The sequence below is a fragment of the Campylobacter showae genome, assembly GCF_900699785.1.
In the GTDB taxonomy this organism is placed as follows: Bacteria; Campylobacterota; Campylobacteria; order Campylobacterales; family Campylobacteraceae; genus Campylobacter_A; species Campylobacter_A showae_D.
The window spans coordinates 1,658,838-1,716,508 of record NZ_LR535679.1 but is presented as its reverse complement, the minus strand read 5'-3'; the positions used below and the strand labels follow the sequence as shown (position 1 = coordinate 1,716,508).

The window sequence follows — 57,671 nt, the reverse complement described above, 5'->3', positions numbered from 1 at the left end:
AGCATGCCGCTGATCACCAGCGCGCGGAAGCACACGTGGCGGTCGCCTTTATACGCTTTGCACTGCTCCAGCGAGTTTTTAAACTCGGCTCCTAGGTGCTGCGTGACCTTGTCGTCCGGGTACTTTTCCGCTGCGCGAGCTATGTCAAGCGCTGTTTCGTAGTACTGCGAGATTGCCTTAAACTCGCCGTTTTTGGCGGCGTATTCGAGTAGTTCGCCCGCTCTTTTGCTATCTCTTGGCGCGCCTAGGCCCGTAACGTAGAGCAGCCCCAGATCGCCACAGGCGTCTCTTAGACCCTCGTCGCAGTATTTTTTGCGAAGCTCGAATTCCTCTTTAAATCTACCGCTTTCAAAGTAGTTGTTTGCGCCCGCGGCGGAGTTGTACTCGCGAAGTACTTTTGCGTACTGCTCGGGGCTAAAGGGCTTTGCCTGCGCGCAAACGGCACAAAGGGCAAACAAGGCCGCGGCTAAAATTTTATTCATTTTTTATCCTTTTTGGTTTTAAATTTTTTGATAGTTTTTTTGATAGCCTTTAGCAGGTATGCGACGTCTTTTTGCGTGTGGGAGTAGTGCAGGCTTACGCGCACCCAGCCGGGCTTTTGATCAAATTTCTGATCGTCTTTTAGCCCGAGCAGATCGTGTCCGTACGGACCGGCGCACGCACACCCCGCGCGGGTCTGCACGCCGTAGTCCCGGCTTAGCGCCTCGGCAAAATCATAAGGCGAAACGCCTTTTACATTAAACGCGAAAATCGGCAGTCTCGGCACTGCGCGCGGAAAATAGCTCACGATCTCGGGGATGTTATCCAGCCCCTCGCAAAATAGCTTTGCAAGCTCATCCTCGCGGCTTTTTATGACGTCTAGGCCGACCTCGTTTCGCAGTCTGTATGCTAGCGAGGCTCTAATCAGCCCCATCACGTGCTGGGTGCCGCCCTCCTCGGTGCGCTCCACGCTAGGAGCGAAAAAATGCGAGCTGCGGCTCACGTAGCTAACCGTTCCGCCCGCGGCAAAGGTCGGTTTGTCTGATTTTACGAGTTCTTTTTTTATCGCAAGCAGTCCGCAGCTGCCTACGCCTCCTAAAAGCTTATGCGGCGAGAGAAATAGCGCGTCGAAGTAGTCGGCGTCGAGGTTGTCATGCGGACTAAGGCTAGCCGCGTCAAAGGCTACGGTCGCGCCGTATCGCTTCATCATCACGTAGATTTTTTTGTAGTCGCTGATTATCCCCGTGACGTTTGAGGCTGCGCTAAAAGAGCCGATGATCTCGCGCTTTGAGTTGATTTTGAGCAGTTGATCGAGCCTGCCGAAATTTATCTCCCCGCTCTTGCTTAGCGGTATGCGCACGACCTCGCACAGCCCCTCGCGCAGGCTGACCTCGTTTGAGTGGTGCTCGTAGGGCGAGACGACGACGAGGGGCAAATTTGCGCCCTTTAGACTCTCCTCGCCCAGACGGTTCGCGCTCATAGGCGGCAGGTAAAGCCCCATGATTTCCTCAAATTTCTTTATCGCTCCGGTCGCGCCGCAGCCCGTAGAGATCAGATAAAATCGCTCGTCAAGCCCCAGCGCGTCTTTTAGGCTTTGCCTTGCTTTTTCGTAGCGTTTTTGCGTCTTTAGCGCGTTTGAGGCGCTTTCGGAGTGCGTGTTGGCGTAGGTTTTTAGGTATTTTGCGATCTTGCGCTCGATAGGTGCGTAGGCTAGGCCAGAAGCCGTATAGTCAAAGTAGCGCACGCCCTTTTTTAAAATAATATTTTTCCTGATTTCGTCGATGCTAACCAAAATTTTTCCTTACAAAAAAAGAGATTATAACCAAAGTTGTGCTAAAATGGGCTAAAAAGGAGCGAAAATCTACGCCTTAAAATCAAGCTACGCGCGCTTTAAGCACCTTGATATCTTGCAGCTTATTTACTTTCATCTAGTCTTTGACGCGCTAAAATTTGAGGCGAGTTATTACGATATTTTCGAGGCGATAGAAAAAGAAATTTTAGATAAATTTGAAGATCTGTCGCTCAAATTTAGCTTTGACGCGCCTTTTGAAAACGAGCTTAAATTTGCCCTTTGCAAGCTTGCTAAAAACGACCGCAAAAAATACGCTCTAAATAAATTTCTGCCCCGCCCTCTCATCCTAAAAATTTACGCCGCCGCGATCAACTCGGGCGTGGTTAGCATCGAAAAGACGCTAGAAAAACCGCGCGTAAAAAGCAAATATCAAAAAGCCAAAAAACTGCCCGAGCGCGATAAGGCGCAGGATAAAGTGGTCTTTAACGACAATTTTACTAGGTTTTGGTTTTATTTCATCGAGCCAAATTTAGCCCTTTTAAAAAACGGCGAAAAGGCCGCACTGATGGAGATTATTAGACGAGAGTTCGACTCGTACGCGGGCTTTGGCTTTGAGCTGCTTTGCCGCGAGCTTTTGGCATTTAGACTAGGTGCCCAGCCCGTGCGGGTGCGGAGTTTGTGGGCGAAAAATATCGAGATAGACATATTTTTGAGCCTAGACGGACGTATCATCGTCGGAGAAGCTAAATTTAAAGAGCATAAAATTTGCAAAAACGTGGTAAATTTACTACTTAAAAAATGCGAGCGGCTAGGCTTTGAGCCCGATGCCGTCGCGCTATTTTCCAAAAGCGGCTTTAGCAACGAAGTAAGCCGCCTAAAAAACGACCGAATTTTACTTTTTGATTTAGAAAATTTCGAGGAGCTTTTATGACCCAGATCGACAAAACCAGCGTCCAAGACGGACTAAAAAGCCTGATCGAGCAGACCTATCTGATAGAGCGCGAGTATAAAAACCTAACCGCGTCCTATGCGAGTTTGCAAGGCTTCATCAAAGATATTGTGGAAATTTTGCCCAATGCGATCTGGGTTTTGGACGAGGCGGGCGAGATATTTTTACAAAACTCGGAAGCCCTAAAACTCGGGCAAATTTTAAAATTTATCCCGCAAGATGAGGGCGAAATAAACGCCGCGGGGCAAATTTATCTCATCAAAATCGCCCAAAAAGAGGGCAAAAAAATCATCTCCGCAACCGACATAACGACCGAAAAACGCACCGAGCGCCTAGCCTCGATGGGTCAGGTCGCGGCCCACCTAGCCCACGAGATACGCAACCCCGTGGGCTCAATCTCGCTGCTAGCCTCCACGCTGATAAAAAAGGCTGACGAGCGCGCTCGCCCCGTAGTCGAGCAGATGCAAAAGGCGATCTGGCGCGTCGAGCGCATCATCAAGGCCACCTTGCTTTTTACCAAAGGCCTAACGATAAACGCGCGCGAATTTAACCTAGCAGAGCTAAAAAGCGAGTGCGAAGCGGCGATAGAGTGCTACACCTACGGCAAGGAGATCAAATTTAGTCTAAATTTCCCCGACCTGCTCTATGTGGGCGACCGCGATCTGCTCGCGATGGTGTTTCAAAATATGCTGTTTAACGCGATCGATGCAGTCGAGGAAAACGAGGACGACGAGGGCTGGGTGCGCGTGGACTACGAGCGGCGCGAGGGCGAGCATAAATTTGCCGTGACCGATAGCGGCGCGCCGATCAAAAACCAAGCCATGGTCTTTGAGCCCTTTAAAACGAGCAAACTAAAGGGCAACGGCCTTGGGCTGCACCTGTGCCTGCAGATCGTCCAGGCGCACGGCGGCAGTATCGAGATCGAGCTTGAGCCAAAGAGCTTTTGCGTAAATTTGCCCGCAAAGGCGCGCGGCTAGGCGGCAAATTTGATGAAATTTAATGCTCTAGGCGGAGTTTAAATTTGAACGCTAAATTTAGGGCGGCTCGCGGTTTGAAATTTGCTTCGGCTAGCCGAACAACGAACGTAAAAACAATCAAAACAAGGAGAGAAAATGAAATTTGACGCGAAAATTTTAGAGGATTTAGCAGTGTGGTTTGAGGAGCTAAAGGAGATTAAATTTAGCGAACTTTTAGCGGGCGGCGCGGCAAACACTGCATTTATCAGCGTGGATATGATAGAGGGATTTTGTAGCATGGGGCCGCTAGCTAGCCCGCGAGTGGGCGCGATTGCGGACGGCGTGGCGCGGACTTTTAGCGCGGCTTATGCGGCGGGCGCTAGAAATCTCGTGCTGCTCGAGGATAGCCACGAGGCAAACTGCGCAGAGTTTGACGCATTTCCGCCCCACGCTATCAAAGGCACCGAGGGTGCAAAGACGATACCGCAGCTGCGCAAACTGCCGTTTTTTGACGAGATAAAAATCTTTCGTAAAAACTCCCTGAGTGCGGCTTACTGCACCGAATTTAACGCATTTATCGCGCAAAATCCGCACATAGATACCTTCGTAGTGCTCGGCGACTGCACCGATCTGTGCGTCTATCAGCTAGTCTCGCACCTAAAGCTTAGCGCAAACGAGGCAAACGTCAGGCGCAAAGTCCTAGTACCGGCAAGCCTCGTCGCCACCTACGACGCGCCGGGACACGAGGGAGACTTTTATCACGCGATGTTTTTGCGGCATATGCAAACGGGTCTTGGCGCGCAGGTCGTGCGAGGGATTAAATTTTAGCGCCGATTTTGCGGGTGGAGCGGCTAGTAAATTTAGACTACTATCGGGGTCAAATTTGAGCTAAAGCGCGAAATTTGACTACTTGTCGTGCGTTTGCAGAAATTCCCTCGGATGATAAATTTGCACCCCCTTAGCCTCCGTCTGCGCGGCGGCGATGACGGCAGCCGCGATATCTTTTGCGCTCATCGGGCGGTAATTAGTTAAGATAAATTTTGGCAAAAGCCCAAACAGCCAAATCGTAAAGAGCTCGCCCATACGCACCTGCTCGCGCTCGCTTTTTATCGCAGGTAGCCGCGCTATTTGCAAGCTTTTAAAACCCAGCGCGGCGATTTTTTTCTCTACCTTGCCTTTTGCGCGCAGATAAAAAAATCTCGACCGCTCGTTTGCGCCCTGCGACGAGATGAGCGCAAAACGGCGCGCACCTGATGCGATGCCCCATTTTGCGATATTTGCGGGGTAGCTCACGTCCACTTTATAAAACTGCCCGCGGCTGCCGGCTTGCTTCATCGTCGTGCCAAGCGCGCAAAATATCTCGTCTACCTCGCGCGGCCGCATATCTTTGATGTCGTCAAAATTTATGATTTGCGTCTCTAGCTTTTCGTGGCTAAAATTTAGCTCCCTGCGTGCCCAAACGATGATTTTGTCGTAGTTTTCATTTTCGCAAAGCCCGCGCACGATCTCGCGTCCGACCGCTCCCGTAGCTCCCGCGACCAAAGCCATTTTACCCATTTTCGTTCCTTAAATTTCTTTAAATTTTAACGCGCTTTGCAGTCAAATTTAGCTCAGGCGCTGCGTTACTCAAATTTTACGGCTCGTCGCGCGACGCGTAATGCATAAATTTAGCGTTTGCCCGCGTAGTCAAATCGCGGAGCCCCCAAGCCAAACTCGAAGTTGTTTCGATTCACCGCGCCCACGCACGCGTCGCTGTCATAAAGCGCAAGCAGAAATTCCGCCATCTCCTCGCTCGAGTGATAGCGCTTAAAAGCCGCGTCGTAGTCGTAGCCCGCGTCATCCGTCGCCACGGGACCGAACTCCGTCCTAGTCGCGGCGGGCGCTAGAACTTTAGCCTGCATTTTAGCCTCTTTATCCTGCGCTAGCTCTCGGTGCAAGCCCTCCGTAAAGGCGCTTACGAAAAACTTACTCGCGCAGTAGGTGACGGCGTTTGGCACTATGCTGTAGCCGCCTGCGGAGGAGATATTGATGAGCTGAGTGGGTTTATACTTGTAATCGCGCACGAAGAGGTGGCTTAGCAGCGTGAGCGAGATGATGTTGAGCTGTAGCATCTGCGAGATTTTGTCGAGATCGCGCTCGCCGACCGCGCCGTAATCTCCAAAACCCGCATTATTTATGAGCGCCTTTAGCTCGTAGCTTTTTAGCTCGTCCCAAAGCGCTAGGACGTTTTCGCTGCGCGCAAGGTCGCAAATTTTAATCACGACGTCTGATTTGGGCGTGATCTGCGCGATCTCGTCCTTTAAGTTTTGCAGAAGCTCCGCTCTGCGCGCGATTAGGATCAAATTTTCTCCGCGCCTAGCAAACGCCTTTGCCGTAGCAGCTCCGATACCAGAACTTGCACCCGTGATGACGATATATTTTTTCATTTTCTATCCTTTTTTAGATTCTTTGGCTTGAAATTTTACTGAAGCTCGCCGCGTATTTACGCGTGCGCTCGTCTTAAATTTACAAATTTGCCGGCATTTTGCAAGGCGGTTTACTCGCCGCTTATGGGCGTGCGCTTGGTATCTATCGCTTTGCCGTCCAGATAATACCGACCGCCGGCGACGTAGTGAAGCGTCTTTAGCTCGTCAGGGATTTTTTCAAACAGCCAGTGCCCGCCGTCAAAGACCCTCTCATCCGCATACGCCGCGACGACCTCGCCGATGAAAAGATCATAACTCTGCTCGTTATGAGGCTCGGGGATGCGCTTGCAAACTAGCCATGCGGCGCAGCCCGCGATCAGCGGTACGCGGGAGTCATCTTTATAAAAAATTTCCACGTTTTTCATCTTATCCGCGTTATCAAAGCGCGAGTTGTTTTCGGCGCCCAGCTCGCTAACCAGCTCCGCCTGCGCGGCCGTGGGGATCTGCACGGCGAAATACCCGCTCTTTTCGATGAGCGTCCGCGTGTACGAGCCGTTATGCGGCACGATGGTAACCTTGTCGTAGTCGAGCGCCTGTGCCCACGTTATCGCCATCGCATTGACGTCGCCATCGTATTTGGCCGATACGAGCGTGGTCGCGCCCGGATTTAGGATGCGGTATGATTTTTGTAGATCTACTTTTATGATCGCCATTTTTGCTCCTTTGACCTGGTTTTGTTAAATTTTAGGCCGTCTTGACGGGCGCTTTTAAATTTGACTTCAAATTTACCCTCACCTCGCCGGGCCGCCCTATCTCAAACCCAAAAACCGCAAATTTAACTAAATTTACCGCGCCTTTTCGCAGTGTTCTCCGTACGGCACCAGCTCGCAAAGGCGCGCGTATAGCCGCTTCACCTCAGCCTCGCCGGAGATCTCGCGTAGCTCTTTTTCGTGGTATTTAGCTAGCATGATGCAGCCTGCGAGCATATCCGTTTCGTGGCAGCTTCTAACAAGCGCTTTTATCGCCTCCTCTGCCCCGTAAGGCATCGCCATCGTGCCGAATCTAAAACATCGCCAAGCATCCATCTCGCACGCCTTGCGCATATAGCCCACGGCCTGCTGCGGCGCGCTGCTACCGATCGCTAGCCCCAGATGCTCGCAGCCTAGCGCCGAACCCTTTTGGCATGCTGTTTCGTAGAGCTTTTTCGCGCGTTTTTCGTCCTTGCCGGGCGCGCCGTCAGCCTCAAGGCTCTTGCCGTACTGCACGCAAGCATCCTGATAGCCGCTATCGCAAGCCGGGCTCAAAATCTCCCTTGCGGCGATAAAATCTTTGTTGTTTATGTACATTTCGCCCGCCGCCGCGCACGCGTCAAATTTGCCATCCTTGCACGCGGCGAGTAAAATTTGCATCGCTTCGCGGATGTCTTTTTCGTTTTGCTTTTTAGCCTGTTTTTGGTAAAACAAAATTACGCGCTTGCAAGCTCTCGCGTCCTTTTGGGCGCAGGATTTTTTGAGCTCCTCGTACCTCGCGCTTAAAAACGCCTCTTTTTCGGGGCTGAGTTCGCCTTTTTTGGGCTCTCCGGCCACAGCCGCGATAGCAAAAAGTATCAACACGATCAAATTTTTCATTTTATACCTTAAATTTATTTTCTTAGCGCCTTTGCGAGGCTAATGCCCATTATTATAATTAAAATTTGCAGCCTTTTACAAGGTGTTGAGGATAATTTAAAGGGCAAATTTGCCCTTTAAATTTAGTTTAGTAGAAGTGATTTTATATCTATTTTTTGCTCGATCATCTTGCTTTCAAGCATAAATTCTTGCGTAGCTTCAAGGGCTTTTATATCATCAGCAGTGATCTTTGAGCTAAAGTCGTACTGAGGATACATGCTCTTTACCGCCTCTATGCTTAGCCCAGTCTCCTCGGCCGTAAATTTAAGTGCCTCGTCCTCGTTCGCCTTGATGTAGTCTAAAATTTCGTCCTGAGCCTTTTTAAATTTCTCAACTACATCTTTGTGCTTTTTATAAAACTCTCCGCTTGTTGCCGTGACGATGACTGGAGTGATGAGGCCTTTGCCGGTTGTCACTACATTTAGGCCTGATTTTTGAGCGTTATAAGCAGCAGGTCCTGCAAGAAGCGCTGCATCGACGCTGCCGTTTTCAACTGCGGCTTGCGCAGCCGGGATGCCCATAGAGATGAACTCTACGTCATTTATGCTAAGCCCTCCAAGCGCTAGGTATCTAACCAAAAGCTCGTTTAAGATCGTGCCCTTTGGACCTGCTACTTTTTTACCTTTTAGATCTTTTGGCGACTTTATGTTTTGGTCCTTAGAAAATATCACAAATGCCTCTGGCGCCCTTGAATAGGCGCTTATGATCTTTATGTCAGCCTTATTTGCAGCTGCAAGTATAACCGAAGTGCCGCCCACGCAGTTTAGAAACTGGAGCGAATTTGAAGCGAGCGCTTGCGTTTGTTTAGCACCCGAGGTGATCTCGGAGTACTCGACCGGCACGCCAAAAGACTTCGCGTAAAAGCCTTTAAATTTATCGACGATCGATGGGACGTTTAGCGGCGATTTGACGTAGGTCATACCGATCTTATCTAAGCCTTCGCTTGCGTTTGCGACTAGACAAAACAAAGAGGCCGCACATAAAACCTTGAAAAACTTTCTCATATTTGCTCCTTTAAAATTTTTCAAGAATTATATAATTTTTTGCTTCATTTTAGTTTTAGTTATCATTTTTTATTCTAAATTTCACTCAAAATTTTGCGTTTTACGGCTATTAGCTCCTCACTTAGCAGATCTCTTGGCCTTGCTAAATTTGATAGGTCGTAGTTTGATTTTATCCCGCCCTTTTCAAGTAAGATGATCTCATCGGCCAAAAATAGCGCCTCATCGATGTTGTGAGTGACGAAAAGGATGGTTTTGCCGGCTTGTATTTTTAAAATTTCAGCCTGCATGCTAGCCCTCGTAAATGCATCAAGCGCAGCAAACGGCTCGTCCATAAGGATCAAATTTGCCTCGTACGCAAGCACTCTAGCAAGCGAAACACGCGAGCTCATGCCGCCGGATAGCTGTGAAACTGCGGCAAATTTAAAGTCGCTAAGTCCTATCATAGATATCAGACTATCGATCTTTGTAGCCTCTATCTCATGCTTTTTAAGCGCAAATACGATGTTTTCATAGACGTTTAAAAACGGCATAAGACGGGGCTCTTGAAAGACAAAGCCGATCTTTGCCTGCCCTTTAAATTTTATCTCGCCAAGGCTTACGCTCTCAAGGCCGGCGATGAGGCGTAAAAGCGTGGTTTTGCCGCATCCGCTTCTGCCGAGTATGACGGTGATCTTGTCTTTTTTTATGCTTAAGCTTAGTTCTCTCAAAACGTCGATACGCTTCTCACCGATATAAAAATGCTTGGATAAATTTGAAATTTCTATCATTTATCGCCTCGCAAAAGGCTAAATTTCGCTATCAAAAGCAAAAAGAGCCTATCTATGAGCACGCCGCAAATGCCGATCGTAAAAATGCCTACAAATATCCTATCCGCACGCGAAAGCTCCTCTGCGTCAAGTATGAGATAGCCCAGCCCGCTTGAAGCCGCTATCATTTCAGCTCCTATGATCGCGCGCATGGCGTAACCAAAGCCTATTCGCATGCCGACAAAGATATCTTTTAGCGCGCTTTTTAGGATGATCTTGTAAAAAATTTCAAATTTACTAAAGCCAAAAATTTTACCGACCTCGATGAGCTTTACGTCGCAGCTCGTTAGCCCTTTTTGAATACTTAAAAACATCGGGAAAAATGAGGCTAGGATGATAATAATAATCTTTGGCGTCTCGTTTATACCAAACCAAAGCACCAAAATAGCTATCAAACTGAGCGGCGGGATGTTTCTAAAAAACTCTAGTATCCACTCGTAATAAACGCTGATCTTTGGCAAAAGCGCAGCTATACCGCCAAGCACGAGCGCTAGGGCAAAAGAAAGAGCATATCCTACAAATATGCGCTTAAAGCTGATAATGGTATGCGTAGCAAGCTCGCCGCTTAGGCTCATGCTATACATCGTCTTTATCGTAGCTAGCGGACTTGGCAAGATATACGGCGTGAAAATTTCTAGCTCGCAAACGACCTGCCAGAGGGCGAAGATCGCTAAGATCAAAATGCTCTTTTTGAAAATTTCCCTCACAGCCCATCTCCGTTGTGACAGCCGTTTTCGCAGTATAAAAGCTCGATGATCCGGTAGTTTTTAAGCTCGCTAAATTTATATGAAAGGGCATTTTCTATCTTTTCTTTGCTATCAAGGCTTAAGGTTTTTGCGCCCAAATTTGCGAAAAATCCCGGCGGTATCGGACTTTGCTCGATACTACGCATCTTTAAATTTATAGCGTTTTGCTCCCTAAAGCTTTTCCATGTCAAAAATGTGGTTCGCTCTAAATTTAGCCTCCTGCCAAGCTCGGCCAACTCCTCGCAGGGCGTCGTCGCGTAAAGCCACTCGTCCTCTTTTAGCTTTGAGCTAAGCTCTATGGCGCTTTCTATTAAAATGGGGTTTAAATTTGAGATAAAAGCGGCCTGCTCTTTGAAATTTGCCCTGATGAAATTTACAGCCCTCGGACAGCGACTATCAAAGATGAGCTCGCTTTGCGCAAGGCCATTTTTGTATGCGTTTTTTACGCTTTGGGCGTGGTCCTTTTCGCACTCTACTACGCTAAAACCTTTATCTTGCAAAATTTCTTTAAGCGCCGCAAAGTCGTAGATGTTTTTTACAACAGGATTTAGCCAAACCAGTTTTTTCATAAGAGCTCCCGTCAAATTTAAAGACAAAATGTAATAATTGAAATCAGAATTGTATCATTTGAAAGCAAAAAGACGGCTTTGGAAGCCAAATTTATAAGAAAACGGCTAGACTTTTACGCCCGGCTTTGCTTTTTCTGCGATTTACCCACGAGTCTTAGTATGCTTTTTCAAGCCCCATTAGCTCTTTTGGCACGCTTTCTCGGATGTTTTCTTTAAATTTAAGCCCAAAGCTTGCCGATAAATCAGTCAAATTTGACTAATCTTGCGTCGTTAAATTTGAATTCACAAAGCACTCGCGAGACAAGCCGCTTTTAAATTTTACGACGGGAGCTACCGCGCGGGTAATGACCGAGCTAAATTTAAAAGCAGCGAAATATAAACCAAAAAGACGAGCCGTAAATCCTCAAATCTAAACGGCTTGCCTTAAGCCTAGCGCCCTTTCCTCAAACCCCTCTCCCACGATAAACTCCGTCGTATAAACCAGCGCGCGGCCTTCCTGCGCGTCCTTGATACGGATGATCAGGCGCTTGTTGTTTTTATTGGCTGCGGCGCGGTGTTCGCCGATAGCGGCGCGGTAAATTTGCGTGATGATATCCTTGCCCGTTTCGTCCAAATTTAGCTCTAACACGAGATCCTCAAGCTCTCTTTTGCCTCTGCTTTCGCTAGATGCCTGGCCGTTTTGGTAGCTAGCGCCGCTACTTTCTTTGCGCTGTCTAAAGCTTCTGCTTTGAAAATTCATATCGCGCGCGTCCTCTAGGCTCACGACGTCGATTAGATTTATGCGAGCGCCCTGATCGTCGCGGCTGTAGCGCACTTTAAATGCTAGCGGAGCGTCCTTTTGCTCCTCGCTTAGGCTCTCGATGAGCCCCTTTTCGGAGTCAAACGCCGCGACCTTAAACGTACCAAAAAGATCCATGACGCTTAGCATCATAAACTCTTTGCCGCTCTTTTTGCTCGTGATGCTGGCGACCTCTCTGATCTTGCCGACGACTAGGATCTCGCTCGTTTTATCTATCTTGCCGAAGTCCTTGCTAGGCGTGTGTTTTATCTGCTCGATTTGCTCTTTGTATTTTTCGAGCGGATGCGAAAAGTCCATGCCCATAGCCTCGTCAAGAGTCAAAATTTTATCCAAATTTATACGCATGAACTGCCCGTCTTTGGAGTAGCGAACCTTAAACGCATGCGGTAGATCGCGCTCGTCCGCGCTCATCGACTCGACCGCGCCAAGGCCTCTGTCAAAGACCGCGATCTCGACCGTACCGTGGAAATCCAGAATCTCTATAGTGCCCATTTTTTTGCCGTTTTTCTTGCTGATCCTAGTCGTGAGATCCTCGATCTTGCCCACTAACAGCATCTCGCCGTTTTCGGGCAGCTCGTCAAATTTATCGCTTAGCGTGTAGTTTATCTTTGAGATTTGCTCGCGGTACTCGTCTAGCGGGTGGCCAGAGAGATAGATACCCACGCTTTCTAGTTCAAATTTGAGCTTGGTTTTTAGCTCGAGCTCGGAGTCGTCGCGCACGAGACTAGTTTTAACCGTCGCCATACTCTCGTCGTCGCCAAATAGACTCTCGGCAGCATTTTTCTTGATAGTCGCGGCGTTTTTGCACGCTTCTACGATGTTATCTAGGTTGTTTAGCATCATCTTACGCGTTAGGCCGAAGCTATCAAAAGAGCCCGATTTTATCAGGCTTTCAAAGACTTTTTTATTTACCTTAAAGTTATCCACGCGCGAGACGAAATCGTCGATATCCTTAAACTCGCCTTTGGTCTGCTCCTCTAAGATATTTTCGATCGCCGCGCCTCCGACGCCCTTTATAGCACCTAGGCCGTAGATGATGGCGTCCTTGCCGCCTTCGCTAACGACTGAAAATTCTTTGGCAGATTTGTTGACCGACGGCGGCAGGATAGCGATATCTAGACGCTTGCACTCGTCGATGTAGCGCGAAATCTTATCGGCGTTGCTCTCCTCGCTCGTGATTAAAGCCGCCATAAATTCGGCCGGATAATAAGTCTTTAGATACGCCGTCTGAAAGGTCACGTAGGTGTATGCCGCGGCATGTGATTTGTTAAATCCGTACGAAGCAAAGTGCAAAATAAGCTCAAACAGCTCGTCGGCCTTTTTGCCGTCTAGCCCCTGCGCCTCGGCCCCCTCGATAAATTTACCCTTTAGCCTATCCATCTCCTCTTTTATCTTTTTTCCCATCGCACGGCGCACGAGATCAGCGCCTCCTAACGAAAAGCCGCCGATAGTCTGCACGATTTGCATAACCTGCTCTTGATAGACGATGACGCCGTATGTGGGCTCTAAGATCGGCTCAAGCTCGGGAAAAATGTACGTGATAGGCTCCAGGCCGTGTTTGCGCTTGATGAAATCAGGGATAAGATCCATCGGACCCGGGCGGTAAAGCGAGATCATCGCGATGATATCTTCAAAGCAGTCGGGGCGCATATCGGCTCCGACTTTTTGCATGCCTTCGCTCTCTATCTGAAACAGTCCCAGCGTCTGACCGCTGCTGATCGTCTCGTAAGTTTTAGGGTCGTTTTTATTGACCTGCTCCCAGATGATCTCTTTGCCAAATCTCTTTTTTACGAGCTTGACTGCATTATCGATCACGGTTAGCGTCTTTAATCCCAGGAAGTCGAATTTGATTAAGTCCACGTCCTCTAGATACTTTAGGCTATACTGCGTGACGAAGTGATCCTCCTCGGCGTTTGGCTGGCGGAAAAGCGGGGTTTTGTTCCACAGCTCCTCGTTTGAGATGACCACGCCTGCGGCATGCATGCCGGCGTTTCGGTTTAGGCCCTCTAGATCAAGGGCGAATTTCCAAATTCTATTTGCATTTGAGTTGGTCGCTATCAGCTCCCCGATCTTTGGCTCTTTTTCAAAGGCTTGTTCCAGCGTGATGCCTAGCTCGTCGGGTATGAGCTTAGCCATCGCGTCGGCCTCGGCGTACGGCATATCGCATACGCGCGCGACGTCTCGGATGACGCCCTTTGCCAGCAGCTTACCGAAGGTTATAACCTGCGCGACGTTAAATTTACCGTATTTTTCGATGACGTAGTCGATGATCTCGCCGCGGCGGTTTTGACAAAAGTCCACGTCGATATCGGGCATGCTCACGCGCTCGGGGTTCAAAAAACGCTCAAAAAGCAGGTTATACGGCAGCGGATCAAGGTCGGTGATCTTTAGACAATATGCGACCAGGCTTCCTGCCGCCGAGCCGCGTCCCGGGCCTACCGGCACGCCGCGCTTTTTAGCTTCGTTGATAAAGTCCCAAACGATCATCATATAGCCCGGGAAGTTCATCTTATTTATGATATCTATCTCGCGCTGCAAACGGGTGCGGTACTCCTCGTGACGCTGGGCGGGGACGAATTTAAGCCTATCCTCTAACCCCTGCCTGCACTCGTGCTCAAACAGCACACTGTCGTTTGGTATGCTGTAGCGTTTATCAGGCTCGGGCAGGCTCAAATTTCGCTCGGCTGCGTACTCGAGCGTAAATTTAAAATTTGGCGGCGTCGCGTCGCCTAGTTTGATCGCAAGGTCGCATTTATCGACGATTTCTTGCGTATTTGTGACGGCTTCGGGGATATCGGCAAAAAGCTCGCTCATCTGCGCCGGCGTCTTGACGTAAAACTCATGCACGCTGTGGCGCAGGCGGTTTGGATCGTCGAGCAGTTTGTTCATCGCGATACACATGAAAACCTCGTGCGCGTCGGCTCTTTGCTTAAACGTATAGTGCGTGTCGTTGGTTGCGATTACCTTGATATTTAGCTCTTTTGCTAGGCGCAGGATTTCGTCGTCGATCCTGCGCTGATCGCCAATGCCGTGGCGCATGATCTCTAGGTAAAAATCATCGCCAAACACATCCTTGTACCACAGCGCGGCTTCCTTCGCCGCCTCATATCCGCCCGCACCGAAACGCAAATTTCGCTCGCTTTGGTTGAGGTTCCAGTTCACCTCGCCTTGCAGGCATGCTGAGGAGCAGATGATGCCCTCGCTGTGCTCTTTTAGCATCTTTTTGTTGATACGCGGATAATAATAAAACCCCTCGATATAGCTCATGGAGCTTAGATACATCAGGTTTTTGTAGCCGATTTCGTTTTTGGCGATGAGGCAGAGGTGGAAGCGCTGCTTGGTGCTTTTATCTCCCAGCTCCTCGCCGTTGTGGATGTAGGCTTCGATACCGATTAGCGGCTTTATGCCTTCGTTTTTCATCGTTTTATAAAAGTCTATAGCGCCAAACATATTGCCGTGGTCAGTGATGGCTGCGGCTTTGACACCTTGTTTTTTTAGCGTTTTGGCTAGCTCTTTGATACGGTTGGCTCCGTCTAGCAGCGAGTACTCCGTGTGCAGGTGCAGGTGCGTAAAATCTGTAAAATCGCTCATTTTTCGTCCTTTTTAATGCTTTTGATTTTACAGAAACTTTGCTTTTAGGCGGATAAATTCGGCCCGGCTAAAATTTAAGCAAGCGCTGAAAATAGGCTATTTGGGCGGATTTTTGGCAAAATTTGAGCCGGAAATTTTTATAAAATGTCGGCTAGGCTTTGCCGTCAAATTTTAACCCGAATTTGACGCTCGGATTTTTGGGCCGGCGGCGTAAAATTTGCAGTCGGCGACGCGTATTTGATCTAAATTTACGACTCAAAATTCGGCTTAAATTTGAGCGGCAAATTTGACGCAATCTCGCAACCGGATGTAAATTTTGCTAAAATTCGGGTAAATTTAGCAGTCAACGGGAGTAAAATTTGAATACAACAAACGAACAAGACTCAAATTTAAACGGCGACTTTCAAAACTCAAATTTGGCAAATTCGGACTCGGACAAATTTGCGAGGGATTACGATAAGGAGCCGATAATTCTCAAAAACTACGAGAGGTTTTTTGTTGCAAATTTACTTCCGTTTTGTATTTTCGCAACGGTCGTTATAATGCTCGGACTTGATTATTTTTGGCCTGAATTTGACAAAACGCCTCGTCAGATTTTAGTAAATAACATTATTTTGGGATACTTTATAGTGCAAGGGCTGCTATATATCATCATCTCGTATTACGTTTGCGTGATAAAAAATAGGTTTGAGGTGAAATTTACCTCAAATTTTATTTGCTTTTACAAAAATGATAAAATCGAAAGAAAATTAGCATCCTGCGATCTAAATTTATCTAAGAGTTTTTGGCTGATGCCGTCTTCGCGCATTATAGAGATTATTTTTATACTCATGTGTATTTTGGTTTTGTGCATAGGCCTTTGGTATTTTATTGTTATTCCTATTGCGCTTAATATTTTATTTAAGCTATTTTTTTATATCGTTTTTTGCGGTAGATTAAAGGGATTTTCAATATTTTCAGCAATTGTGATTAACAGCTTGCCCCAAAGCGATCAACAGCTTCAATATTCCGGCTACTTAGCTGGGCTAGTAGCAAACAAAAACTATCTTTTATATATAATCGATAAGAAAGCTTATATAGAAGTAAAGGAGTATTTTGAACAAAAAAGCAATATCGAAATAGATGAAATCAAAAAATATTATTTCTAGTGGACCATTTTTAAGCCAGATACTTCATATCGTCAAATTTATCGTTTCAAATTTTATCGGCTAAATTTCTCTTTAAACATCTCAAGTAAATTTGACAAAGTGTCACATTTTGACGCGTCAAGGCCGAGCTTAAGGGCGGCAAATTTATAGTGGATTTTGGCACCGTCCGTTACGCTCACCGCAGGTGCGCGCGAGCTTTTGGATAGCTTTTTGCCGCCCTGCACTAGCAAGCCGTGATGGATGAAATTTGCGTTTTCAAAACCGTAGCCCAAAATTTGCGCCGCGTATTTTTGCGCCGCCGAGCACGCGAGCAGATCCTCGCCTCGCACGAGCAAATTTACGCCCAGCATCTCGTCGTCCACGAGGCTAGCGAGATTATACGCTGGCGTGTCGTCCTTTTTCCAAACGACGAAATCGCCCAAAATTTGCGCCAAATTTACGCTTTGAGTTTGCGCGAATTTTTCCGTTTCAAACGCCGATTCGTCTATCAAATTTAAGCCGTCCGAATTTGCCGAATTTAAAATGCGTTCTTCTAAATTTTCTACCGCGTTTAGGTTAAATTTCTTATCGCCCGGTTTGCCTCCGCCAAAGCCGCGCAAGTTTGTCAAATTTTTTAAACCGTTTGCCGCGCCGTCTTGCGCTTTTTGCTCATTACTCCAAAGCCCGCCCGCCATGCTCGCCTCCGCGCCAAAGCCGCACCCCAAAGCGTCAAAATTTATCAAATTTTGCCGGACATTAATTTGTAAATCGTCAGGGATGCGAAGCCGCATAGCCGTTTCGTCTTTTTTAAATTTAAGATTTTTCTCCGCGCAAACCCGCGCGTAAATGCCGTTTTTAAACGAGCTTTTTATCGAATGCGAGCACTCGCAAGCGTAGCAAACGCCTTTTTGCTCAAGCGTTTTTAACGCATTTTTGTAGGCGCCGAGGCGAAATTTGGAGCTAAATTTACTCTCAAATTCCCCCACTCCGCCAGGTCCTCCATCAAAATCAATGCCCAACATATCAAGCACGCGAAAGATGTTTTCCACGTATTGCCTGCGGTAGCGCGGCAAGTCATAGTCGTCGATCCTTAAGTACAAAATCCCATCAAAAGCGCGAGTAAAAAGATAGGTCAGCAAGAAGTTGTAAACGTTGCCCGCGTGTAAAAAGCCGCTTGGCGTCGGAGCGATACGAGAGGTGATTTTTTGGTTCATTTGGAGTGAAATTTGGTTAAAAAGCTTAAATTTAAAAATTAGTTAAAAGCCGTCAGATTTGACGGCCAGGATTATTCTTTAGGTTTAGATTCGTTTACTCTTAGAGCTCTGCCGCCTACTTCCTTGTTGTTTAGCGCTTCGATCGCTTTTAGCGCGTCTGCGTCGTTTTCTATCTCGACGAATCCAAATCCCTTTGAGCGATTCGTGTCGCGATCTTTGACGATTTTCGCGCGTTTTACTTCGCCAAACGGCGCAAATGTATCCTTAAGCTCTGCCTCAGTCATGCGATATGACAAGTTACCGACGTAAATATTCACAGTAACGTTTCCTTAAATCAAATTCCCGATAAAATCGGTTAATAGATGATACCTGAATTTAAATAAAAAAGCTAGATAAAAATTGATATTTTTATAATTTTTTGTAAATTTAAACCTCAGCTGGCGTTTTTGGAAATTTATTTTTTATTCGAAGGTTTGGTGTTGCGTAAAATTTGAAGTAAATTTAAGGCAGGTTTGGCACGGAACACCAACCAATCGGCGCAAATAAATTTAAACTAAAGCGCGGACTTGTCGGCAATTTTTATAATTTCACAGCCGCAAATTTGATATTTGCAGCCTTAATAAAATTTAAGCCGCGCCTTCGCCAAAAACAAAGCACGCGGCCTTGATCAAATTTAACGTCTTAAATTGTTATTTGACAAATAAAAGTCCGTTTTTCACTTCGTTATAAACTTGCTCGCCATTTAAAATTTTAACCAGCTCCAAAGCAAACTCCATCGCGGTGGCGGGGCCTTTTGAGGTGATGATATTTCCGCTTTGCACGACGTTTTTATCGCTTACGTACGTTCCGCCCTCGACGCTAGCCTCGCAGCTAGGATAGCAGGTGTACTCGCCGCTCATCACCTCGGCCACCCCAAGAGCTATCGGCGCGGCGCAAATGGCAGCGACGAATTTGCCTTTTTTAGCAAACTTTTTGATCGTCTCTCTCATTTTTAGATTACCGGAGATATTTGTGACGCCCGTATAACCGCCCGGCAAAACCAACATATCGTACTCCTCGACTTCGAGGTCATAAAGCGTCATATCGCAGACAAATTTAACTCCGTGAGCACCCGTGATAGGTAGCTTGTCAAGCCCGACTACATGGGCCTCCACGCCGCCTCGTCTAAGCACGTCCACGATACTAACGCCCTCTATCTCCTCAAACCCGTCGGCAAAAATCACGGCAACTTTTTTCATAATTTTCTCCTTAAATTTTTTGATAATTATACTGCTATTTGTTAAATTTACGCTATAATCGGCTCACTTTAAATTCGAAAGGAAGGAAAATGGAAGTAAAGATTACATATTGCAATTCTTGAAACTATAGACCGGTAGCTTCTCGTGTAGAAGAAGAATTTTTAAGTCAAATCCCAGGCGCTAATATTAGCAAAATCGTCGGTAGCGGCGGAAACTTCATAGTTGAAGTAAGCGGAAAAGTAGTCTTTTCTAAAAAAGATCTCATCGGTACGGACGTAAACGCCCTGCCAAATCACGAAGAGATCGTTGCTTTGGTCGATAGCGTTAAAAAATCAGCCTAAAGTCTAAGCCGAGGCTTAGGCCTTGGCTTTTATTTCTTCAAATTTTATCTCATTTTTTTCGTATTTTTTAAGCAACCCGTTTATGCGTCTCTCAAAAATTTTCCATCTAGCTTCATTTCCGTATTTTTCAAACAAATTTAATGCTTGACGATTCAAAATTTCTTGTTCATTCTTTGTGAGTAAATATTCAAAAAGCTGATCAACCACAGCTAGGCCGTTTCGCTCTAACATTAAATCAATCAAATTTCGTTCGGTTTTTACCGCATCAAAAAATCTAAATACCTCTCTTAAATCGCTCGTTAAATTTTCACAAAGTGCTGCCGTGTCGGTATTTTCGTTGATTTCATAGTAAGGTGTTTTAGAGTCTATGATAGATGAAATTCTATCCCTAAAATGGCATTCGTATTCTTTGGGTTTTAAGATGAATTCTTTGCGGGTTGCGGCGTCTATAAACGCACCGTAAATGCCGCAGTTTACGTAAAATCTAGTTTCAAATGCGGTATTGCCGCTACTTTTTTGAAAATTTACGACGTATATAAATTTGGGAGTATTTTTGTAGAAATTTAGCCCGTTTTTGGTAAAGCCGTTATCTTTAAATAGCGGCTTTACTTGGGCCATGAGCTCGTCAAATTTTGCTTTCATCAAATTTGACGACTGCGGTTATTTATTTGCGCGCTCGATGTATTCGCCGCGGACGGTATCTACGCGGATGACCTCGCCCTCAAGCACGTGGAAAGGTATCTGCACGACCGCACCGCTCTCAAGCGTAGCAGGCTTTTTACCGCCCTGAGTGTCGCCTTTAAAATTCGGCGGAGTCTCGACGATCTTTAGCTCGACGACTTGCGGCACTTCTACGCCGATAGCCTTGCCGTTGTGAAACAAAATCTCAACCATCATGCCATCTATCATCCATTTTTTGACATCACCCACGTCCTCGTCGCTGATTGCCACTTGCTCGTAGGTCGCAGTGTCCATAAACTGACAGAACTCGCCGTCGTCGTAAAGATACTGCATCTCTTTTTCTTCCAAATTTGGCTGATCGCATTTGTCGCCTGCATGGAACGTTTTTTCAAGCACTTTGCCATCGATGAAAGATTTGATTTTCGCGCGAACGAAAGCCGCACCCTTGCCCGGTTTTACGTGCTGATACTCGACGACTTTATACGGAACGCCGTCTAGCTCGATCTTTAGTCCTTTTTTTAGGTCGCCCATAGAATAGGTTGCCATTTTTTCTCCTTGTAGTTTTAAAGGGTGATTATATCAAAAAAGCTTTTAGTTTAGTTTAAGAAGCGGCGAGGCGGCAAATTTGACCGCGCCCGCCGAAGCAAACCTCAAATTTAAGGCTTAAATTTGAACTCGCCTTTTTCCTTGCTTCGCTCGGACTGCGAGTGGATTTCCCTCTTCATCTGCTCGCTTACGCTAGGATCGTCTTTTTGAATCTTTTGAAATTTCTTTTTTTCGGTCAAAATTTTCTCGAAATTTTTCGTAGTTTGCTTTTGCACCTCGCTCTCGCAACCCGTAAGCAAAAGCAAAATCGGAATAAAAAGTAAAAATTTCATACTCAAACCCTCCTTGAATTTAAGCCCGAATTAGGGTTTAAATTTAGACAACTGCGTATTTTGCCCATACGCAAACGTCAAGATCGTTTAGCTTAGCCAGCGTCTCTTTGGTTATCTTTTCGTCGACCAACACGACCGCGAGCGCCATACCGTGATCGTCGCGTCCTAGGCGGAAGTCGGCGATATTGATCTTTTCTTCTGCGAGGATAGACGAAATTTTAGCGATAACGCCCGGAACGTCGTTGTTTTTAAAGATAATCATCTTGCCTTTAGGCTTAAAGTCTGTTTTAAAGCCGTTTATCGTCACGATGCGTTGCTGATTTTCGCCAAATACCGTTCCGCCGATCGTCACGACGTCGTTTTCGGTCGTTATGCGAACGGTGATTTTATTTTTGAAAATACTATTGCCGCCGACGCTACTCTCCGTCGTTATGCCCTTTTCGTCGCACAAAAATTTGGCGTTTACGTAGTTTATCGTATCGCCCAAGCTCTCTTTTAAAGCGCCGACGATCGCAAAGGTAAGCATAGAGTTAGCGTACTCGCTGATAGGGCCGTGCGTCTCGATACGGATAGCTTTGATAGCTTTTTTGTTGATCTGCGCGGCAAGGAAAGCCATCTTGCTCGTAAGCTCGATATAAGGCTCTACGAAAGGCGGCAGGTCTTCCGTTTTTATCGGTAAATTTAGCGCGCTAGGATAGCTGATGCCGCGAGCCGCCGAGATAGCCTGCTCGGCTGCGGCGATAGCGATATTGGCTTGCGACTCCAGCGTATTTGCGCCAAGATGCGGCGTGACGCTGACGTTATTTAGCTCGAGCAACGGATGATCCGTCGCCGGCTCTTTCTCAAATACGTCGATACCAGCAAACGCTATCTTGCCGCTTTTTAGGCCGTTATACAGCGCCTCTTCGTTGTAAAGGCCGCCGCGAGCGCAGTTTATTAGGCGCACGCCGTCCTTCATCTTTGCGATCTCCGCCTCGCCGATCATATTTACTGTTTCTTTGTTTTTCGGAGTGTGTATAGTGATAAAATCGCATGCAAGGATATCGTCGAAATTTCGCGTATAAACGCCGCCCATATCGGTTACTTTCGACGGATCAATATACGGATCGTAAGCAACGATTTGCATACCGAAAGCCGCAGCCCTAGTAGCCACGCGAGAGCCGATGTTACCAAAGCCGATGACGCCTAGAGTCTTGTTAAAAAGCTCGACGCCGTACCACTTCTCGCGTTTCCAAATTCGGTCGATTTTTAGATCGTTGTGAGCGTACGGAAACGAGCGGGCGGCGGCTAGCATATGAACCATCGTTAGCTCTACCGCGGCGATCGTGTTTGCCGTAGGGACGTTCATCGCGATTATGCCGCGTTTTGAGCAACCGTCGATATCCACGTTATCGACGCCAACGCCCGCGCGCACGAGAGCTTTTAGATTTTTAGCCGCATTTAAAAACGCCTCGCCGACCTCGGTCGAACTTCGCGTGATGGCCACGTCAGCCTCGCCTAAAATCTCCAAAAGCTTGTCTTTAGGCATATTTACCGCATCGATTACTTTTATATCCTCTTCGCGATTTAAAATTTCAAAGCCGACTTTATGTATTGCGTCGCACACTATTATTGTTTTCATAGCTTGATCTCCTTGAAGGTTGAGCGTATATCATACGCTTTAAGTTCGTTTATAACGCGGTCTAAAACGCCGTTATCTTGCGTGTTGATGTAAATTAAATTTTGTGAATTTTCTTTTACTACGCTAAAATCTACGGGTATGTTTTTTAATGTTTGAGTAAGGCAAAACATCGAATAGATATCGTTTTTATCAATCATTAGCTGATAAGCCGTTTTTATGACGGCTTTTGACTCGTCTTTAAATTCTACATATATCTCGTTGCTTGCCAGGGCATATTTTTTAGGAGCCAAATTTGCCATTTTGCCGACCCAAGAAGCTGGGTTGCCGGACAAATTTTGCTCCTCGTTATTTTGCGATATCTTTAGCTTCGCAGGCGCGGGCGCTTTTAAATTTACATCCGCATACTTATACAGCAAAGCGCCGCATATACAGACGAAAATCAGTATAAAAGCCATCGCGCCCCAGAGCAGATATCGCTTCATTTATTTACGATAGCTGCTCTTTGATAATGTCGCCCAAAGTAACTTTATCGTCGCTATTTATCTCGTTTAACACCTCGCGCTCTTTTTGTCTCGCAAGGCGTCTTACGCTTAGGCGGATTCTATTTTTCTTCTCGTCGATAAAGGCTATCGCGGCTTCAATATTATCGTTTATGTTTAGACTTTCAGCGCTTACGCTACCGAGGTCTTCTTTGCGAATGAGCGCATCGACGTTATCGCCAAGTTCTACAAATACGCCGAAATCTTTAATATCGCGAATTTTGCCCGTCACGATGTCGCCTACGTTAAATTTCTTCGCATAAGCTTGTACCGGACTTTGTTTTAGATCTTTTTGGCTAAGCGAAATTTTTTGCTCGTTAGAGTCGATTTTGATGATTTTGACCTCAATCTCATCGCCTACTTTAAATAAATCTTTGCACTTGTCGTTTCTATCCCAAGAAGCGTCTTCGTTGTGAAGCAAACCCTCTACTCCGCCGATTCTAACAAATGCGCCAAAATTCGTCACGCTAGTAACTACGCCCTTAGTAACGTCGCCTTCTTTAAATTTGGCCTTAAATTCGTCAAACGGTTTTTTGAGTAGATTTTTTAGGCTCACTCTTAAGCGGCGATCTTTCGCATCTATCTCGATAACCTCGACGTCAAGCTCCTCGCCCTCGCTGATGTGATCTTTTGGATTTTTGATATTTTTATCCCATGAAATTTCAGAAATGTGCAAAAAGCCCTCTATATCATTGCCAAGATCGACAAATGCGCCGTAAGGCTCTATGTTGCTAACCGTTACTTTTATAGTGTCGCCCACTTCTAGACCGTCTTTTATCTCATCCCAAGGATCGGGAGTTGCAGCCTTGATAGATAGAGACAGGTGCTTCTTCTCATTATCGTATTTGATAACTTTTACTAAAACCTTATCGCCCTCTTTGTAGATAGAGCCAGGATTTACCGGTCCTTTATAGCTTATCTCGCTGTAGTGTACGAGTCCGTCTACTCCGCCCACATCTACAAACATGCCGTAGGTAGTGATTTTCTTAACTATACCCTCTATTACGTCCGTATTTTCAGCGACTGCGGATATCGCTTCTCTTTTTTTCTTTCTATCTTCGTCGAGTAGTTTTTTTCTCGACACGATGATGCTTTGCTCGTCTTTGTCTATCTTTATGACTTTTACTTTAAAAGACTTTCCGATTACAGCATTATCTTCTCTGAAGCCGCTTTGTGAGCGAGGCAAGAAAAACTCGATACCGTCATTATTTTGAGCAACAAAACCGCCTTTGTTTTTACCGATTATTTTTACGTCGAATACGTCTTGATTTTCTTCGTTATATGAGTCTATGTAAGCTTTTACTTTTTCTTTTCTAAGCGCTTTTTTGTGAGAAACGATAGGCTTGCCGCCTCTTGAACCGGTTATTACGACTTTTATCGTGTCGCCAGCTTTAAATTTAAGCTCTCCGTTTTCGTCTTGGATCTCGGAAATATTTAAAATTCCCTCTGATTTTTTACCGACGTTTACAAAAACCTCGTCGCCTTTAATATCGACGATTATTCCGTCGCTATCTTCTTCCGTCTTTCTAAAAGACTCCTCTAACATCGCGGCAAAATCGTCGTCTTCGATACCGTCGTTTGCCTTACTAAGCTGAACTTTTTTGTTCACCGCAGCCATCTTGTTCCTTTTGTATATATTTTGCTTTTAACACAATTAGACTTAATTTTACTTAATATTAACTTATTTGTAGATTAACTTGCGAAATTTCAGGGTCAAATTTAAAATTTTGTTTAAAAAAGTAATGCTTGTTTATTAAATTTGAAAGCTCTCTAGTTTATCAACAACTTTTTGGATAATCCAATCGGGCGTAGACGCTCCGGCGCTCACTCCACAGAGTTTTTTCCCCTCAAACCACGCGCGCTCTAGCTCTAGTTCGTTTTCCACGAGATAGCTATCCTCGCAGGCGGTTTTTGAGATGAGATAGAGCTGTTTTGTATTTGAGCTGTTTTTGCCGCCGATTACGACCATTACGTCGGCTCTAACGGCTAAGTTTTTAACCGCTTCTTGGTTTTCAAAAGTAGCATTACAAATCGTGTTAAAAACGCGCACTTCTTTTACGCGTAGCATCAAATAATTTACGATTTGCATAAATTTTTCAACCTTGCGCGTCGTTTGGCTGATGACGGCTACCTTTTGCGCTAGTTTTACGCCCTCTAGCTCGCTTTCTTCTAGTACGACGAATACCTTACCGACGGCATATGATTTCACGCCCTTTATCTCAGGATGTTTTTCATCGCCGAAAATCACGATGTCGTAGCCCTCTTTGCTCATTTTCTCGCAAATTTGCTGAGGTTTGGTGACAAAAGGGCACGTCGCGTCGATCACCTTTATATCGCTTTTTTTTAGCTCGGCCAGGTCGCCCTTTGTGATACCGTGCGTACGTATGATCGCCTTTTTTTCGCCGTCGATTTCATTTATGCCTTCAAGCGTTTTAACGTTAAAATTTTTATTTAGGCGGTTTATCTCGTCGTTATTATGTATGATAGGACCGATAGTTACGGCATCTTTGGCGTTTTCGGCAATTTTTATAGCGCGCTTTACGCCAAAACAAAAGCCGTAACTGCTAGCAAGCTCAATCCTCAACGCTAGCTCCCAGTTGTCTTAAAATCCCGCTAAAATTCGGAAACGAAGTCGCGATAAATTCGCTCTTTTCTATAACCATTCCGCATTTTAACCCAAGTACCGCAAAGCTCATCGCGATACGGTGATCGCCGTTGCTATCGATGATGGCACAGTTTGCCTCGCCGCCTTTTACGCTAAAGCCGTCTTCAAATTCTTCGACTTCAAGCCCGCATTTTCGCAGCCCTTGCACCATGATAGCGATGCGGTCGCTCTCTTTTACGCGAAGTTCTTTTGCGTTTCTCACGCTACTAGTGCCCTGTGCATTTGCAAATGCGATGGCAAGTGCTGGCACCTCGTCGATTAGCCACGAGATATTTTCGCTCACGTCCACGGCCTTTAGCGGCGCATGCTTTATCTCGATCTCGCCGATACTTTCGTATGTGCCGGAAGTCTCTTTAAACGTTACTTGCGCGCCCATTTTGGCTAAAATTTTAAAAGCCTCCACACGCGTTTTATTTAGCAGCATATTTTTTAGCACGATGTGAGAATTTGGGATTATCGCTGCGGCTACGGCAAAGAAAAACGCCGAGCTAGGGTCGTTTGGGACGCAAATTTCAAGCGGTTTTAGCGGCGCATTCATCGGTTCAACCTTGACGCCATGCGGTAAAATTTGCAGGCTCGCTCCCATGCCTTTTAGCATGCGCTCGGTGTGATCGCGGCTAAGCTCGGGTTCGCTAAGCTCGCAGCCGTTTGACTTTAGTCCAGCCAAAATCAGCGCCGATTTTACCTGCGCGGAAGCGATTTTGCTATCAAATTTAAAATGCTCCAGCTTCTTGCCGCGGATCGCCAAAGGCGCGTGATCTCCGCCGTTTGCGCCGTCTATCTTTGCCCCGACGCTGATCAGCGGTTTAGCCACGCGCGCCATTGGACGACGATTTAAAAACTCGTCTCCGCTTAGCACGAAAAAACCCTCGCTAGCAGCCAAAAAGCCCATAAAAAGCCTCATAGCCGTGCCCGAGTTTCCGCACTCTAAAACAACGCTAGGCTCTTTTAAATTTGCGCTCGGAGTTATGATTAGCTCGCCCTCTTTTTCCTCGATACGAGCGCCTAAATTTTTTACGATTTCTAGCGTATTTAGCGTATCCTCGGCCTTTAGATAGTTTTTCACGCGGCTTGGTTTATCGCTCAAAAGCGAAAATATCGCGCATCTATGCGAGATAGATTTATCGGCCGCTATGTTCTCCAGGCTCGCGCTTATCGGCGTTCTTAATGCGTAAACTTTCATCTTAGTCCGATATTTAAATTTTGCTTTAAAGCGTCCAAAATTTTATCCATTATCGCCGCTACTTCCTCGTCCTCAAGCGTTTTTTGTATATCTTGGAAGTTAAATTTGACGCTGAGACTCACGTCGTCTCCGAGCTTATCGTCCGAATATATATCAACCGGAGAAAATTCTTTTAGACACTCGATTTTTAGCGCGTTTATACACTCTTTTATCGCTTCAAATTTCATGGTTTTAGGCACGATTAGGCTTAGGTCTCTGCTGATAGCCGGGAATTTCGAGTAGGCTTTGACGACCGCGCTATCAAATTTAAGCTTTTCAAACTCTATCTCGCAAAGATATGTCCGCGGCAGGTCGCGCGTTGCCTCGACTCGCACGTCCACGCGGCCGATATAGCCCACGCAAAGGCCGTTTTGGTAGATTTTCGCTTGTTCAAATTCGCTTAGATATTTTACGTCGTCGCACGCTTTTAGCTCAAATTCGCCGATCGCGTTTCTAACCGCCGTAGCAAAGCCCAAAAAGTCGATATCGGCAGGCTTTGCACCGTTTAGCAGGCTAGGCTCTCTCGTTAGTCCGCTAGCTACGAAGCCAAATCTCTCGCTTTGCTCGCCGCTCTGGCTAAATACGCTACCGAATTCAAAAATTTTGACCGATTTTCGCTGATTTTTGACGTTTCGCTCGGCCGATTTTAGCAAGTGGTTTGCAAGCGTCGGCCTTAGCGTGTTTAGTTCGCTATTTATCGGGTTGGCTATCTCGGCCTTACAAGGCGCAAAACCGAGTGCGGCTAGCTCGCCGGCATCGTCAAATACATAATGCACGCTCTCGAAAAACCCGGCTGCGGCGGCTTTTTTACGCAAATTTAGCGCGTTTTTGTAGTCGGTAAAAGTATCGTTTATGCGGTTTGCTTCGCTGAAATTTAGCGGCTTTGAGGCGATATTATCAATACCGACCATTCGCACGATCTCCTCGCATACGTCCTGCGCATTTACGATATCGTGGCGAAATAACGGCACTTTCACGTTCGCACCCTCTTTTTCGGCGTTAAAAGTTAGGCTAAATCCAAGCTTTTTAAGTATCCTCACGACGTCGTTTTGTGCGACTTCTTGACCGATCATTTTTTGCATTTCGCTCATCGTAAAGCTCACGACCTTTGGTTCGCGCGTCATCACGCTTTGCTGAGAGCCCGCATAAAGCGCAACCGATTTTAGCGCGGCTAGCTGTTTAAATAAAAAATCGGCTCCAGAACCTACGTTTGGCTCGCTACCTCTTAGCGAGCGGTAAGCTTGCGCTTGGCGCGGCATTTGCTTATCCTCGTAAACGGTTGTCGCGATGACTTGAGGATCGGTGTAGCTAGCCTCTACTATGATTAGTTTGCTGTTTTCGTCAAGTCTAGCCGCATCCGTCTGATACACGCCGCCAACGCCCAAAAGCTCGCCGCCGGCTAAAATTTCAGTCGCCAAATTTGCGCCCTTTTGCAGATCAAAAACAGCGCGCTCGTCGTCCTTTTTGAGCTTGGCGTAGTCATACGCGCTAAACAGCACGCCGGTTGAATGCGTAGCGTAGTCTAGCAGACGCTCGATGCGGTTTTGTTTATCACATTCGATCAGCGCCAAACGGATCTTCATCAGCAAATTTTCATCAAAATACTCTTTTATCTCAAAAGCGCGGTACTGAAAACTGCTTTGTAAATTTTCCTCGGCGTGGATAGCCAAGATACGCCCGATACCAAGCAAATTTTCGCCCTCTTCGTATCTGGCGGCATCTTTTAAAGGCAGATCAAGCGCGGCCGACAGATCCCTCGCTACGCCGTAAACGCTCAGGCAGTCGCCGCGGTTTGGCGTTAGCTCGATCTCGATAATATCGTCGTTTAGTAGCGGATATTCGCAAATTTCCTTACCTAGTTTTAGCTCGCCGATACTTTCATCTAGTGACATTATGCCGTCGTTTGTTTTTACGAGGCCTAGCTCGACGGATGAGCAGATCATACCGTTTGACTCGACGCCGCGCAGTTTTGCCCTCTTTATCTCTAGGCCGCTTGGCATAACGGCGCCTGATAGCGCCACGGGCACGAACTGTCCGGCCTCGACGTTTTTCGCGCCGCAGACGATTTGTAGCGTCTCGCCGCCTACGTCCACTTGGCAAACGCTTAGTTTCTCGGCGTTTTCGTGTTTTATCTTGCTTTTTACGTAGCCTACGACGATATTTTTAGGTACCCTGATCTCTTTAAAGCTATCGACCTCAAGCCCGATCGAATTTAACGTCTTTAGTAGTGTTTCGCTCGTTACGTTTGAGATATCTAGCCATTCGCTTAGCCAATTTCTTGAAATTATCATTTAAACTGCTCCAATAATCTTAAATCTCCCTCGAAAAGCGAGCGCAAATCAGGAATTTGATGAAGCAGCATCGCAAATCTCTCGACCCCAAGTCCAAATGCGTATCCGCTCACGTTTTTGTAGCCGACGGCCTTAAAGACGTTCGGATCGACCACGCCGCATCCTAGTACCTCGAGCCAGCCCGTTTGCTTACACACGCGGCATCCGTCGCCGTGGCAGAAGATACAGCTGATATCGACCTCCGCGCTAGGCTCGGTAAACGGGAAAAAGCTAGGGCGAAAGCGCACTTTAACGTCGCCGAACATGTATTTTAAGAAATTTTCAAGCATTGATTTTAAATTTGCGAAACTCACCGCGCCGCCCTCCTCCACCACGAGGCCTTCTACCTGATGGAACATCGGCGTGTGCGTTAGATCCATATCGCGGCGAAATACAGTTCCGGGCGCTATCATGCGAATCGGCGGCTTTTTGCTCATCATTGTGCGCACCTGCACGGGGCTAGTGTGCGTGCGGAGCAACCTAAAATCCTTAAAATAAAACGTATCTTGCATATCGCGCGCAGGGTGATATTTAGGTAAATTTAGCGCCTCGAAGTTGTGAAAATCATCCTCTATAAGCGGTCCCGTCTCGAGCGAGAAATTTTGCATCATAAAGTACTCGATGATCTTATCCATCGTAGCCATTACTGGGTGCAGCGCGCCCGCGCCGCTTGGCTCGTTAAATAGCGTGATGTCGATGGCCTCAGCCTTCATTTTGGCCTTTATCTCGCAGCTTTCAAGCTCGGTTTTTTTAGCCGCTAAAAGCGCTTCAAATTCGTCTCTTAGCTTGTTTAAATTTGCCGCAAATTCCTTCTTGGCCGCTTCGTCCATATCCTTAAGCTTAGCAAACTCCGACGTGATCGCGCCCTTTTTGCCCAGTAGCGCGACGCGAATCTTGTCTAAATCCGCCAAATTCCCGCATTTTGCGATACTTTCTCTATACTCTTGCAAGTTTTTACCTTTATTGAATTTTAGGATAGATTGTAGTCAAAATTTGATAAAATCTGCCTAAAAGGCGGGAAATTTTAACTTTTACTTGTTATAATTAAGCCAAATTTTAACCAGGAGAAAATCATGACGATATTTGAAAAAATCGTAGCGGGCGAAATACCTTGCAACAAAGTGCTGGAAAACGACAAATTTTTAGCCTTTAACGACATAAATCCAAAGGCTCCGATTCATATTTTGATCATCCCGAAAAAACACTTTGAAAATTTCCAGGAGATGGACGGGGTGCTGATGGGCGAGATGACGAAATTTATCCAAGAAGTCGCGGTGCTGATGGGCGTAGATAAGAGCGGATACCGCCTAGTCACAAACTGCGGCGAAAACGGCGGTCAAGAGGTCATGCACCTGCACTTTCACCTGCTAGCGGGGGCAAAGCTTGGCTGGGTGGATACTGCGACAGATCCGCAAAGCACGTTTTAAATTTTAAATTTACGCTCGAAATTTGAGCGTAAATTTGACTTAGCGAGCTAACCGCAAGCACGGCAAGCTCGCTAAACCTCCAAAAAGACCGCCGCTTTTGCTAAGTCGAGCGGTCAAATTTGACTCCTTAAATTTACCCTTTCAACCACTCGTTTAAAATTTCAATCTGCGCCGCAACGCTCTCATTTGCCGTGCCTCCTTGCGACTTGCGTGCCTCTTTGGAGGCGTTTAGATCAAGAAATTTAACCGCGCCAGCGTCCAAACTTTCATCCACGCTAGCAAGCTGCTGCACATTTAGCTCGCTCAAATCCAGGCCCAAATTTTCCGCATACGCCACGGCTTTGCCCGTGATGAAGTGCGCCCGGCGAAACGGTACGTTTTTCTCCCGCACGAGATAATCCGCCAGATCGGTCGCCGTGAGGTGCCCGCGGCGCGTCATCGCTAGCATATTTTGCTCGTTAAATTTAGCCGTTTTTAGCATCTGTTTTAAAATTTCAAGGCTCGCAAGCGCAGTGGCGACGCTATCAAAAACACCCTCCTTGTCCTCTTGCATATCCTTGTTGTATGCTAACGGCAAGCCCTTCATCACCGTTAGCAGCGCGACGAGATTGCCGTTTACGCGCCCCGTTTTGCCGCGGATTAGCTCGGCGACGTCGGGGTTTTTCTTCTGCGGCATGATCGAGCTGCCCGTACTGTAGGCGTCGCTGATCGTGATAAAGCCAAACTCCTGCGAGCTCCACAAGATGAGCTCCTCGCACAGGCGCGACGCATGCGTCATCAGCACGCTTACGTTAAACAAAATCTCCAGCGCGAAATCGCGGTCGCTGACGCTATCCATCGCGTTTGGCGTCACTCCCGCAAACCCCAGCTGCTGCGCGACCAGCTCGCGATTTATAGGATGCGGCGTACCCGCAAGCGCGGCGGAGCCTAGCGGACAGAGGTTATTTCGCTCGCGCGAGCTGGCAAAGCGCTCGTAGTCGCGGCGAAACATAAACGCGTAAGCTAGCAGATGATAGGCAAGGCTCACGGGCTGGGCGTGCTGAAGGTGCGTGTAGCCTGGCATCAGCGTGTCCGCGTGCTCGCTAGCTATATCTCGCAACGCGGCGACTAGCTCGCGAGTTTTTTCGGCGATCGTAGCGCCGCTTTTAAGCACGTAGAGACGAAAATCAAGCGCGACCTGATCGTTTCTGCTGCGCGCGGTGTGTAGCCTACCGCCAAGATCGCTTCCGATGAGCTCGCTTAGGCGCTTTTCGACCGCCATGTGGATGTCCTCGTCGGCGGTTTTAAACTCAAATTTACCGCTTTTTATCTCTTCAAACACGGCGTCAAGCCCCGCGACGATCTTTTCGCTCTCCTCAGGCTTTAAAATCCCGCAAGCACCCAGCATCCGAGCGTGTGCCTTGCTGCCTGCGATATCCTCCTGCCAAAGCGCCCTGTCAAAGCCGATCGAGGCGTTAAACTCCTCCAAAAGCTCGCTACTCTCACCGCTAAACCTACCCGACCACATTTTTTTTGGATTTTCTTGCATCGTTTTTCCTTTTTGCGCTAAATTTTGACTTTGATTTTAGCTCAAATCCACTTAAATTTCACGCCGTATTCACTCTGCGCGGCTAAAATGAACGAAAAAGGAGCAAAAATGAAAAAGCGAATTTATCACGTAAGCGAGGTCGCAAAGAGCGGAGAAAAGGCGATAAAAACGGTATTTTGCGAGACGGACGCCACTAGTTGCGCAGTCTGGGTCGTGCGAGCCGGTCAAGAGGTCGCGGTACACACGCACACCACAAGCGACGACGTGTGGGTGTGCTTGCAAGGCGAGGGCGTATTTTATCTTGCAAAAAAGACGGACGAGCTTTTAGATAACGGCGAACAAGTAAATTTTAAAAGCGAGCGATCTTGTCGATACAAGCAAATCTCGGTCAAAAAGGGCGACGTGGTGATCTCGGCTAAGGGCGAGTGTCACGGCATGAAAAACACCGGTAAGGAGGATTTTATCTTTATCAGCGTTATCACGCCGTTGCCCGCTGATTACGTGGCGCTGGGGTAAATTTAAGCTAGCAAGAGTGGGGCTTATCGCGTGGGAAATGAAAATTTGTAGCATTTTGGGTATTTGTTGATTTTTACTGCGTGTAAATTTGACAAAAGCACATAGCGGCTGAAATTTTAAAAATTTACGGCGGCAAGCTAAATTTGACGCCGATAAATAACGCCGAAGCTATCGCAGTGCACGGCGATAAATTTGAAATTTTAGGGCGCTAAATTTAGATGCGCGGCGCTCTAAGAGCGCGTTAAATTTAGAAAAACGGCGTCTGAAATTTTACGCGTTAAAGCCTACGTAAAATTTTAAAATTTAAAACGGCGACGTCTGAAGCGAGCTAAATTTGGCGTCAAATTTAAGCAACTTTCGCCCGCCCTTTCGCCGTCAAATTTAGATCAAATTTAAATTTACGCCACCCCAGAACGTAAAATTTCGCTATGAATTTTAGGCGGTACGCCAAACATCCTTGCGTATTCGCGGCTAAACTGCGATGCGCTCTCGTATCCGACGTCAAAAGCAGCCTGCGCAACGCCGATCTTTTTGGTCGCTAGCAGGTTTTTGGCCTCTTCTAGGCGGATCTTTTTTTGAAAAGCTATGGGACTTAGCGAGGTTACGATTTTGAAGTTATGATATAGTGAAGACTCACTCATATCGCATTCGCGCGCGACATCTTTCATATTTAGCTTTTGCGAAAACTCGTTTTTTATCTTTGCTACGGCTTTTGAAATTTTATTTGAAACGCTGCCTTGCATCGCAAATTTACTTAAAAAATAGCCGCTTTTATCGTTTGTTGCGAGCGTGTAAAGTATCTCTTTTTTAGCAAGGTCTGAGAGAAATTTGACCTTCTCTTTCGGCTTTTCTAGTAGCCAGACAAACCTCAAAACAGGCTCTAAAATTTCATCCGTTAGCTCGCCAAAGAATATGCCTTTTTCGCTTTTTTGTAGGTTCTGCTCTTTTACGTCCACGCCTTTTAGCACTTCATAGACCTCATCAAGGCTAAATTTAATGCGAAGCGAGATGTAGGGTTTCTCTTTTGAAGCGTCTGTTAGGCTTACATTTAACGGTACATGAGTAGAAGCTAGCGCATAAGTCTGCTCGTCGTATCCGTGCATATCATCGCCAAAGCCGATCGCCTTTGCTCCTTGCAGTATTATGCACAATGACGGCTCATAAACCGCGCTGATAAAATCATGCGTTTTGTCGCTGATATAAAAATCAAGCGAGTCGATGTCGCTGCGCTCTAGGCAGTTTACGCCGCATCTATCTAATAAAAACTCTTTTGTCTGCTCTTTTAGTAAATTTACATCAGCCATTTCACTCTCCGAATCAAATTTTGTGAAATTATACAACTTTTTAGAAATTTTGCAGGATTAGGCATGAAATTTAGAGGATCGTTCTAACGTAAAATTTAAAATACAGATATAATGTACCCCAACAAAACGGTATGCGGGACAAGGAAAGTCCAAAGCTCGCCAAAATATCAAAAAATTTAAAGGAGAAGAGGTGAATCTTAAGAAATTTGCGGCGACGCTTGTAGCGTCAAGTTTTATTTTAGGAGGCAATGCAATGGCAGGTACGAATGTAGTAAAATCACCGCTAGAGGCGGTATCGATGGTAAGCGAGTGGGACAAAGTTTTCGCTAAAAGCGATAAGGTAGATCACAAGAAAGTTAAATTTAAAAATCGTTACGGCGTGGAGATCGTCGGCGATCTTTATACGCCTAAAAATTTGCATGGTAAGGCTGCCGCGATCGCAGTTAGCGGACCTTTTGGCGCGGTCAAAGAGCAATCAAGCGGCCTTTACGCCCAAACTTTAGCCGAGCGCGGCTTTATCACGCTTGCCTTTGATCCAAGCTACACCGGAGAGAGCGGCGGCGAGCCAAGAAATTTAGCAAGCCCTGAGATAAACACTGACGATTTTAGCGCTGCGGTGGATTTTCTAGGCACCCAGAGCAATATAGATCGAGGTAAGATCGGCATTTTAGGCGTATGCGGCTGGGGCGGTTTTGCTCTAAACGCATCTCTTGCCGATCCTCGCATAAAGGCGGTTGCAACCAGCACGATGTATGATATGACGCGAGTGATGGCAAAAGGCTACAACGATAGCGTGGGCGCCGATGAGAGATATGAAACTAAAAAGAAGCTAGCCGAACAACGCTGGGTCGATGCTAAAAATGGCAAACCGGCATATACTGGTGCGATAAACGTTGATCCAAAAAAGGTAGATGCAAGCACGCCGCAGTTTATCGCTGAATATGCGGACTATTACCGCACGCCGCGCGGATATCACAAACGCTCTGTAAACTCAAACAGCGGAGAGAGCGGCTGGATCGTCACAAACCCTATCTCGTTTATAAATATGCCAATCCTTGTCTACGCTAGCGAGATGAGAACCCCGACTCTTATCGTAGCCGGCGAGAAAGCGCACTCAAGATACTTTAGCGAGGACGCTTTTAAATCTCTTGGCAACAAAAATAAAGAGCTAGTTATCGTCCCTGACGCCGTGCACACAGATCTATACGACAATAAAAACAATAAGATCCCATACGATAAATTTGAGGAATTTTTCAAAGCAAATTTGAAATAAACCGCTGCCCCTGCACCTTGCGGGGGCAAATTTAAAAAAGAAAAACAATGGAAAATTTTACATTTTATAACCCGGTAAGAATAGAATTTGGCAAAGGCAAAGAAGCTCATATCGGCGAATATATGAAAGAATTTGGAGCTAAAAAAGCCCTTGTGCTATACGGCAGCGAGCGCGTAAGAAAGAGCGGACTGCTTGGCGTAGCTACCGATAGTCTAAAAGCAAACGGCATCGAATTCATAGGGTTTGGCGGCGTTAAGTCAAACCCGGTACTAAGCAAAGTAAACGAAGCGATCAAAATAGCCCGTGAATTTGGCGCCGATAGCGTGCTGGCCGTTGGCGGCGGCTCGGTGCTAGACTCTGCAAAGGCAGTCGCTGCCGGAGCTAAATATAGCGGCGACGTGTGGGACTTTTTCGTAGGTAAAAATCCGGCCGAGTCGCTTATGGTATTTGACATCATCACGCTAGCGGCAACTGGCTCTGAGATGAATCAAAACGGCGTCGTGACCAACGAAGCGGCTAAATTAAAGCTTCATCTGGGCGCGCCGTGCCTTTTCCCAAAAGTATCTGTCGTAAACCCGCAGCTACAAGCCACCGTCAGCCGCGACTATCTAGTTTATAGCGCAAGCGATGTTATCGCGCACAGCATCGAGGGCTATTTCACGGCTATAAACTATCCGCTAATCGCCAGAATGCAGGTAGAAGCAAACATCAAAACCATCATCCGTACGACCGAAATTTTACTCGCAAACCCTGATGACTACGATGCTAGAGCTGAGTTTGCCTGGGCTGCGACGATGGCGCTAAATGGCATAACCATGGTCGGTACCTCAGGCATCGAGTATCCAAATCACATGATCGAGCATGCGATGAGTGCGGTAACGGACTGCGCGCACGGAGCTGGACTAAGTGTGGTTATGCCTGCGTGGATGAAGTGGTATAAGGATAGAAATTTAGGCGTATTTGAGCGTTTTGCGAGAGAAATTTTTGGGCTTAAAACCGCAGATGAGGGCATAGAGGCGCTAAAAGCGTGGTTTGACAAAATAGGCACTCCAACAAGACTATCGCAGCTAAAGATAGATAGCGAGACGCTTATAAATGAGATCGCGGGTGTTGCCTATGAAAACGCAAAGGCGTGGGCGATGCAAGAGCTCTATCCAAAGAAAAATATCGCTCAAATCCTCGAACTGGCAAAATAAATTTAAAGTGAGTAAAAATGAGAAAAACTTTAGCCGTCTTTATGCTTTTTGCGGGGTTAAATTTGGCAGCAGGAGAGAAAATGCAAAATTTAAAGATAGTCCTAAAGAGCTCTAACGGCGAAGCGACGGCTATCTTAGACGATACGGCAGCGGCAAGGAGTTTTGCCGCACAGCTGCCGCTAACGCTAAATTTAGAGGACTACGGCGGACGCGAAAAGGTAGCTAAGCTGCCAAAACAGCTTGATACAAGAGGCGCTCCGAGCGGCAGCGACGGCAAAAAAGGCGAGATCTCATACTTTGCTCCGTGGAATAACTTTGTCATCTACTACGGCTATCAGCCCTACTATGAAGGCATCGTACGCCTGGGCGTGATCGAGGGCGATGTGAGCTCGGTCGCAAAAGACGGGCAGATCAGGATAGAACTAGCAAGATAAACTCGCCGTAGCCGCAAAAGCGATAAATAATAAACTTTATTTCCGCTCCTCGCGCCAAACTTTTTTATAGTCGCAGCACTATCCACGCGGCGGCGGATATAAGCGTAAATTTTGGCATTTATACGCTCATACGAAGGTTTTACGTCGTTTAGTTGCAGATACGCAAGTCGGTAAAATTTATAAATAGTTAAGCGCGGCGGACTTATTATATAGTCCGAATTTACCGCCTCATCTTTCTGCCGATTAGCGCAAAAATCACTATCACGCCGGCGATCATCACTCCCGCCTTCACGTAAAACGCCCTCCTCTCGCGCACGGCTTCTGGCGAGCTGGTTTTGAGCCGCACCTTGACGCTCATGCCGCCCGCCACGATACTTAGCGTATCGCCGGCCATGCCTTTTAGCTTCACGCTTAGCGTGTTCGTGCCGCTTTGTGCGACCGTAGGCATCATAAAGCCCGAGGCTTTGTAAGAGTAGCGCGTCATGAGGTCGTTGCAGTCTTTGGGGCGGAAAAATATCTCGTAGGTCTTATCCGCATCCACGCCCAGCACGTCGCCGTCTCGCGCGTCGAAATATGGATTTTGCGGAGTTTTGGTTTTAAAGCTCCATTTTATCTGCTTTACCTGCGCGCCCGCGTTTTGGGCGCTTTGATTTCGCGCGCCTGCTTGCTCGTAGCTAAAAACCGCCTCGTACTGCGCGCCGAAGTCAAAAACCTCCCGCGAAAAAGCCGCGAACTGCTTGGAGGAAAATTTAGAATTTATATCGTTGGCGCTCGTGATGACGTGCAAATTTTGGATCTTTCGCCCATCTTTAAATATCTCAAAATCCTTAAATTTTACCTCGCTTGCATTTGCGTTAAACTCGATACTGACGGGACTTGCCGTGATCTTGCACTCGGGGAAGGGGTCCGGGATCTCGCCGCTAAAATAGGGCGTCACTGCAGTAGCGTCGGGAAATTTGACAAAAGGCTTGCTAGAGCCGGTGAAATTATCAAATTTGGCGTCTTTTATTTTTAGATTTTTATCTGCGCAGACGTTGGTATAAAACCGCCCCGCGCCCGTATCGCTCGCACCCTTAGCGCAAAAGGCGTTAAGCCTAGAGTTGCCCATCTCAAAGACGAAGGCGTTAAATTTATCCTTGGACGCGAGCGCGTAGCCGACCTCATCGACGCTCAAATTTAAAAACGCAAATCGGTGATAAATCGCCGAAAATAGCCCGTCCACCGCCTCTTTAAAGTCGCTTTTATAAGCGATGTTTTCAAGCACTAGAGTTGATTTGTAGCCCACGGCTAGAGCTCTGTCGGCCGGAGTCGCGCCGCTAAATTTAGCTCGTCCTGCCGTCTCGTCGTGGCCCATGTATTCGTTTTGGGCGCTATACTCGGCGTGATTTTTGGCGGCTTGGCTTAAAATTTGATTTTGTCTTAGGCTGGAGAGTCCCGAGCCTCGGCGGTACTCGTTTAGATACGCGACCGCGTCGGAGTCCGGAACGAAAGAAAACTCGGGCTGCTTGGCGGACTTTAGCGCGGAGCTTTGGCTTTGTCCTCCCAAAATATCGCAACCCGAAAGAAAAAAGGCGCAGGCTAAAAGGCTAAATTTAAGCCCGCGTTTTACAGAGTAAAATTTCAATCCCGCGCCCTTTAAATTTAAGCCGTAGGGCCCGCTTTTGCGTATTCTACGCCCTCTTTTACGTCCTCGTAGCGTTTAAAATTCGCCTCAAACATACCCGCTAGCTTATCTCTAGTCGCGACGTATTCGTCCTTATTTTCCCACGTATTGATCGGATTTAGCAGCTTCGTCTCGACGCCTGCGAGCTCTTTTGGGATCGCGAGGTTAAATTTCTCGAAATTTTCAAATTCGCACTTTTTGATGCTGCCGTCAAGGATCGCGTTTATGCACGCGCGCGTGGCTTTGATGCTCATTCGCTTGCCCACGCCGTACGCGCCGCCGCTCCAGCCTGTGTTTACGAGATAGACGCTGACATTATGCTTGTCGATCTTTTCGCCCAGTAGCTTAGCGTAAACGGTCGGATGCAGCGGCATAAACGGCTCGCCAAAGCACGCGCTAAAGGTTGCCACCGGCTCGGTGATACCGCGCTCGGTGCCCGCGACTTTTGCCGTGTAGCCGCTTAGGAAATAATACATCGCCTGCTCTTTGGTTAGCTTTGCGACCGGCGGCAAAACGCCGAATGCGTCGGCTGTTAGGAAGATTATGTTTTTTGGATGGCCGCCCGCAGAGCTTGGCTCGTAGTTATCGATATGATAGATCGGGTAGCTAACGCGGGTGTTTTCGGTCTTGCTACCGTCTTTGTAGTCTACTACGCCCGCCTCGTTGGCGACTACGTTTTCAAGCAGCGCGTCGCGTTTGATAGCGGCGTAAATTTCAGGCTCGCTGCTCGGATCTAAATTTATGCACTTCGCGTAGCAGCCGCCCTCGAAGTTAAATATCCCCTCATCGTCCCAGCCGTGCTCGTCATCGCCGATTAGCTTGCGGTTTGGATCTGTAGAGAGCGTCGTTTTGCCCGTGCCGCTTAGGCCGAAAAATAATGCCGTATCGCCCTGCTTGCCCACGTTTGCCGAGCAGTGCATGCTTAGCTTGCCCTCAAGCGGCAGCCAGTAGTTCATCATAGAGAAAATTCCTTTTTTCATCTCGCCGCCGTACCACGTACCGCCGATAACGGCGACGTTTTCCTCGACGTTAAAGATAACGAAAACGTCGGAGTTTAGCCCCTGCTCTTTGCACTCTTCGTTTTTGCATTTGCACGCATTGAAAACCACGAAATCAGGGCTAAATTTAGCTAGCTCCGCCTCGTTTGGACGGATGAACATATTTTTTACGAAATGCGCCTGCCATGCGACTTCGGTTACGAAACGAACCGATTTTTTGCTCTTTTCGCTCGCGCCGCAAAATGCGTCTTGGATAAAGATTTCCTTGCCGCTTAGCTGGGCTTTGGCTTTGGCTAAAAGCTTGTCGAAAAGCTCTTTTGAGATAGGCTGATTTACCTTGCCCCACGCGATGTATTTTTGGCTCGGGTCCTGCTTTACGAAGTACTTATCCTTTGGGCTGCGACCCGTAAATATGCCAGTATCGACCATAAAAGTGCCGTTGCTTGACACGCGTCCCTCGCCCATCGCCTTTTCAAGCTCGAAAAGCTCGTCGTAACTTAGGTTGTGGTTGATTTTTTTGATGTCCTTAAGACCTAATTTTTCTATTTCGTTTACCATTTTTCTTCCTTTTTTGGATTAAATTTTCGCTAAAATTTGACCGTTTGCTACGGTTTGTCCTTGCTGTACCTCGATAGACGTTACCAGCCCGTCTTTTGGGGCATTGACGTCTATTTCCATCTTCATAGCCTCCAGCACAAACATCCTTTGTCCCTTTTTCACGCTATCGCCCACTGCGACTAGGATTTTGAACACGTTTCCCGGAAGCGTGCTTTTAACCGGCTCACCGCTGCCGCCGGTCGTTTTGGCCGGAGAGAGCTCCGGAGGCGGCATATGCGCTACGCTTGCGGGTTTTACGCTTTTTATCTCGGCTTTGCCGTCTGCGTCCGCGACCTCGACGTCAAATTTCTTGCCATTTACGGTGACGCTGTATTTTTCGTTTATCGGAGTTTTCGCGCGAGGGGTCGGCGCGCTCGTTTCGCACGTATTTGTCGATTTTTTTCGGATATTTACCTTGCCTTCGCCTTTTAGAAACACGATGCCCTTTTCTTTGCACGCCGCAGCGATAAAGATATTTTCCTCGCTAGGCTCGATGCCCTCTTTTTTAAGCAGCTCGCGCGTAAATTTAAGCGACTTGCTCTCGTCTTTATCCGCGATATCCATGGCATGCTCTTTGGTCGGTTTTAAGCTTAACTGCTCGCTAGCTAGCTTAACCACGCTCTTGTCGGGCTCTACGGGCGTCTTGCCGAAGTAGCCTAGCACCATTTTACCGTAGCCCTCGGCGATCTTTTTCCACGGGCCAAACATTACGTTATTAAACGCCTGCTGGAAATAAAACTGACTAACCGGCGTCACGCTCGTGCCGTAGCCGCCCTTTTGCACGACTTCGCGCATCGCTAGGATGACCTCGGGGAATTTATCCAAGATATTATTATCGCGCATCATTTGGGTATTTGCCGTTAGCGCGCCGCCCGGCATCGGGCTAAACGGGATGAGCGGGCTAACCTGCACGGCTTCGGGCGGCAGGAAATAATCTTTCAAGCATTCGCCGAGTACGCTTTCGTATTTTAGAATTTTCTCCACGTCAAGTCCGCCCAGATCGTAGTTTTTGCCCTTAACGGCATGCAGCATCGTTAGGATATCTGGCTGGCTGGTGCCGCCGCTAACGGGGCTTGCGGCTAGATCGATGCCGTCTGCGCCCGCTTCTAGAGCGGCCATATAGCAAGCGACGCTAACGCCTGCGGTTTCGTGGGTGTGGAGTCTGATGTGGGTATTTTGCGGGAGGAGTTTGCGAGCCATTTTGATGGTCTCATATACTTTTTGCGGGCTAGAGGTGCCGCTGGCGTCTTTGAAACAAACGCTGTGATACGGGATGCCCGCGTCTAAAATTTCGCGCAAAATCCGCTCGTAAAACGCCACGTCGTGCGCGCCCGAACAGCCCGCGGGCAGATCCATCATCGTGACGACCACTTCGTGCTTTAAGCCGTGATGAGCGATACGTTCGCCGGAAAATTTTAAATTTTCCACGTCGTTTAGCGCGTCGAAGTTTCGTATCGTGGTCGTGCCATGCTTTTTAAAGAGCTTCGCGTGCAGATCGACTAGCTCGCGGCTGCCCGTGTCTAGCGTCACGGTATTTACGCCGCGGCTTAGAGTTTGCAGGTTTGCCTCGGGCCCGACCGTTTCGCGAAATTTATCCATCATCGCAAACGCATCTTCGTTCAAATAAAAATAAAGGCTCTGAAATCGCGCCCCGCCGCCAAACTCAAAGTGCGTTATGCCGGCCTCTTTAGCCGCGCTAACCGCGGGTAAAAAATCAGCCATCGCCACGCGCGCGCCGAAAACCGACTGAAAGCCGTCTCTAAAGGTAGTATCCATAACGTCTATAAATTTTTTCGCCATTTTGCCGCCTTATAAAATTTCAAAATCGTGCTAATTTTACCTTGTTTTAGATTAAGTGGATATAATAAAATCAAAGCATTATCACAAAAATGTTTAACGAGGGGAGCAAATGCAAGAGCGCACGCTAGAAGAGCTTTATAAAAAGCTAAAAAAATTTGATAAATTAGCCGATAAGGAAGAGTTTTTATTTAACGAGATAAGAGACGCCGTAGATGCGCGGGATTTGGCGTTTGCCGCGCAAATTTGCGACTTTGTTTTAAACGACGAATTTGAAAAATTCGGCGCGTTTTTAAGAACCAGAGCGCTAATGTGGCTCACGGACTATATCGCGCAAAATTTAAAAGAAAACGAGAACGAGTATCCGAATTTTGACGACTTTGCGGACTGCCTGTGGAAATTTAAATGGATCGTCTCGGGCGTCGCCAAAAGCTCCATGATAGAAAAGGAGCTCATAGACGAGGCAAACGAGGCGATGGCGTTTTACTACGAGCGCATGGAGATCTCACTGGCCTCATACTACAAGGCCTTGATGAATCAAAACATAGACATGGGCGATGCTAGAGAAGCGAAGGCAAACTACGAGCTGTGGAAAAAGCTCGCCAAAGACGATATGAATGATTGCGAGGCATGCGAGGCTAGCGATGAGATCGCGTATTTAAATTTTGCCGGCGAGCATGAGGCCGCGCTGGAGCTTGCCGCGCCGATACTCTCGGGCGAGCTAACCTGCGGCGAAGTGCCTCACACGACCTACACGCCGATACTTTTTAGCATGATTAAAACAGGCAAGATAGAGGAGGCGAAAACCCTGCTACCCAAGGCCGCGGCGACGATCGAGTCAAATCCTCGCGTCATAAATCAGATCGCGCCGCTAATCGAGATCGCCGTTAGGCTGGATGAGCGCGAGACGGCGTTAAGCTTAGCTCGCAAACACTCGCACGCCATACTCGATAGCAACGACGATCTGAACGACCTGCGATTTTTCATCGCAGTTAGCGCGTTTGGCGAAGAGAACGACTACAAGATAGCTCTAGAGATAGCGGGCAAATTTGACGCTAGAAACGGCAACACATACTACTCGGACTACCTGAACGAATTTTACGCCGAGTTTGGTTTTTAGCTGTTGCAGGTTAAATTTGACTGGTAAATTTGGAGTTAAATTTATAAAATTTGACGCGCTGAGACCAGCATCTTGAAAACTCAAAAATTTGGTTTTTAAATTTGACGCTATACGTTTAAATTTCTCTAAACAGAAATAATTCTTTGGAATCGTCTTGCTTCTTTATTAAGGGGGAAGGGGCTTGAATTACGAGGTCGCTCCCTTCCCCCTTAACGGATCCCCCAACCCCTACGACGTGAGAGGTTGCTGCACTGCGTGCAGGTTTAAATTTGACGCTTTCGCGCCGCAGGTTTAAATTTGCATTTTCAAGGCGCAGGTCTCGGTAGCTTAAATTTGCAAATTTGACTTCAAATTTGAATAGTAAAAGTTAAGGCGAAGTATCGCGAGATGATTTTTCGAGTTTTGAAGCAAAATTGAGCGTGCGCTAGGCATATAGCCTGCGGAGCGAAAATTTTGCGAAATCTCGGAAAAGCGCTCGCGAGACAAGCCGCAACAAGAAATTTACAATCTTATTCGCTCGGCTTAGTTAGCTCATAGGAGAAATTTATCTCCTTGCTCTCATTTGGTTTGAGCGCAAATTTCCACGTTACTTTGCCGTCTTTACCGATCTCGTTTTCTTTCGGATCGTTTTTCACGCTCACGCTTACGCTCTCGTGCGCGCTGACGGGCACTTGCTCCTCTAAAACCACGTCCCATGCGAGTTTAGAGCCGTTTTTGATGCTGTATTTATACCCGCGCGAGATCTTGTTTTTCGAGCCGAAAAACGACTCTTTCGTATATTCGCCGTTAGCTTCTTTTTTTACGCTAACAAGCTCGTTTTTGCCGAAAAACTCCTTTGCCTCCTCGCCGGCGGCGTAGCCTACGTATCTTTTGCCGATATTTATACCGTCAATCTTAAACTCGCTTTGCGCGCCCTCTATGCTTCGCTCAGGCTTAAACGCGGCTCTAACGAACGCGCCTGCGCTGCCGTAGCCGTCGATGACGAGGTCAAATTTAGCATCCAAACTCTGCTTGTCGTAGGCAAAGTCCGCCGTTTCGTCCGCTTTTAGACTCACGCCCTCTATGCGCCACGCGTTTGCGAGCGCGTTTTGCTCGTTGATTGACTGCACGTCTTTGACGCTATTTTTCTTTGCGTATGCCTTTCGCGGCGCCATATCGGCACTAGCCTCCATCATCGGCGCGGCCGCCAGCGGTATCATATTTCGCGGCGCCGGCTTGCCTTCGTAGCGCGGATAAAACGGAGCGGGCGTCAAATTTGACGAGTAGTAAAACGGATAAAGCGCGATAGTAAGAGAGTTTAAATCTATACCCAGCGGATTTGTCACGGTTAAATTTTGCGAGATTTCGACCTTGCCTTTTGCGACGTCGGCATGGATTTTATTTTTTAAATTTACGTTAACGCCCACGGGATAGGAGATCTTGACCTGTTTTGGGTCGCATTCGAATTTCAAATCAAGCTTTTGAAAATTTTTAACCTCGGCCGCGTTCATTTTCTTTTTCAGCTCGTCGATTTGCTTTTTGGTTTGCGAAATTTGGGCTAGGTTTTTTAGCACCGCTTCGTAAAATTTATCGCCGTCGGCGTCCAAATTTGCGACGCTTTGCTCTTTAAAAGCCGGAAAATTATTTAAAAAAGCGTTTTTGGAGTTTAGCGCGTTTAGCTTGTCGTTTAGCTCCTCAAGCTCTTTTTCGTTTTGCTTAAATTTAGCGTAGGCCTCGTTTTCTGCGGGCTTTGCTTCGTTTAAATTTAGACTTAGCAGCTCGCACGACGCGGCCACGTCGATATCCTCAAGCTCGACGAAATCGGGCAAATTTAGGCTAAATTCGCTTTTTTGATTGCTAAAGTTTTGATGTATAAATGAGGCGTTTTTGTAGATTTCTATCAGGTTGCTTTCGGCGCTCGCGATCAGGGCAAACGCCGAAACTAAGGCTATTTCTCTCATTTTCTCTCCTTTGGGTGAATTTAAGAGATTATAGCCTTACAAAGATAAATTTTAGCCTAGCAAGATAATCGTAAAGATGATCAGAACTAAAATTTGTATCGCGATAAAAGGCACCACGCCGCGGTAGATGTCAGAGGTCTTGACCTCTGCCGGTGCCACGCCTTTTAGGTAAAAGAGACTAAAGCCAAACGGAGGCGTGAGAAACGAAGTCTGTAAGTTCATCGCGATAACGATAGCAAAATATAGCGGATTTATGCCTAAATTTACGGCAATCGGCGCCAAGATCGGCAGCACGATATACGAAATCTCGACGAAGTCTATAAAAAATCCTAGCGCAAAAATCGTAATCATAGCTAAGATAATAAAACCCCATTTTTCGCCCGGCAAATTTGACATCACTTCCTCAACGATCTCGTCGCCGCCGATGTAGCTAAACACCATCGAAAATGCGGTCGCGCCGATAAGGATGGTAAAGACGACGGCCGTGGTTTTGACGCTCTCTTCAAGCGCTTCTTTTAGCATTTTAAACGAAAAAGTCCTGTAAAAAACAGAAAGCAAGATCGCGCCCACGCAGCCAAACGCCGAACTCTCCGTCGGCGTAGCGATGCCTTCGAATATCGAACCAAGCACCAGCACGACAAGCACCAACGGCGGCAAAATTGCAAGGATAGCGTTTAAAATTTGCTTTGATTTAGGCACGTCGCTCTCTACGACGACGGGCGGCGCGTAGTCCTTTTTGACGTAAGAGACGATGAGGATATAGGCTATATAAGCGCCCACGAGCGCAAGACCCGGATATATCGCCTCGCGGAAAAGATCACCCACAGGCACCGTAAATACGTCGCCCAGGATAATCAAAACGATCGAAGGCGGGATGATCTGTCCAAGCGTACCAGAAGCGCAGATAGTACCGCAGCCTAGAGCCTTGTTGTAGTTGTACTTTAGCATAACGGGCAAGCTCATAACGCCCATAGCTACGACGCTAGCGCCCACAACGCCCGTAGATGCGGCTAGTAGCGCGCCCACTAGCACGGTGCTGATCGCCACGCCACCGCGAATCTCGCCGAATAAAAACGCCATACTCTCGAGCAACCTCTCGGCTAGCTTGGTCTTTTGTAAAATAATACCCATAAAAACGAAAAGCGGTACGGCGATGAGGATTTTATTTTCCATTATCGAGTAGATGCGGTAAGGCATAAAGTTAAAGGTCTCTTTAAAAATCTCAAGCCCGCCCATAAAGCCGTTGCCGTCGCCAAAGCTCTCGACCATACCGCCGATGAGTCCGAAAATAACGGCTATCGCGCCAAACGTAAATGCGACGCTAAATCCGATAGCAAGCATAAAAAGTGCGGCTAAAAACATTACTATGCCGGTCATTTTCCCTCTCCTTGTTGCGCGGTTTTGCTTAAATTTGCGTCAAATTTGCCCGTCTCGCTTAAATTTGACCGAGCATCCAGATAGACGTTTAGCCACTTTATAAAGTATCCGACGCTAAAAAATATAAGTAGCCAGAAGCTAAACGGTATAAAGGCCTTGATAACCCAGCGATACGGCAAGCCGCCCGGATCTGCGCTACCCTCGCCGCTCTCGTACGCCTCCACGACGTAGTCCCAGCTCAGCCACGCGACCAAAAGCGCAAGCGGTAGGATAAAAAGGATAACGCCCGCCATATTTATAAGCGCTCTTTTTTTTACGCTCATCTTTTCGTAAAATATATCCACTCGCACGTGTGCGTCGTCTTTTAATGCGTAGCTCATGCCAAGCAGGATGATGATGCTAAAAAAGTGCCACTCAAGCTCTTGGAGGCCTACGTTGCCGTATTTGAAAAAATATCTCGCCGTGACGTTAAAAAAAACGTCCGCGATCATCAAAAACATCACGAGTACGCAGGCATAACCCGCGATGTCGCCTAATTTACCGAAAAATCGCTCTACTTTTTTTAAATTTCGTTCCATTTAACTCCCCAAAATTTGTCTTATCATTATCGCCAAAATGCAAATCGGCGCAACGAATCGCAGTAAAAAATACCAAATTTCAAAAACCGCCCTACCCATATACGGCAAAAATAGCTCCTCTAGGCTGCGTCTTTTCATAGCGTAGCCGACAAATACCGCGATCACGATACCGCCCAGCGGTAGCATGATATTTGAGCTAAGATAGTCTAAAACGTCAAAAAATCCCTTGCCGAAAAACGTGAGCGCGTCTTTAAATTCGGCGATATTTGAAAGCGCGCAAAGCGTGCCTAGGCAGTAAACGCAAACGCCAACGATCGCGATAGCGCGCAGGCGAGGGATCTTAAACTCGTTTATGAGATAAAAAACGAGCGGCTCGACCATCGAGATAGCCGACGTAAGCCCCGCAAAAATAAGCGCGGTAAAAAATATAAAGCTTAAAACATTCCCCATCGCTCCCAGCTTAGCAAACAGCGTAGGCAGCGATATAAACGCAAGTCCCACGCCCTGGCTAGGCTGCTCGCCGTACTCGAAAACGAATGTAAAAACGATGAGTCCGATGACGACACTAACGATGATGTTTAGCGCCACGACGTAGAGCGAAGAGGTGAAAAGATTGGTCTTGTCATCCAGGCTCACCGAATACGTAGCTATCGCTCCGATACCCACGCACATCGTAAAAAACGCAAGCCCCAGAGCTACAAACACCGCCTCGCTCGTGATCTTAGAAAAATCAGGCACTAGCAAAAACTCCGCCGCCTGCGAAAATCCGCCCATCTGCATCGAGTAAATCAGCATAAAAATAAGTAGCAAGAAAAGCGTCGGCAAAAGCCATAAATTTATGCGCTCGATGCCGCCTTTTATGCCCTTTGAGAGGATGAAAAAATAGGCCGCGAACGCGATGCTAAAGTATAAAATTTGGCCCGAGATATCAGAGCTTATAAATTTGCCGAAATTTTCGCCCGAAACCGCGATACTTTGCGGAAGTTCGCCAAGAGATAAGACCGAGTACCTAATAACCCAGCCGATGATGACCGTATAAAACGACGCAACCAAAACGCCCGTTATCATTATGACGCCGGCATACCCCCAAAATTTGCCGTTTTTAGGGGCGAGCGAGCGAAAGGCATTAACTGGATCGGCGTTTGAAATTTTGCCCATCGCCATCTCGGCAAAAAATATACTCAGCCCAACCGCAACGGCAAAAACAAGATACAAAAGCACGAACGCCGAGCCGCCGTTTGCGCCGACCATATATGGAAATTTCCACGCATTGCCAAGCCCGATCGCAGCACCCACGATGGATAATATAAATCCTATTTTAGAAAATTTATCGCTTGCCACGGTTAGCCTCTTAGCGCATTTATGGTAATAATGACGATGCTAATAGGAGCTACGAATCTAATCATAAAATACCAAATTTCAAAAACGGCCCTGCTCATATACGGCCCAAAAAGTATGTAAAGCGCGTCTTTTTTGATGACAAAGCCGACGAAAATCGACACCGTAATCCCGCCGATAGGCATGATGATGTTTGAGCTAAGAAAATCAAGGCAGTCAAAAAAGCTCTTGCCGAAAAATACCAAATTTTCCTTAACGCCTTCGATGCTTGAAAGTATGCACAAAATGCCCATGCAGTAGATGAAAGCGCCGATTAACGCGAGGGCTTTTTTACGAGAAAAGCCAAATTCTCGGATAAGATAGTGCGTAAACGGCTCTAGCATCGAGATAGCCGAGGTAATGCCCGCAAAAAGCAGAGCCGAAAAAAACGCAAACGCAAGTACGTGTCCGAGCGTGCCGAGCTTGGCAAACAGCGTAGGCAGCGAGATAAACACGAGCCCCACGCCCTGACTAGGCGTCGCGCCGAACTCAAACACGAAGGTAAAGATAACAAGTCCCATCAAAATGCCCATCACGACGTTTATCACGACGATGATGATCGATGAGCTAACGAGATTGGTATTATCGGGCAGCGACGCAGAGTAAACGATGATGACGCCGACACCTAGAGACAGCGTAAAAAATGCCAGTCCAAGCGCGGTTAGAATGCTACTTACGCCTAGTTTTGAAAAATCAGGAACCAGCAAAAATTTCACCGACTGCACGAAGCCGTCCATCGTAAACGAGTAGCTAAGCATAATGATAAGCAAGATAAGAAGCGAAGGCATCATCCAGACGTTTACGCGCTCTATGCCGCTTTTTATGCCCTTTGATACGATAAAAATACAGAGGAAAAACACGATCGTAAAGTAAAAAATTTGAGACGCGGCGTCGTTAGCGTAGAAATTTCCGAAAATTTTCTCCGAAGCCTCGACGTCTTTTGGCAGCTCGGTTATTACCATTACTGCGTATTTTAGTATCCATCCGATGATGACCGTGTAAAAAGAGGCGATAATGATCGCGCCTATCATCGTAAAACCCGCAAATTTCCAGGTTTCTTTGTATTTTGGAGCAAGCTTTTTAAAGGCGTTTACGGGGTCGGATTCGGAAAGCTTACCGATAGCTATCTCGCCGAAAAATATCGCAAGTCCGATAAAAAACGTCATAAAAAGATACAAAAGCACGAAGGCCGAACCGCCGTTTTGACCGACTAAATACGGGAATTTCCACGCATTTCCAAGCCCCACCGCAGAGCCCGCGACGGCTAAGATAAAGCCGATTTTTGAAAATTTATCCTGCGCCAAATTTAACCTTAGTATTTGAAATTTCAGAAGCGAGGCTAGCATAAAAAAGCTTTTAAAATTCTAATTTTTAAATAAATTCGTAGAAAAACGAAACATCGCTGAAATTTTTTGTAAATTTGTAGCACTACGCGGCAGCAAATTTGACGAGCGGAAAATTTATGAAAAATTTTTTCTGTTTTAAGTAACTCAAAGCTAAATTTTTATAAAATGCGCTATCAAAGCTTCAAAGTAGGGGTCTGATCCGAAATGGCTTAAATTTACAAGGAGACTTTATGAAAAAAGTTGTTTTCTTAATGATGGCTTTTGCTAGCTTCGCGTTTGCGGACGGCGGCGAAATGCTAAAATCTTACTCTGTTCTTGCAGCAGCAGTTGGTCTAGGCCTAGCGGCTCTTGGCGGCGCTATCGGTATGGGAAATACCGCCTCTGCGACAATCTCAGGCACGGCTAGAAACCCTGGCGTGGGCAGCAAGCTAACTACGACTATGTTCGTTGCTCTTGCGATGATCGAAGCGCAAGTTATCTACGCACTAGTTATCGCGCTAATCGTTCTTTACGCAAACCCAATGTTGTAATCTCGGGCGGGCTCGTCCCGCTCTTTGTTCTTTTAATCCACGTGCGACCTTGGTGGAACGGTAGACACGCTACTTTGAGGTGGTAGTGCCGAAGGGTGTGCGAGTTCAAATCTCGCAGGTCGCACCATAATTCTTATTAATTCCCAACAAAAACTCTTAAAACCATCAATAATCTGCTAGCCTAAAATGCAAACACGCATAAATAGATCAATATACACAAGCTCTCTTGCGGTTGCCATAATGCATTAAAGAGCTTAAGTCTATTAGAATGTTTTAGTAGCCGCCACTTTAAAAAGTTTACAAATTTAAATAACCGCAAAAATCAAATCAACAATTTAAGTTTTAAAAATCGTCAAAAGTAACAGCCCTGCAAGACAAATTTAATACGTTATAATTTATATCTAAATTTACAATAATAGCAGAGCATGAGAAAAGGAAAATCTCAAATTTAATCGGTAAGCGCCTGTAGTCAATTCTAAAATAAAAAAGCGACCGAGCTCCTATAAGAAGCCAGTCGCTTAAATTTGCATTGGAGCCAAACGTCAAATTTGAAAATTCGGCTCCAAATTTTGTCTTACATAAAGACCGGTATTGTCGTATTTTTAAGGAAATATCTCGAAGTACCGCTCAAAAATATCTCCAAAAAGCCGTTTTCGCCGTATCTGCCCGCCACGATCAGGTCAAATCCGCCCTCTTTAGCGCTTCTTAGCAACGCCTCGCCCGGCACCGAAGTCGTGCTCACGACCTCGTAAGTCGCCTGTATGCCGTGCAGTTTTAGGTACTCTTCTAGTTTTTTTAGATTTTCCTCTGCGCTACCGTCGCCAGAATGCGGCATGCAAGTGATGCAATGCACCTTTTTAGCTTTTTTTAGTAGCTCGATCGAGCTACTTACGGCACGCGAGTTTTGCGTCGAGCCGTTCCAGCTAACTAGGATATTGTCGGCCTTAAAGCTCGTTATGCGCCTTGGTATCGTGATAGCCGTTTTACCGCTTTTTAGCACCGCCGCCTCAAACGTACCCGTGATCTTACCGTCAAGCGGTACTGCGGCGACTACCATATCGCAAAATTTAGACTCCTGCTCGACCACCACGCTTCGCTTACCGCTTTTTGTGGTAAATTTAGCCGTCGTCTTGCCCTCGATCGGCTCGTCGCTGATCTGAACGTCTAGCTCTTCGCAAAGTTTATGAAAAATAGTCTCGTTGCGCTCGTGCTCGACGCCGAGCTCCGCTTTCGCCGCCTTTAAAAACTCGTCATAAAGCACGCCGCCTCGAAGCGTCATTTTCATATTATAAACGACGCCTGGATCTAGCTGGCAAGCCAAAATCTCGATGTGGCTGTTGAAATGCTTAGCGACCAGCAAAGCCCCTCTGATACGCTCTTTCACGTCGTCGCCCGCGCCGATTGGGAAAAATATTTTTTTATACTGCATCGGTTCTCCTTTAAATTTATTGCGCTAGAGAAAGGGAAATTTTGTGCCCTTTTTGCTCGCTGATTTTTACCTTGACCTTATCGCCGGCTTTTAGAGGCGTTTTGATCTTTGAGATATGCAAAAGTCCGTCCACGCCGCCGGGAAGCCCGATAAAGGCACCAAATTCTACCACGCTTTTTACCTCGCCCTCAAATTCGTCTCCGACATTAAATTCGGGCGTTTTGTGAGGCTTGCCGTCTCTGCCGCCTCTTTTGCCGCCAAAGCCCTTACCGCCGTCTTTTGAGACGATTTGGATGATATAATCTTTAGCCGCGTCTACGCTTGATTTTTGCGCGCCGGCAATCTTTACCTCGCCTTTTTCGCGGTCGAGATCGATAGCGACGTCAAATTTTTCGATGATCTCTTTTATCGTTTTGCCGGCTTGTCCGATGATGTCAACGATCTTGCCCGGATCAACGCTAAAAAGCTCTAGTTTAGGCAGTATATCTTCGTTTACGGAGATATTTTCGTTTGCTTTTTCCATCAAATTTAATATATGCAGCCTACCCTCACGCGCCTGCAAAAGCGCCTCTTTTAGCACGTCAAGGCTGATACCGCCCAGTTTTATATCCATCTGAAGCGCGGTTATGCCGTCTTTGCTACCAGCAACTTTAAAGTCCATGTCGCCGTCGTGATCCTCTAGTCCCATGATGTCGGTTAGAACAGCGTGTTTTTCGCCCTCGAAAATTAGTCCCATCGCAACGCCCGCGACTAGTTTTGGCGTATCGACGCCGGCAGCTCTCAGCGCCAAAGAGCCGCCGCAAACGCTGGCCATCGAGCTTGAGCCGTTACTTTCTAAAATTTCGGACACGAGTCTGATCGTGTAAGGCGAATTTACGTCGATGCTAGGCGCAAGCGCGCGTTTAGCGAGATTGCCATGACCTAGCTCGCGTCTGCCCGGAGCCTTTAGCGGGCTAGCCTCGCCGACGCTAAAGCCCGGGAAGTTATAGTTAAACATAAATTTATCCGTCACGGCGCCTTTTTCCGTTAGCATATCATACATCTGCGCGTCGCCGTCGGTGCCTAGGGTCGCGACTACTAGAGCTTGCGTCTGGCCGCGGGTAAAGAGGCAGCTACCGTGGGCGTTTGGCAGGATATTCGTCTCGATGCTGATCGGGCGAACCTCCTTAAGCCCTCTGCCGTCGGCACGAACGCCCTCGTTTATGATCTGCTCGCGGACGATTTTTTTCTTAAATTTAGCTAGGACGTTAGAGACGACCTCCTCCTCCCAACCCTCTTTTTGAGCTACTTCATCGGTCAAAATTTGCTTAGCGATTTTAGTTAGTTCGCTAGCGCGCTCGCTTTTAGCCATCTGATTTATCGCGGCTTTTACGTCGTTTTTATAAAATTCGTTTAGATAAACCGCCACGCTCTCGTTTTCAATCTCCGGTTTTAGCTCTAGCTGCGCGTCTTCTTTTTTATGCTGACTAAATGCTTCTTCATAAGCGTTTGAGGCGCGAAGTATGGCTTTACCGGCCTGCGCGATCGCCTCCACGATGAGATCTTCGCTAAATTCGTTCATGTCCTGCATCGCTATCACGCCGCCGCCTAAATTCGGATCCATCATAGGATCTAGCGCGATAGGTACTATCTCGTCTTTTTCCGTCGCGATACTTCTCATCTCGATCATCAAAAGCTCGTCTTTAACGCCAGCCACGTAAAGATCGAGCGCCGAAGTTTTTAGCTCGGAGTTGCTAGGATTTATCACGAATTTATTGTCTATATATCCCACGCGCACGCCGCAAACAGGCGCATTTACAGGGATGTCGCTAAGATAAAGCGCGACTGAGGCTGCATTTAGACCGACGACTTGCAAATCAACCTCGGGATCGCAAGATAGCACCATAACGACGATTTGCGTCGGGTATGCGTAGCCCTTTGGAAAAAGCGGACGAAGCGAACGGTCGATGATACGCGAAGTTAGCGTCTCAAAATCCCCCGGCTTGGTTTCTCTTTTTACGTAGCCGCCGGGAATCCTACCCGCTGCGTACGTTTTTTCGATGTATTGTACTGTTAGCGGTAAAAAATCCTCGCTAACTTGCGTGTCCTCGCGAGCGACGGTGGCTAAAACGACGGTATTTTTTACGCGTAAAAGCACCGCACCGCTAGCTTGTTTGGCAACCTTGTTTATATCGTAAATTTCAACTTGATTATTGACTTCTATTGAATACTGCATGCCCTGACATCTCCTTGTTTTTGTAATGGTATATAAAACGGACTCTCCTCTAATATAGAAAGCACGGTTTCGGGTTTTGGTTCGATTTTGTTTTCGTAGTAAAAATCCACCTCGATAAAATTTGCGATCTTGTGCACGGCATAAATTTCATCCACTAGCGGCGCGATAGCTGCGGCGACGTCGGTAGCTATGAGTGGCGTAGCGTAGGTGACCGATTTTACCCTCTCGCGCATAAGCGTTTTTAGGCAGGTTAGCGCCGTGAGTCCCGTCTCGCAGCCCTCGTCGATGAGCAGGATGTTTCTATCCTTTAGATCGCCGATGAGATTGCCTTTTCTAAATTTATAGACGTTTTTTAGGATCTTTTCGTCGTACTTACGGTCGGCCTCGCCGTAAACGAAGTCGTAGCTAATGCCAAAGCTCCGAATCAGCTCGTCGTTTAGCACCACGTCGTCCTTTTCGCTAACCATCGCGATTTCGCACTCTGGGTTATTCGGAGCAAAGATGCGCTCGCAAAATAAAATCTCGTAGCTCAAATTTAGTCCGCGAGCCACGCTATCGACCATGATAACCGAGTCTATAGAGCTGCATATCATCAGATATTCGCCCGCGACCAGCTCTTTTTTGGGCAAAATTTCAAGTAGCTTTTCGGCTGCTTCGAGCTGATTTTTAAACATAAAGTCTTCGTAGTTGCCCATCAGCTACCCTGTGTCGTCTGTCCTACCGAAAAGTCGTAATGCACGCCGCCCATCGGATAGAAATTTATAAAGAAGTAAACGCCTCTTGATTTTTTGGCGGCTGTTCCGCTCGTGGTCGTCGTAGGCTCAAGCTCCTCTTCGTAGACAAAGGTGTAGTTCCAGCACTTTCTGCGGTGAGAGACGCCTAGCTGCCACTGCTTGTTATAGTCGCGCTCGAGGTCATACTGGGTACCGCTAAATAGTCTATAGTTATGCGGAAGCTCGACGTAACCGTTTAGGTGTAGATAGTTTTGCTTTTCCTGCGCATTTTTTCTTTGCATCGTGTGCCAGAGGCTAGCGCCGAATTTATCGTGAGTATAGCTCGCGCCGCTTTGGACTTTTTCAAAGTATTTATTTACGTGCGAATACTCAAGCCTATTGTAAAAAGATAAATTTGCTAGCGGATACCAGCCGATTATATTTTTCAAATTTGAGCGCTTGTTCTCTTTCGTATAATAACCCTGCGAAATCGTATGTCGTAAAAATTTTCTTCCATTTTCGTTAAAGAAATACTGCGTCGCTCTGGCTGAAATCTCGTCTCTAGTATGCTGAGGATTTATAAAGCTTTGGTATTTTCGTCCGAGCATATCGTAGACGTATACGTTGCCGTCATCCTCGGCAGTTTCGTATTTATCGGGCAGGTCGCCTTCGTTGTAGGCTTTTACGACGTAGTCAACACCTAAATTCACGCTATGATAAAAGCTCTCATAAGCTTTAGCTAGATCCGTATAAAGCGAGAATTTGTGATAGTTTTCTATATAGTTTGCGCTTCTATCCTCATCTCCGGTCGGGCGATACATTTTTTTTGCATAATCCACGTGAGTGGCGTATAGATAGTGATAGTAAGAAAATTTAAGATAATCGTCCGCCAAAGGTAGGTGAAAAGAAACCGGCAGATTAAACTCATACTGCGTCGCTTTTACGCCGATTCTTCTCGTGTAGTTATGCGAGCTTAAATCAACTGAGTAAAGCACGTTAGGCAAAATAAAGCTATCGGTAAATTTATGATACTGAAAGCTTGGATACTCCTGCAGCGTATCTTTGTTTTCGTTTGGGCTACCGATTTTTGAGGTATTTACGTAATATCTCGCGTATGCGCCAAAATAGTGCTTATCGCTACTTAGAAAATAGTTTAGCTTTGACGTCACGAGAGGATTGTCGTCGCTACCCGCGCCGCGCTTTTTCAAATTTATATAGTCGATATCATTTAGCGCCGTAGCATCAAGCCACAAGCCCTCTTGCAAATCCTCGCTTATTAGGTGCTTAACGAGCCTGTCGCGCTCGTATTTGACCTCAGCGCCTTTATGCGTTTTATTTTTTAGAGGAAGTCTTAGCGAGTTTTTCTCGATCTGTCTTTGGCGGTAGCCCTCGGTATCTCTAAATGCGCCTAGCGTCACCGAGCCTCTGGAATACGGCGAATCGGCAAATCTAAACGTACCGTAGATACCCGTGCCGCGTCTAGTGCGAATTTGCGGATCAAACTGCAAGTCCCAGCTGTCGTATTCGGCGATGTAGATCGGTTGTTTGTAGTAAAATCCGTCGTTTTTGCCGTAGCCAAGCTCCGGCGGCAAAAGTCCGGTACGTCTGCGCGTATCGGTGGAAAAGCCAAAATACGGCAGATAAAACACGGGGACGTTTCCGACGTAAAATACGGGGTTAAATAGATGTAAAAATTTACTCTCGCGGTTTAGTTTACCGCTGCTAAATTTAATCTTCCAGTCCGGGTCTTGGACGTTGCAGCTTGACACGACCGCACCGTTTACTCTGTAAAATTCGGACGTACTGTTGCTCTCGTCGCTTTGCATCCATACTTCCATGTCGCGGTTCATCATAAATAGCGTCTCATAGTTGCTATCTTTGCTATTCAGATCGATCTTTGCGTACGAGCAGCGCGAGATTTCGTCCTTATTTCTTATCAAATTTACATTACCGAAAAGCTCCAAAATTTCTTTTTGCTGATCGTAAACGGCTCTATCCGCGCTCATCAAATAATCTTGCGAATAAACAAGCACGTTTTTATCTGCCGTAACAACGCCGTCGTCGCGCTTTACGTCATCGGCTAAAAGCTCGAAATTTTGAACGGCATAGCAACTAAAAGCCCCGAAAATAAGCGTCAAAAAAATTCTAGTAAACATTTATAACTACCGTTTTCGCGGCCTTATCTTGCCACGTTTGAAATAATGGATTTGAAAACGCCCATGCAAAACCTAGAAAAAACGCGTTTTCGCTGATAATGCGCACCAAAGAGCGGGTGAGAGAATTTAGCAGATTGGGTTTATCTAGCAGATCGATATCCACGCACACGATCTTCATCGTGACCTTGCCGATACTAGCGCCGCAATACCACGTAAAAAACGTCTGGTAAATAACCTCGAGCAAGACTATCTGCGGTATCATTTCTATAGCTAACGCACTGATTTGCTCGTAGTCTAGTCCGTCAAAATTCTCGTAGTAAACGGCATAAAACAAAAACGAGATGAGAAATTTATCTATCCCCCACGCGACGGCTCTTTTGCTGACGCTAGCGAGCGTGATATTTTCGTTTTCGAGCCTGTCGATGACGCTCCTTCTCATTCGCGCCCTTTTAGCATTTGCCAGGCGATATCTTTTCGGTACTGCGCGCCGTCAAATTCTACGTTTTCGCAAAGCTCATAGGCCTTTTGTTGCGCTTGTTTTATACTTTTGCCAAGTCCCACGCATACTAGCACTCGTCCGCCGTCGGCATATATCTCGCCGCCCTGTTCGCTCACGCCGGCAAATGCTATGTGCGAGTTTTCAGGCACGTTTTTTACGCTGATTTTGGCCCTAGGCGAGCTTGAAAAAGGATAATTTTTAGTAGCCATCACAACCCCGACGGCAAATTCGTCTTTTAGCTTCACGGGTTTTAGATCGCCTTTTGCCGCGTTTAATAAAATTTCACCCAGATCGCCATCTATTAACGGCATTAGCACTTCGCACTCAGGATCGCCGAAACGCACATTAAACTCAAGCACGTACGGCATACCTTTAACCACCATAAGCCCCACAAAAAGCACGCCGCAGAAAGGATTTCCCTCGGCTTTCATGCCTTTTAGAGTCGGTTTTACGACCTCTTCTTCGACCTGTTTTATTAGCTCGGGGCTTGCTAGCGGACTAGGAGCGTATGCGCCCATGCCGCCGGTATTTGGTCCTTC

General features: G+C 46.9%; 52 protein-coding genes and 1 tRNA gene (2 of these 53 cut by a window edge). 13 read left to right on the top strand and 40 right to left on the bottom strand.

Features of this window, described 5'->3' with window-relative positions:
• Both E4V70_RS08510 and E4V70_RS08505 read right to left on the bottom strand, forming a co-directional pair.
• Positions 1-482, bottom strand: the 5' portion of a protein-coding gene (locus tag E4V70_RS08510) for an SEL1-like repeat protein (RefSeq protein WP_122862678.1). It extends 151 nt beyond the left edge of the window; 482 of the gene's 633 nt are visible here — the first part of the coding sequence; the start codon lies at positions 480-482; its stop codon lies beyond the left edge, outside the window.
• Complete coding sequence (locus E4V70_RS08505) at positions 479-1,771, bottom strand: aminotransferase class V-fold PLP-dependent enzyme (protein WP_122862677.1); 1,293 nt, start codon at positions 1,769-1,771, stop codon at positions 479-481. The genes E4V70_RS08510 and E4V70_RS08505 overlap by 4 nt, the downstream gene beginning before the upstream one ends.
• Before the next feature lie 115 nt (positions 1,772-1,886).
• Between E4V70_RS08505 and E4V70_RS08500 the strand changes: the two genes are divergently transcribed.
• The 3 genes from E4V70_RS08500 to E4V70_RS08490 all read left to right on the top strand — a co-directional run bounded on the left by E4V70_RS08500 (position 1,887) and on the right by E4V70_RS08490 (position 4,504).
• Positions 1,887-2,702: a DUF234 domain-containing protein gene (locus tag E4V70_RS08500; protein WP_122862676.1), complete on the top strand. Its 816-nt coding sequence runs from the start codon at positions 1,887-1,889 to the stop codon at positions 2,700-2,702.
• Positions 2,699-3,697 (top strand): sensor histidine kinase, encoded by a 999-nt coding sequence (locus E4V70_RS08495; RefSeq protein ID WP_122862675.1) that lies wholly within the window; start codon positions 2,699-2,701, stop codon positions 3,695-3,697. Before E4V70_RS08500 ends, E4V70_RS08495 begins: the two co-directional genes overlap by 4 nt.
• A 135-nt stretch (positions 3,698-3,832) precedes the next feature.
• On the top strand, positions 3,833-4,504 hold the full coding sequence (locus E4V70_RS08490) for a cysteine hydrolase family protein (protein ID WP_122862674.1): 672 nt from the start codon (positions 3,833-3,835) through the stop codon (positions 4,502-4,504).
• Between the two features lie 78 nt (positions 4,505-4,582).
• On the opposite strand, the gene E4V70_RS08485 is transcribed toward E4V70_RS08490, so the two are convergent.
• The 9 genes from E4V70_RS08485 to dnaE form a co-directional block, all read right to left on the bottom strand.
• Positions 4,583-5,233, bottom strand: a complete 651-nt coding sequence (locus E4V70_RS08485; protein WP_122862673.1) for an NAD-dependent epimerase/dehydratase family protein — start codon at positions 5,231-5,233, stop codon at positions 4,583-4,585.
• 110 nt (positions 5,234-5,343) lie between these two features.
• The gene (locus E4V70_RS08480) at positions 5,344-6,102 is read right to left on the bottom strand and encodes an SDR family NAD(P)-dependent oxidoreductase (protein ID WP_122862672.1); all 759 of its coding nucleotides are present in this window, start codon (positions 6,100-6,102) and stop codon (positions 5,344-5,346) included.
• 110 nt (positions 6,103-6,212) lie between these two features.
• Positions 6,213-6,794 (bottom strand): flavin reductase family protein, encoded by a 582-nt coding sequence (locus E4V70_RS08475; RefSeq protein ID WP_122862671.1) that lies wholly within the window; start codon positions 6,792-6,794, stop codon positions 6,213-6,215.
• A gap of 132 nt (positions 6,795-6,926) precedes the next feature.
• Entirely contained in the window at positions 6,927-7,709 is a 783-nt protein-coding gene (locus E4V70_RS08470) for a tetratricopeptide repeat protein (protein WP_122862670.1), read from the bottom strand.
• Between the two features lie 122 nt (positions 7,710-7,831).
• The gene (locus E4V70_RS08465) at positions 7,832-8,752 is read right to left on the bottom strand and encodes an ABC transporter substrate-binding protein (RefSeq protein ID WP_122862669.1); all 921 of its coding nucleotides are present in this window, start codon (positions 8,750-8,752) and stop codon (positions 7,832-7,834) included.
• Between the two features lie 74 nt (positions 8,753-8,826).
• Positions 8,827-9,519, bottom strand: coding sequence for an ABC transporter ATP-binding protein (locus E4V70_RS08460; RefSeq protein ID WP_122862668.1), 693 nt, complete (start codon positions 9,517-9,519; stop codon positions 8,827-8,829).
• A complete protein-coding gene (locus tag E4V70_RS08455; RefSeq protein WP_122862667.1) occupies positions 9,516-10,265 on the bottom strand; it encodes an ABC transporter permease in 750 nt (249 codons plus the stop codon). The genes E4V70_RS08460 and E4V70_RS08455 overlap by 4 nt, the downstream gene beginning before the upstream one ends.
• Complete coding sequence (locus tag E4V70_RS08450) at positions 10,262-10,873, bottom strand: hypothetical protein (RefSeq protein WP_122862666.1); 612 nt, start codon at positions 10,871-10,873, stop codon at positions 10,262-10,264. The genes E4V70_RS08455 and E4V70_RS08450 overlap by 4 nt, the downstream gene beginning before the upstream one ends.
• A gap of 409 nt (positions 10,874-11,282) precedes the next feature.
• Complete coding sequence (gene dnaE / locus E4V70_RS08445; RefSeq protein ID WP_122862665.1) at positions 11,283-15,263, bottom strand: DNA polymerase III subunit alpha; 3,981 nt, start codon at positions 15,261-15,263, stop codon at positions 11,283-11,285.
• A 359-nt stretch (positions 15,264-15,622) separates the two neighbouring features.
• Between dnaE and E4V70_RS08440 the strand changes: the two genes are divergently transcribed.
• Complete coding sequence (locus tag E4V70_RS08440; protein WP_122862664.1) at positions 15,623-16,411, top strand: hypothetical protein; 789 nt, start codon at positions 15,623-15,625, stop codon at positions 16,409-16,411.
• 53 nt (positions 16,412-16,464) lie between these two features.
• On the opposite strand, the gene E4V70_RS08435 is transcribed toward E4V70_RS08440, so the two are convergent.
• From E4V70_RS08435 to E4V70_RS08425, 3 genes are all read right to left on the bottom strand, one after another.
• Positions 16,465-17,604, bottom strand: coding sequence for a glutamate--tRNA ligase family protein (locus E4V70_RS08435; RefSeq protein ID WP_122862663.1), 1,140 nt, complete (start codon positions 17,602-17,604; stop codon positions 16,465-16,467).
• Between the two features lie 71 nt (positions 17,605-17,675).
• The gene (locus E4V70_RS08430) at positions 17,676-17,921 is read right to left on the bottom strand and encodes an RNA recognition motif domain-containing protein (RefSeq protein ID WP_002948394.1); all 246 of its coding nucleotides are present in this window, start codon (positions 17,919-17,921) and stop codon (positions 17,676-17,678) included.
• A 372-nt stretch (positions 17,922-18,293) separates the two neighbouring features.
• On the bottom strand, positions 18,294-18,842 hold the full coding sequence (locus E4V70_RS08425; RefSeq protein ID WP_122862662.1) for a DJ-1 family glyoxalase III: 549 nt from the start codon (positions 18,840-18,842) through the stop codon (positions 18,294-18,296).
• 89 nt (positions 18,843-18,931) lie between these two features.
• On the opposite strand from E4V70_RS08425, the gene E4V70_RS11135 reads away from it, so the two are divergent.
• Complete coding sequence (locus E4V70_RS11135; RefSeq protein ID WP_269472428.1) at positions 18,932-19,183, top strand: SelT/SelW/SelH family (seleno)protein; 252 nt, start codon at positions 18,932-18,934, stop codon at positions 19,181-19,183.
• Positions 19,184-19,198: 15 nt separating this feature from the next.
• On the opposite strand, the gene E4V70_RS08415 is transcribed toward E4V70_RS11135, so the two are convergent.
• From E4V70_RS08415 to pheS, 10 genes are all read right to left on the bottom strand, one after another.
• Entirely contained in the window at positions 19,199-19,825 is a 627-nt protein-coding gene (locus E4V70_RS08415) for a DUF4304 domain-containing protein (protein WP_122862661.1), read from the bottom strand.
• 18 nt (positions 19,826-19,843) lie between these two features.
• Entirely contained in the window at positions 19,844-20,410 is a 567-nt protein-coding gene (gene efp, locus E4V70_RS08410) for an elongation factor P (protein ID WP_002948377.1), read from the bottom strand.
• A gap of 110 nt (positions 20,411-20,520) precedes the next feature.
• Positions 20,521-20,742 (bottom strand): hypothetical protein, encoded by a 222-nt coding sequence (locus E4V70_RS08405; protein ID WP_122862660.1) that lies wholly within the window; start codon positions 20,740-20,742, stop codon positions 20,521-20,523.
• 43 nt (positions 20,743-20,785) lie between these two features.
• Positions 20,786-22,363 (bottom strand): phosphoglycerate dehydrogenase, encoded by a 1,578-nt coding sequence (serA, locus tag E4V70_RS08400; protein ID WP_122862659.1) that lies wholly within the window; start codon positions 22,361-22,363, stop codon positions 20,786-20,788.
• On the bottom strand, positions 22,360-22,845 hold the full coding sequence (locus E4V70_RS08395; protein ID WP_122862658.1) for a hypothetical protein: 486 nt from the start codon (positions 22,843-22,845) through the stop codon (positions 22,360-22,362). The genes serA and E4V70_RS08395 overlap by 4 nt, the downstream gene beginning before the upstream one ends.
• A gap of 4 nt (positions 22,846-22,849) precedes the next feature.
• Positions 22,850-24,520, bottom strand: a complete 1,671-nt coding sequence (locus E4V70_RS08390; protein ID WP_122862657.1) for a 30S ribosomal protein S1 — start codon at positions 24,518-24,520, stop codon at positions 22,850-22,852.
• A 135-nt stretch (positions 24,521-24,655) separates the two neighbouring features.
• Positions 24,656-25,486, bottom strand: a complete 831-nt coding sequence (locus tag E4V70_RS08385) for a 4-hydroxy-3-methylbut-2-enyl diphosphate reductase (RefSeq protein ID WP_122862656.1) — start codon at positions 25,484-25,486, stop codon at positions 24,656-24,658.
• Positions 25,476-26,750, bottom strand: coding sequence for a 3-phosphoshikimate 1-carboxyvinyltransferase (gene aroA / locus E4V70_RS08380; RefSeq protein ID WP_122862655.1), 1,275 nt, complete (start codon positions 26,748-26,750; stop codon positions 25,476-25,478). The genes E4V70_RS08385 and aroA overlap by 11 nt, the downstream gene beginning before the upstream one ends.
• Positions 26,747-29,080 (bottom strand): phenylalanine--tRNA ligase subunit beta, encoded by a 2,334-nt coding sequence (gene pheT, locus E4V70_RS08375; protein WP_122862654.1) that lies wholly within the window; start codon positions 29,078-29,080, stop codon positions 26,747-26,749. The genes aroA and pheT overlap by 4 nt, the downstream gene beginning before the upstream one ends.
• Positions 29,077-30,069 carry a phenylalanine--tRNA ligase subunit alpha gene (gene pheS, locus E4V70_RS08370; protein ID WP_122862653.1) on the bottom strand — a complete coding sequence of 331 codons (993 nt, stop codon included), beginning with the start codon at positions 30,067-30,069 and terminating at the stop codon, positions 29,077-29,079. Before pheS ends, pheT begins: the two co-directional genes overlap by 4 nt.
• A 123-nt stretch (positions 30,070-30,192) precedes the next feature.
• On the opposite strand from pheS, the gene E4V70_RS08365 reads away from it, so the two are divergent.
• On the top strand, positions 30,193-30,546 hold the full coding sequence (locus tag E4V70_RS08365) for a histidine triad nucleotide-binding protein (protein WP_122862652.1): 354 nt from the start codon (positions 30,193-30,195) through the stop codon (positions 30,544-30,546).
• Positions 30,547-30,679: 133 nt separating this feature from the next.
• On the opposite strand, the gene argH is transcribed toward E4V70_RS08365, so the two are convergent.
• Positions 30,680-32,074 (bottom strand): argininosuccinate lyase, encoded by a 1,395-nt coding sequence (gene argH / locus E4V70_RS08360; protein ID WP_122862651.1) that lies wholly within the window; start codon positions 32,072-32,074, stop codon positions 30,680-30,682.
• A 108-nt stretch (positions 32,075-32,182) separates the two neighbouring features.
• Between argH and E4V70_RS08355 the strand changes: the two genes are divergently transcribed.
• Positions 32,183-32,590 (top strand): cupin domain-containing protein, encoded by a 408-nt coding sequence (locus E4V70_RS08355; RefSeq protein WP_197730465.1) that lies wholly within the window; start codon positions 32,183-32,185, stop codon positions 32,588-32,590.
• A 398-nt stretch (positions 32,591-32,988) separates the two neighbouring features.
• Here E4V70_RS08355 and E4V70_RS08345 read toward each other — a convergent pair whose 3' ends face one another.
• Positions 32,989-33,894 (bottom strand): AraC family transcriptional regulator, encoded by a 906-nt coding sequence (locus tag E4V70_RS08345; protein WP_122862649.1) that lies wholly within the window; start codon positions 33,892-33,894, stop codon positions 32,989-32,991.
• A 253-nt stretch (positions 33,895-34,147) separates the two neighbouring features.
• Here E4V70_RS08345 and E4V70_RS08340 point away from each other — a divergent pair, with 253 nt between their 5' ends.
• From E4V70_RS08340 to E4V70_RS08330, 3 genes are read left to right on the top strand one after another with little or no spacing between them, the layout of a single operon-like run.
• Positions 34,148-35,167, top strand: a complete 1,020-nt coding sequence (locus E4V70_RS08340) for an alpha/beta hydrolase (RefSeq protein WP_232037850.1) — start codon at positions 34,148-34,150, stop codon at positions 35,165-35,167.
• A 47-nt stretch (positions 35,168-35,214) separates the two neighbouring features.
• Positions 35,215-36,363 carry an iron-containing alcohol dehydrogenase gene (locus E4V70_RS08335; RefSeq protein ID WP_122862647.1) on the top strand — a complete coding sequence of 383 codons (1,149 nt, stop codon included), beginning with the start codon at positions 35,215-35,217 and terminating at the stop codon, positions 36,361-36,363.
• A gap of 17 nt (positions 36,364-36,380) precedes the next feature.
• Positions 36,381-36,797 (top strand): cyclophilin-like fold protein, encoded by a 417-nt coding sequence (locus E4V70_RS08330; RefSeq protein WP_122862646.1) that lies wholly within the window; start codon positions 36,381-36,383, stop codon positions 36,795-36,797.
• Positions 36,798-37,017: 220 nt separating this feature from the next.
• Here E4V70_RS08330 and E4V70_RS08325 read toward each other — a convergent pair whose 3' ends face one another.
• From E4V70_RS08325 to E4V70_RS08315, 3 genes are read right to left on the bottom strand one after another with little or no spacing between them, the layout of a single operon-like run.
• Positions 37,018-38,421: a CAP domain-containing protein gene (locus tag E4V70_RS08325; protein WP_122862645.1), complete on the bottom strand. Its 1,404-nt coding sequence runs from the start codon at positions 38,419-38,421 to the stop codon at positions 37,018-37,020.
• Between the two features lie 17 nt (positions 38,422-38,438).
• Positions 38,439-40,016 carry a phosphoenolpyruvate carboxykinase (ATP) gene (gene pckA, locus E4V70_RS08320; RefSeq protein ID WP_134482490.1) on the bottom strand — a complete coding sequence of 526 codons (1,578 nt, stop codon included), beginning with the start codon at positions 40,014-40,016 and terminating at the stop codon, positions 38,439-38,441.
• Between the two features lie 18 nt (positions 40,017-40,034).
• Positions 40,035-41,855, bottom strand: coding sequence for a biotin/lipoyl-containing protein (locus E4V70_RS08315; protein ID WP_122862643.1), 1,821 nt, complete (start codon positions 41,853-41,855; stop codon positions 40,035-40,037).
• Positions 41,856-41,964: 109 nt separating this feature from the next.
• On the opposite strand from E4V70_RS08315, the gene E4V70_RS08310 reads away from it, so the two are divergent.
• Complete coding sequence (locus E4V70_RS08310; protein WP_122862642.1) at positions 41,965-42,972, top strand: hypothetical protein; 1,008 nt, start codon at positions 41,965-41,967, stop codon at positions 42,970-42,972.
• A gap of 509 nt (positions 42,973-43,481) precedes the next feature.
• Here the strand turns inward: E4V70_RS08310 and E4V70_RS08305 are convergent.
• Genes E4V70_RS08305 through E4V70_RS08285 form a run of 5 tightly spaced genes read right to left on the bottom strand, consistent with a single transcriptional unit; the run spans position 43,482 to position 49,590 of the window.
• Positions 43,482-44,912 (bottom strand): DUF4139 domain-containing protein, encoded by a 1,431-nt coding sequence (locus tag E4V70_RS08305; RefSeq protein ID WP_122862641.1) that lies wholly within the window; start codon positions 44,910-44,912, stop codon positions 43,482-43,484.
• A gap of 51 nt (positions 44,913-44,963) precedes the next feature.
• Positions 44,964-46,289, bottom strand: a complete 1,326-nt coding sequence (locus tag E4V70_RS08300; protein WP_122862640.1) for a TRAP transporter large permease — start codon at positions 46,287-46,289, stop codon at positions 44,964-44,966.
• Positions 46,286-46,867 carry a TRAP transporter small permease subunit gene (locus tag E4V70_RS08295; RefSeq protein WP_122862639.1) on the bottom strand — a complete coding sequence of 194 codons (582 nt, stop codon included), beginning with the start codon at positions 46,865-46,867 and terminating at the stop codon, positions 46,286-46,288. Before E4V70_RS08295 ends, E4V70_RS08300 begins: the two co-directional genes overlap by 4 nt.
• Positions 46,868-48,208, bottom strand: coding sequence for a sodium-dependent transporter (locus E4V70_RS08290; RefSeq protein WP_122862638.1), 1,341 nt, complete (start codon positions 48,206-48,208; stop codon positions 46,868-46,870).
• Between the two features lie 2 nt (positions 48,209-48,210).
• The gene (locus tag E4V70_RS08285; RefSeq protein WP_122862637.1) at positions 48,211-49,590 is read right to left on the bottom strand and encodes a sodium-dependent transporter; all 1,380 of its coding nucleotides are present in this window, start codon (positions 49,588-49,590) and stop codon (positions 48,211-48,213) included.
• Positions 49,591-49,820: 230 nt separating this feature from the next.
• On the opposite strand from E4V70_RS08285, the gene E4V70_RS08280 reads away from it, so the two are divergent.
• Together E4V70_RS08280 and E4V70_RS08275 are read left to right on the top strand one after the other, a co-directional pair.
• Positions 49,821-50,120, top strand: coding sequence for a F0F1 ATP synthase subunit C (locus tag E4V70_RS08280; protein WP_122862636.1), 300 nt, complete (start codon positions 49,821-49,823; stop codon positions 50,118-50,120).
• Positions 50,121-50,163: 43 nt separating this feature from the next.
• A tRNA-Leu gene (locus E4V70_RS08275) sits at positions 50,164-50,247 on the top strand.
• A 447-nt stretch (positions 50,248-50,694) separates the two neighbouring features.
• Here E4V70_RS08275 and E4V70_RS08270 read toward each other — a convergent pair.
• The 6 genes in view from E4V70_RS08270 to purD are tightly spaced (at most 16 nt apart) and all read right to left on the bottom strand, a layout consistent with a single transcriptional unit that may run on beyond the window.
• On the bottom strand, positions 50,695-51,549 hold the full coding sequence (locus E4V70_RS08270) for a universal stress protein (RefSeq protein ID WP_122862635.1): 855 nt from the start codon (positions 51,547-51,549) through the stop codon (positions 50,695-50,697).
• A gap of 16 nt (positions 51,550-51,565) precedes the next feature.
• Positions 51,566-53,764 carry a polyribonucleotide nucleotidyltransferase gene (locus E4V70_RS08265; protein ID WP_122862634.1) on the bottom strand — a complete coding sequence of 733 codons (2,199 nt, stop codon included), beginning with the start codon at positions 53,762-53,764 and terminating at the stop codon, positions 51,566-51,568.
• The gene (locus E4V70_RS08260; protein ID WP_232037849.1) at positions 53,749-54,459 is read right to left on the bottom strand and encodes a phosphoribosyltransferase family protein; all 711 of its coding nucleotides are present in this window, start codon (positions 54,457-54,459) and stop codon (positions 53,749-53,751) included. The genes E4V70_RS08265 and E4V70_RS08260 overlap by 16 nt, the downstream gene beginning before the upstream one ends.
• On the bottom strand, positions 54,459-56,633 hold the full coding sequence (locus E4V70_RS08255) for an LPS-assembly protein LptD (RefSeq protein ID WP_122862633.1): 2,175 nt from the start codon (positions 56,631-56,633) through the stop codon (positions 54,459-54,461). The genes E4V70_RS08260 and E4V70_RS08255 overlap by 1 nt, the downstream gene beginning before the upstream one ends.
• Positions 56,623-57,072, bottom strand: coding sequence for an RDD family protein (locus E4V70_RS08250; RefSeq protein ID WP_122862632.1), 450 nt, complete (start codon positions 57,070-57,072; stop codon positions 56,623-56,625). Before E4V70_RS08250 ends, E4V70_RS08255 begins: the two co-directional genes overlap by 11 nt.
• A protein-coding gene (gene purD / locus E4V70_RS08245) for a phosphoribosylamine--glycine ligase (RefSeq protein WP_122862631.1) crosses the window boundary here: on the bottom strand, positions 57,069-57,671 show its end. Its footprint extends 651 nt past the window's final position; the window shows 603 of its 1,254 coding nt (coding positions 652-1,254); its start codon lies off the right edge, out of view; it ends in the stop codon at positions 57,069-57,071. The genes E4V70_RS08250 and purD overlap by 4 nt, the downstream gene beginning before the upstream one ends.

What these genes read in the sequence shown, in the direction of transcription:
- E4V70_RS08405 (WP_122862660.1), bottom strand. Translation starts at nt 20,742, where the DNA reads ATGAAATTTTTACTTTTTATTCCGATTTTGCTTTTGCTTACGGGTTGC.
- E4V70_RS08255 (WP_122862633.1), bottom strand. Translation starts at nt 56,633, where the DNA reads ATGTTTACTAGAATTTTTTTGACGCTTATTTTCGGGGCTTTTAGTTGC.
- E4V70_RS08330 (WP_122862646.1), top strand. Translation starts at nt 36,381, where the DNA reads ATGAGAAAAACTTTAGCCGTCTTTATGCTTTTTGCGGGGTTAAATTTG.
- E4V70_RS08365 (WP_122862652.1), top strand. Translation starts at nt 30,193, where the DNA reads ATGACGATATTTGAAAAAATCGTAGCGGGCGAAATACCTTGCAACAAA.
- E4V70_RS08295 (WP_122862639.1), bottom strand. Translation starts at nt 46,867, where the DNA reads ATGGAACGAAATTTAAAAAAAGTAGAGCGATTTTTCGGTAAATTAGGC.
- E4V70_RS08495 (WP_122862675.1), top strand. Translation starts at nt 2,699, where the DNA reads ATGACCCAGATCGACAAAACCAGCGTCCAAGACGGACTAAAAAGCCTG.
- E4V70_RS08395 (WP_122862658.1), bottom strand. Translation starts at nt 22,845, where the DNA reads ATGAAGCGATATCTGCTCTGGGGCGCGATGGCTTTTATACTGATTTTC.
- E4V70_RS08310 (WP_122862642.1), top strand. Translation starts at nt 41,965, where the DNA reads ATGCAAGAGCGCACGCTAGAAGAGCTTTATAAAAAGCTAAAAAAATTT.
- E4V70_RS08270 (WP_122862635.1), bottom strand. Translation starts at nt 51,549, where the DNA reads ATGCAGTATAAAAAAATATTTTTCCCAATCGGCGCGGGCGACGACGTG.
- E4V70_RS08285 (WP_122862637.1), bottom strand. Translation starts at nt 49,590, where the DNA reads ATGCTAGCCTCGCTTCTGAAATTTCAAATACTAAGGTTAAATTTGGCG.
- E4V70_RS08490 (WP_122862674.1), top strand. Translation starts at nt 3,833, where the DNA reads ATGAAATTTGACGCGAAAATTTTAGAGGATTTAGCAGTGTGGTTTGAG.
- E4V70_RS08475 (WP_122862671.1), bottom strand. Translation starts at nt 6,794, where the DNA reads ATGGCGATCATAAAAGTAGATCTACAAAAATCATACCGCATCCTAAAT.
- E4V70_RS08315 (WP_122862643.1), bottom strand. Translation starts at nt 41,855, where the DNA reads ATGGCGAAAAAATTTATAGACGTTATGGATACTACCTTTAGAGACGGC.
- E4V70_RS08265 (WP_122862634.1), bottom strand. Translation starts at nt 53,764, where the DNA reads ATGCAGTATTCAATAGAAGTCAATAATCAAGTTGAAATTTACGATATA.
- efp (WP_002948377.1), bottom strand. Translation starts at nt 20,410, where the DNA reads ATGGCAACCTATTCTATGGGCGACCTAAAAAAAGGACTAAAGATCGAG.
- E4V70_RS08460 (WP_122862668.1), bottom strand. Translation starts at nt 9,519, where the DNA reads ATGATAGAAATTTCAAATTTATCCAAGCATTTTTATATCGGTGAGAAG.
- E4V70_RS08305 (WP_122862641.1), bottom strand. Translation starts at nt 44,912, where the DNA reads ATGAGAGAAATAGCCTTAGTTTCGGCGTTTGCCCTGATCGCGAGCGCC.
- E4V70_RS08390 (WP_122862657.1), bottom strand. Translation starts at nt 24,520, where the DNA reads ATGGCTGCGGTGAACAAAAAAGTTCAGCTTAGTAAGGCAAACGACGGT.
- E4V70_RS08335 (WP_122862647.1), top strand. Translation starts at nt 35,215, where the DNA reads ATGGAAAATTTTACATTTTATAACCCGGTAAGAATAGAATTTGGCAAA.
- aroA (WP_122862655.1), bottom strand. Translation starts at nt 26,750, where the DNA reads ATGAAAGTTTACGCATTAAGAACGCCGATAAGCGCGAGCCTGGAGAAC.
- E4V70_RS08480 (WP_122862672.1), bottom strand. Translation starts at nt 6,102, where the DNA reads ATGAAAAAATATATCGTCATCACGGGTGCAAGTTCTGGTATCGGAGCT.
- E4V70_RS08435 (WP_122862663.1), bottom strand. Translation starts at nt 17,604, where the DNA reads ATGAACCAAAAAATCACCTCTCGTATCGCTCCGACGCCAAGCGGCTTT.
- argH (WP_122862651.1), bottom strand. Translation starts at nt 32,074, where the DNA reads ATGCAAGAAAATCCAAAAAAAATGTGGTCGGGTAGGTTTAGCGGTGAG.
- E4V70_RS08415 (WP_122862661.1), bottom strand. Translation starts at nt 19,825, where the DNA reads ATGAAAGCAAAATTTGACGAGCTCATGGCCCAAGTAAAGCCGCTATTT.
- serA (WP_122862659.1), bottom strand. Translation starts at nt 22,363, where the DNA reads ATGAAAACAATAATAGTGTGCGACGCAATACATAAAGTCGGCTTTGAA.
- E4V70_RS08450 (WP_122862666.1), bottom strand. Translation starts at nt 10,873, where the DNA reads ATGAAAAAACTGGTTTGGCTAAATCCTGTTGTAAAAAACATCTACGAC.
- E4V70_RS08250 (WP_122862632.1), bottom strand. Translation starts at nt 57,072, where the DNA reads ATGAGAAGGAGCGTCATCGACAGGCTCGAAAACGAAAATATCACGCTC.
- E4V70_RS08260 (WP_232037849.1), bottom strand. Translation starts at nt 54,459, where the DNA reads ATGGGCAACTACGAAGACTTTATGTTTAAAAATCAGCTCGAAGCAGCC.
- E4V70_RS08470 (WP_122862670.1), bottom strand. Translation starts at nt 7,709, where the DNA reads ATGAAAAATTTGATCGTGTTGATACTTTTTGCTATCGCGGCTGTGGCC.
- E4V70_RS08345 (WP_122862649.1), bottom strand. Translation starts at nt 33,894, where the DNA reads ATGGCTGATGTAAATTTACTAAAAGAGCAGACAAAAGAGTTTTTATTA.
- E4V70_RS08340 (WP_232037850.1), top strand. Translation starts at nt 34,148, where the DNA reads ATGGCAGGTACGAATGTAGTAAAATCACCGCTAGAGGCGGTATCGATG.
- E4V70_RS08300 (WP_122862640.1), bottom strand. Translation starts at nt 46,289, where the DNA reads ATGACCGGCATAGTAATGTTTTTAGCCGCACTTTTTATGCTTGCTATC.
- pckA (WP_134482490.1), bottom strand. Translation starts at nt 40,016, where the DNA reads ATGGTAAACGAAATAGAAAAATTAGGTCTTAAGGACATCAAAAAAATC.
- E4V70_RS08425 (WP_122862662.1), bottom strand. Translation starts at nt 18,842, where the DNA reads ATGAAAAAAGTTGCCGTGATTTTTGCCGACGGGTTTGAGGAGATAGAG.
- E4V70_RS08280 (WP_122862636.1), top strand. Translation starts at nt 49,821, where the DNA reads ATGAAAAAAGTTGTTTTCTTAATGATGGCTTTTGCTAGCTTCGCGTTT.
- E4V70_RS08355 (WP_197730465.1), top strand. Translation starts at nt 32,183, where the DNA reads ATGAAAAAGCGAATTTATCACGTAAGCGAGGTCGCAAAGAGCGGAGAA.
- dnaE (WP_122862665.1), bottom strand. Translation starts at nt 15,263, where the DNA reads ATGAGCGATTTTACAGATTTTACGCACCTGCACCTGCACACGGAGTAC.
- E4V70_RS08485 (WP_122862673.1), bottom strand. Translation starts at nt 5,233, where the DNA reads ATGGGTAAAATGGCTTTGGTCGCGGGAGCTACGGGAGCGGTCGGACGC.
- pheT (WP_122862654.1), bottom strand. Translation starts at nt 29,080, where the DNA reads ATGATAATTTCAAGAAATTGGCTAAGCGAATGGCTAGATATCTCAAAC.
- E4V70_RS08465 (WP_122862669.1), bottom strand. Translation starts at nt 8,752, where the DNA reads ATGAGAAAGTTTTTCAAGGTTTTATGTGCGGCCTCTTTGTTTTGTCTA.